The 57,671-nt window shown below is 45.7% G+C and carries 46 protein-coding genes and 1 riboswitch (2 of these 47 only partly in view); of the genes, 29 read left to right on the top strand and 17 right to left on the bottom strand.

All coding sequences use genetic code 11. The features are described 5' to 3' along the window. The 3 genes from putA to pdxH all read right to left on the bottom strand — a co-directional run. On the bottom strand, positions 1–2,490 hold the 5' portion of the coding sequence (gene putA, locus DPF91_RS03075; RefSeq protein ID WP_117232953.1) for a bifunctional proline dehydrogenase/L-glutamate gamma-semialdehyde dehydrogenase PutA. Its footprint begins 618 nt before the window's first position; only the first 2,490 of its 3,108 coding nucleotides appear in the window; its start codon is at positions 2,488–2,490; the stop codon falls past the left edge of the window. A gap of 290 nt (positions 2,491–2,780) precedes the next feature. Beyond that, positions 2,781–3,584, bottom strand: a complete 804-nt coding sequence (locus tag DPF91_RS03080; protein WP_420855571.1) for a helix-turn-helix transcriptional regulator — start codon at positions 3,582–3,584, stop codon at positions 2,781–2,783. Between the two features lie 641 nt (positions 3,585–4,225). Then, a complete protein-coding gene (gene pdxH, locus DPF91_RS03085; protein WP_117232955.1) occupies positions 4,226–4,861 on the bottom strand; it encodes a pyridoxamine 5'-phosphate oxidase in 636 nt (211 codons plus the stop codon). Between the two features lie 232 nt (positions 4,862–5,093). Between pdxH and DPF91_RS03090 the strand changes: the two genes are divergently transcribed. From DPF91_RS03090 to DPF91_RS03105, 4 genes are read left to right on the top strand one after another with little or no spacing between them, the layout of a single operon-like run. Beyond that, the gene (locus tag DPF91_RS03090) at positions 5,094–6,482 is read left to right on the top strand and encodes an HlyD family type I secretion periplasmic adaptor subunit (RefSeq protein ID WP_117232956.1); all 1,389 of its coding nucleotides are present in this window, start codon (positions 5,094–5,096) and stop codon (positions 6,480–6,482) included. Between the two features lie 58 nt (positions 6,483–6,540). Next, complete coding sequence (locus DPF91_RS03095; RefSeq protein ID WP_117232957.1) at positions 6,541–7,206, top strand: transglutaminase-like cysteine peptidase; 666 nt, start codon at positions 6,541–6,543, stop codon at positions 7,204–7,206. Between the two features lie 5 nt (positions 7,207–7,211). Beyond that, entirely contained in the window at positions 7,212–9,122 is a 1,911-nt protein-coding gene (locus tag DPF91_RS03100; RefSeq protein ID WP_117232958.1) for a bifunctional diguanylate cyclase/phosphodiesterase, read from the top strand. A gap of 10 nt (positions 9,123–9,132) precedes the next feature. Further along, positions 9,133–11,250, top strand: coding sequence for a type I secretion system permease/ATPase (locus tag DPF91_RS03105; protein WP_117232959.1), 2,118 nt, complete (start codon positions 9,133–9,135; stop codon positions 11,248–11,250). Positions 11,251–11,631: 381 nt separating this feature from the next. Here DPF91_RS03105 and DPF91_RS03110 read toward each other — a convergent pair whose 3' ends face one another. The 4 genes from DPF91_RS03110 to DPF91_RS03125 all read right to left on the bottom strand — a co-directional run bounded on the left by DPF91_RS03110 (position 11,632) and on the right by DPF91_RS03125 (position 17,814). After that, entirely contained in the window at positions 11,632–13,305 is a 1,674-nt protein-coding gene (locus tag DPF91_RS03110) for a DUF342 domain-containing protein (RefSeq protein ID WP_117232960.1), read from the bottom strand. Positions 13,306–13,446: 141 nt separating this feature from the next. Further along, positions 13,447–15,489 (bottom strand): GNAT family N-acetyltransferase, encoded by a 2,043-nt coding sequence (locus DPF91_RS03115; RefSeq protein WP_117232961.1) that lies wholly within the window; start codon positions 15,487–15,489, stop codon positions 13,447–13,449. A gap of 126 nt (positions 15,490–15,615) precedes the next feature. Next, entirely contained in the window at positions 15,616–16,590 is a 975-nt protein-coding gene (locus tag DPF91_RS03120) for a ParB/RepB/Spo0J family partition protein (protein WP_117232962.1), read from the bottom strand. Positions 16,591–16,596: 6 nt separating this feature from the next. Continuing rightward, positions 16,597–17,814, bottom strand: a complete 1,218-nt coding sequence (locus tag DPF91_RS03125; protein ID WP_117232963.1) for an AAA family ATPase — start codon at positions 17,812–17,814, stop codon at positions 16,597–16,599. A 1,186-nt stretch (positions 17,815–19,000) separates the two neighbouring features. Between DPF91_RS03125 and DPF91_RS03130 the strand changes: the two genes are divergently transcribed. The 6 genes from DPF91_RS03130 to DPF91_RS03155 all read left to right on the top strand — a co-directional run bounded on the left by DPF91_RS03130 (position 19,001) and on the right by DPF91_RS03155 (position 24,544). After that, on the top strand, positions 19,001–20,965 hold the full coding sequence (locus DPF91_RS03130; RefSeq protein WP_117232964.1) for a replication initiator protein RctB domain-containing protein: 1,965 nt from the start codon (positions 19,001–19,003) through the stop codon (positions 20,963–20,965). 656 nt (positions 20,966–21,621) lie between these two features. Next, positions 21,622–21,819: a PA3496 family putative envelope integrity protein gene (locus DPF91_RS03135; RefSeq protein ID WP_117232965.1), complete on the top strand. Its 198-nt coding sequence runs from the start codon at positions 21,622–21,624 to the stop codon at positions 21,817–21,819. 191 nt (positions 21,820–22,010) lie between these two features. Next, positions 22,011–22,223: a DUF3283 family protein gene (locus DPF91_RS03140; protein ID WP_117232966.1), complete on the top strand. Its 213-nt coding sequence runs from the start codon at positions 22,011–22,013 to the stop codon at positions 22,221–22,223. Between the two features lie 98 nt (positions 22,224–22,321). Beyond that, positions 22,322–23,038 carry a YebC/PmpR family DNA-binding transcriptional regulator gene (locus tag DPF91_RS03145; protein WP_117232967.1) on the top strand — a complete coding sequence of 239 codons (717 nt, stop codon included), beginning with the start codon at positions 22,322–22,324 and terminating at the stop codon, positions 23,036–23,038. 136 nt (positions 23,039–23,174) lie between these two features. After that, positions 23,175–24,050, top strand: a complete 876-nt coding sequence (locus DPF91_RS03150; RefSeq protein ID WP_117232968.1) for an NAD(P)-dependent oxidoreductase — start codon at positions 23,175–23,177, stop codon at positions 24,048–24,050. Between the two features lie 137 nt (positions 24,051–24,187). After that, a complete protein-coding gene (locus DPF91_RS03155) occupies positions 24,188–24,544 on the top strand; it encodes a YibL family ribosome-associated protein (protein ID WP_117233198.1) in 357 nt (118 codons plus the stop codon). Positions 24,545–24,663: 119 nt separating this feature from the next. On the opposite strand, the gene DPF91_RS03160 is transcribed toward DPF91_RS03155, so the two are convergent. After that, positions 24,664–25,437, bottom strand: coding sequence for a sulfite exporter TauE/SafE family protein (locus DPF91_RS03160; protein ID WP_117232969.1), 774 nt, complete (start codon positions 25,435–25,437; stop codon positions 24,664–24,666). Between the two features lie 140 nt (positions 25,438–25,577). Here DPF91_RS03160 and DPF91_RS03165 point away from each other — a divergent pair, with 140 nt between their 5' ends. Further along, positions 25,578–26,552, top strand: coding sequence for a Gfo/Idh/MocA family protein (locus DPF91_RS03165; RefSeq protein ID WP_117232970.1), 975 nt, complete (start codon positions 25,578–25,580; stop codon positions 26,550–26,552). A gap of 85 nt (positions 26,553–26,637) precedes the next feature. On the opposite strand, the gene DPF91_RS03170 is transcribed toward DPF91_RS03165, so the two are convergent. The 6 genes from DPF91_RS03170 to ugpB all read right to left on the bottom strand — a co-directional run bounded on the left by DPF91_RS03170 (position 26,638) and on the right by ugpB (position 32,471). Further along, on the bottom strand, positions 26,638–27,342 hold the full coding sequence (locus tag DPF91_RS03170) for a DUF445 family protein (protein ID WP_117232971.1): 705 nt from the start codon (positions 27,340–27,342) through the stop codon (positions 26,638–26,640). 129 nt (positions 27,343–27,471) lie between these two features. Next, complete coding sequence (locus DPF91_RS03175; RefSeq protein ID WP_117232972.1) at positions 27,472–28,278, bottom strand: HAD-IIB family hydrolase; 807 nt, start codon at positions 28,276–28,278, stop codon at positions 27,472–27,474. Further along, on the bottom strand, positions 28,271–29,374 hold the full coding sequence (locus DPF91_RS03180) for a sn-glycerol-3-phosphate import ATP-binding protein UgpC (RefSeq protein WP_117232973.1): 1,104 nt from the start codon (positions 29,372–29,374) through the stop codon (positions 28,271–28,273). The genes DPF91_RS03175 and DPF91_RS03180 overlap by 8 nt, the downstream gene beginning before the upstream one ends. Beyond that, positions 29,375–30,223 (bottom strand): sn-glycerol-3-phosphate ABC transporter permease UgpE, encoded by an 849-nt coding sequence (gene ugpE / locus DPF91_RS03185; protein ID WP_117232974.1) that lies wholly within the window; start codon positions 30,221–30,223, stop codon positions 29,375–29,377. Further along, positions 30,223–31,104: a sn-glycerol-3-phosphate ABC transporter permease UgpA gene (gene ugpA, locus DPF91_RS03190; RefSeq protein WP_117232975.1), complete on the bottom strand. Its 882-nt coding sequence runs from the start codon at positions 31,102–31,104 to the stop codon at positions 30,223–30,225. The genes ugpE and ugpA overlap by 1 nt, the downstream gene beginning before the upstream one ends. Positions 31,105–31,163: 59 nt before the next feature. Next, positions 31,164–32,471 carry a sn-glycerol-3-phosphate ABC transporter substrate-binding protein UgpB gene (ugpB, locus tag DPF91_RS03195; protein WP_117232976.1) on the bottom strand — a complete coding sequence of 436 codons (1,308 nt, stop codon included), beginning with the start codon at positions 32,469–32,471 and terminating at the stop codon, positions 31,164–31,166. Positions 32,472–32,715: 244 nt separating this feature from the next. Between ugpB and DPF91_RS03200 the strand changes: the two genes are divergently transcribed. Next, entirely contained in the window at positions 32,716–33,447 is a 732-nt protein-coding gene (locus DPF91_RS03200; RefSeq protein ID WP_117232977.1) for a glycerophosphoryl diester phosphodiesterase, read from the top strand. 80 nt (positions 33,448–33,527) lie between these two features. Beyond that, positions 33,528–34,286, top strand: coding sequence for a DeoR/GlpR family DNA-binding transcription regulator (locus DPF91_RS03205; RefSeq protein ID WP_117232978.1), 759 nt, complete (start codon positions 33,528–33,530; stop codon positions 34,284–34,286). Positions 34,287–34,514: 228 nt separating this feature from the next. Here DPF91_RS03205 and DPF91_RS03210 read toward each other — a convergent pair whose 3' ends face one another. Further along, positions 34,515–36,347: an ABC transporter ATP-binding protein gene (locus DPF91_RS03210; RefSeq protein WP_117232979.1), complete on the bottom strand. Its 1,833-nt coding sequence runs from the start codon at positions 36,345–36,347 to the stop codon at positions 34,515–34,517. A 330-nt stretch (positions 36,348–36,677) separates the two neighbouring features. Between DPF91_RS03210 and ctlX the strand changes: the two genes are divergently transcribed. From ctlX to DPF91_RS03225, 3 genes are all read left to right on the top strand, one after another. Further along, positions 36,678–37,673, top strand: coding sequence for a citrulline utilization hydrolase CtlX (ctlX, locus tag DPF91_RS03215; protein ID WP_117232980.1), 996 nt, complete (start codon positions 36,678–36,680; stop codon positions 37,671–37,673). A 117-nt stretch (positions 37,674–37,790) separates the two neighbouring features. After that, positions 37,791–38,363 (top strand): DJ-1/PfpI family protein, encoded by a 573-nt coding sequence (locus tag DPF91_RS03220; protein WP_117232981.1) that lies wholly within the window; start codon positions 37,791–37,793, stop codon positions 38,361–38,363. 65 nt (positions 38,364–38,428) lie between these two features. Further along, entirely contained in the window at positions 38,429–38,902 is a 474-nt protein-coding gene (locus tag DPF91_RS03225; RefSeq protein ID WP_117232982.1) for a peptide-methionine (S)-S-oxide reductase, read from the top strand. Positions 38,903–38,957: 55 nt separating this feature from the next. On the opposite strand, the gene DPF91_RS03230 is transcribed toward DPF91_RS03225, so the two are convergent. Next, positions 38,958–40,202, bottom strand: a complete 1,245-nt coding sequence (locus DPF91_RS03230) for an NADH:ubiquinone reductase (Na(+)-transporting) subunit B (RefSeq protein ID WP_117232983.1) — start codon at positions 40,200–40,202, stop codon at positions 38,958–38,960. A gap of 149 nt (positions 40,203–40,351) precedes the next feature. Here DPF91_RS03230 and DPF91_RS03235 point away from each other — a divergent pair, with 149 nt between their 5' ends. The 12 genes from DPF91_RS03235 to DPF91_RS03295 all read left to right on the top strand — a co-directional run bounded on the left by DPF91_RS03235 (position 40,352) and on the right by DPF91_RS03295 (position 56,603). After that, on the top strand, positions 40,352–41,740 hold the full coding sequence (locus DPF91_RS03235) for a cytochrome ubiquinol oxidase subunit I (RefSeq protein ID WP_117232984.1): 1,389 nt from the start codon (positions 40,352–40,354) through the stop codon (positions 41,738–41,740). 10 nt (positions 41,741–41,750) lie between these two features. Beyond that, positions 41,751–42,749: a cytochrome d ubiquinol oxidase subunit II gene (gene cydB / locus DPF91_RS03240; RefSeq protein WP_117232985.1), complete on the top strand. Its 999-nt coding sequence runs from the start codon at positions 41,751–41,753 to the stop codon at positions 42,747–42,749. Between the two features lie 215 nt (positions 42,750–42,964). Continuing rightward, entirely contained in the window at positions 42,965–43,474 is a 510-nt protein-coding gene (locus DPF91_RS03250; RefSeq protein WP_117232987.1) for a TetR/AcrR family transcriptional regulator, read from the top strand. Position 43,475: 1 nt separating this feature from the next. Continuing rightward, positions 43,476–44,525 carry an alcohol dehydrogenase family protein gene (locus DPF91_RS03255; RefSeq protein WP_117232988.1) on the top strand — a complete coding sequence of 350 codons (1,050 nt, stop codon included), beginning with the start codon at positions 43,476–43,478 and terminating at the stop codon, positions 44,523–44,525. A 289-nt stretch (positions 44,526–44,814) separates the two neighbouring features. Beyond that, positions 44,815–44,912, top strand: a riboswitch (guanidine-I (ykkC/yxkD leader). Positions 44,913–44,976: 64 nt separating this feature from the next. Continuing rightward, entirely contained in the window at positions 44,977–46,050 is a 1,074-nt protein-coding gene (locus DPF91_RS03260; RefSeq protein ID WP_241033747.1) for a putative urea ABC transporter substrate-binding protein, read from the top strand. A gap of 33 nt (positions 46,051–46,083) precedes the next feature. Continuing rightward, positions 46,084–46,914, top strand: a complete 831-nt coding sequence (locus DPF91_RS03265; protein ID WP_117232990.1) for an ABC transporter permease — start codon at positions 46,084–46,086, stop codon at positions 46,912–46,914. Next, the gene (locus tag DPF91_RS03270; protein ID WP_117232991.1) at positions 46,907–47,713 is read left to right on the top strand and encodes an ABC transporter ATP-binding protein; all 807 of its coding nucleotides are present in this window, start codon (positions 46,907–46,909) and stop codon (positions 47,711–47,713) included. The genes DPF91_RS03265 and DPF91_RS03270 overlap by 8 nt, the downstream gene beginning before the upstream one ends. Before the next feature lie 10 nt (positions 47,714–47,723). Then, a complete protein-coding gene (locus DPF91_RS03275; protein ID WP_117232992.1) occupies positions 47,724–48,488 on the top strand; it encodes an urea amidolyase associated protein UAAP1 in 765 nt (254 codons plus the stop codon). Between the two features lie 11 nt (positions 48,489–48,499). Continuing rightward, complete coding sequence (locus tag DPF91_RS03280; RefSeq protein ID WP_117232993.1) at positions 48,500–49,138, top strand: urea amidolyase associated protein UAAP2; 639 nt, start codon at positions 48,500–48,502, stop codon at positions 49,136–49,138. Between the two features lie 107 nt (positions 49,139–49,245). Continuing rightward, positions 49,246–52,836, top strand: coding sequence for an urea carboxylase (gene uca / locus DPF91_RS03285; RefSeq protein WP_117232994.1), 3,591 nt, complete (start codon positions 49,246–49,248; stop codon positions 52,834–52,836). A gap of 21 nt (positions 52,837–52,857) precedes the next feature. Beyond that, positions 52,858–54,657: an allophanate hydrolase gene (gene atzF, locus DPF91_RS03290; protein WP_117232995.1), complete on the top strand. Its 1,800-nt coding sequence runs from the start codon at positions 52,858–52,860 to the stop codon at positions 54,655–54,657. Between the two features lie 371 nt (positions 54,658–55,028). Further along, positions 55,029–56,603: an ATP-binding cassette domain-containing protein gene (locus tag DPF91_RS03295; RefSeq protein WP_117232996.1), complete on the top strand. Its 1,575-nt coding sequence runs from the start codon at positions 55,029–55,031 to the stop codon at positions 56,601–56,603. 252 nt (positions 56,604–56,855) lie between these two features. On the opposite strand, the gene DPF91_RS03300 is transcribed toward DPF91_RS03295, so the two are convergent. Further along, a complete protein-coding gene (locus tag DPF91_RS03300) occupies positions 56,856–57,221 on the bottom strand; it encodes a YybH family protein (RefSeq protein WP_117232997.1) in 366 nt (121 codons plus the stop codon). A gap of 104 nt (positions 57,222–57,325) precedes the next feature. Here DPF91_RS03300 and DPF91_RS03305 point away from each other — a divergent pair, with 104 nt between their 5' ends. Then, positions 57,326–57,671 carry the start of a LysR family transcriptional regulator gene (locus DPF91_RS03305; RefSeq protein WP_117232998.1) on the top strand. Its footprint extends 527 nt past the window's final position, so 346 of the gene's 873 nt are visible here — the first part of the coding sequence; its start codon is at positions 57,326–57,328; its stop codon lies off the right edge, out of view.

Here is a 57,671-nt window from a genome sequence, read left to right on the forward strand (position 1 = left end):
CACATCGCGTACCACCTGCTCAGGCAGTGCGGTACTGTCTACGATCATCGCGTTCTGACCACCGGTCTCTGCGATGAACGGCACTGGGTCAGCATCTCGCTCAGCCAATGTGTGGTTAATGCGCTGTGCAGTCTGGGTCGAGCCAGTAAATGCCACACCAGCAATAGAGCGATTTGACGTCAACTCACGGCCTATCTCGCTACCTTTACCCAATACCAATTGAATCACACCAGCAGGGAAGCCCGCCTTCAACATCAATTCCACAGCTTTGGCTGCAATCAAGCTGGTTTGCTCCGCAGGCTTAGCCACAACGGTATTACCTGCCACTAACGCAGCAGTAATCTGCCCAAGGAAGATTGCCAATGGGAAGTTCCATGGGCTAATACAGACAAACACGCCACGTCCTTGGTAACGAACCACTTTCTGCTGACCATCAAAGCCTTCAAAGGTTTGAGTAGAAAGCTCACTCGATTTATTCGCGTAATAACGACAGAAATCGACGGCTTCACGTACTTCATCAATGCTGTCGTGAATCGTTTTGCCCGCTTCGTGATGACACAGCGCCACCAACTCAGCCATGTGAGTTTCCAATAAGTCTGCTAACACATTCAGATACTGCGCTCGGACTTTCTCATCGGTATCACGCCAAGCAGCAAAGTGTTGCTCCGCGATATCGATAGCTTCGGAAACATGATCAAGGCTTGCGTACTTGATCAGACCCACTTGCTTACGACGATCGTATGGCGCAAGTACCTTTTCATCATGATCACCCTTGATCATGCTTTCGGAACTCAGCTCACCATTGATGATCGATCCTGCATACCATTGATAATCAGCAAAGGCTTCTACCTGAGCTTCAAACAACTTAGCTTCGCTCTCGATATCGATGTTTACACCTAAGGAGTTTTGACGATCAGGGAACACCTCAAGCGGCAATGGGATCTTGTTGTTGTGCAGCGTTTCGTTGCTTAGCAATGTTTCAAGCGGATGCTGTGTTAATTCACTCACTGGACAGCGCGCATCAACCAAACGGTGAACAAACGAGCTGTTCGCCCCGTTCTCTAACAAACGACGTACTAGATAAGGCAACAAGTCTTTATGGCTACCAACAGGCGCATAGATACGCACAGATTGCTGGTACGCTTCTTTTGCATGGTGATACAACGCATCCCCCATGCCGTGAAGACGCTGGAACTCGTAATCTTTGTGCTCAGCCATGACTGCTATAGCCGTCACTGTATGAGCATTATGGCTCGCAAACTGTGGGAAGATATTGCCGCGTACTTCTTCACTCAGTAGGTATCGAGCACACGCTAGATACGCAGTATCGGTCGCTTCTTTACGCGTGTAGACAGGATAATTTTCGTAGCCACTTTGTTGTGACCATTTAATCTCACTGTCCCAGTACGCCCCTTTCACCAAGCGAAGCGGAATCAAATCGCCCTGCTCTTTTGCTAACTTGTTCAGCCATACCAAAACAGGTAACGCACGTTTTGAGTATGCTTGAACTACAAGACCAAACTTGCCCCAACCTTGTACCAATGGATTGCGATACACTTTCTCGAACAGCTTCAATGACAGCTCTAAGCGATCAGCTTCTTCAGCATCAATCGTAATCGCCACATCCAACTCAACCGCACGCTGTAAAAGCTCGATTAAGGTGTCATGCAGCTCGCTTAATACTCGCTCTTCATTAGCCACTTCATAACGAGGATGCAATGCAGACAGCTTGATCGACACCGAAGGCGCGGGGCCGGAACCGCTATAGCTATCACGACCAACTGCCTCTATCGCCATCAAGTAATCTTTGAAGTACTTGTTGGCATCCGCATGGGTGAGCGCCGCTTCACCAAGCATGTCAAAAGAGTAGGTGAACCCTTTATCACGCATTGGTTTACCATTCTTCTGCGCTTCTGAAATGCTGCGACCCAGCACAAACTGATGCCCCATTACTTTCATTGCCTGATGCATAGCCTGACGAATCACAGGCTCAGACATCTTGTTGACTAAGCGGTTCACCGCTTGTGTTGGACTTGGTTTATCACCAAGACCCACCACTTTACCCGTCAGCATCAAACCCCACGTCGATGCGTTCACAAACACAGAATCTGAGTTTTTCAGATGAGACTTCCAATCTGCGACACTTAATTTGTCACGGATCAGCGCATCCGCTGTTGCTTTGTCGGGAATACGCATCAAGGCTTCAGCAAGACACATCAATAAGATGCCTTCTTGAGTATCTAGGCTGTATTCCAACAAAAGTGCATCGATCATCTGCACCGCACTCTTATCTTCACGAATACGCTCGATAAGCTGGGTTGTCTTCTGCTCAATTGCTGCTTTTTCTTGCTCAGTCGCCTCAGCTAATGGAATTAACTGCTGAAGCCACTTCGATTCGTCCACCATATATAGTGGAGATATGTTCGACCATAACGTTGCTAGTGGTTGCTCGTTGAACTCACTAGATAACACATCTAACGCGTTAAACATGTGTCTTCCTTTATCTCTCGTCCAAATATGGCAGCAGTGTATTTTGCGTCCATCTCGAATACTTGTCAAAAACTCCGAGTTTTTTGCCAAAAACCACCACAAATAACAAATTTCAAACAAGATCACACCAAAATAAACAAGATATTATTTTGTTAAGCATTAAAAATAGGCACAAACTGATAACAAGACCATGCACATATTAGGGTTATGAATGAGCACGGTTGATAGACGAAGTGTGTTAGAAAGACGAGCGTAAAGGGAGTGAAGTCAAAAGAAAGCCTAGGATAGGCCTAACACATCTTTTTATATTGAGAGGGAGAGCAACCCTGTAGACGCGAAAAAGCGTGAGTAAAAGTACTTTGATTGGAAAAGCCTGTCATCTCCGCAATATGACTCAAGCTTGCTCCACCTTGCTTGATCAGCTGCTTGGCCATATCGATACGCTTGTTCAGCACATACTGATGCGGCGTTATTTCCATAAGATCTTTAAACAAAGCATGGAACTGGCTTTCACCGAGAAACGCGCTTGCTGCCAACTGAGCAACCGAGATCTTCCTTCCCATATGCGTTTCGATATAAAGATCAATCGCATGCATATCTAAACGATGATCTTTGTTGACCTGGTTAAACTGAGAAGTATGACGCATAAGCAACGCCATAACCGTGTCGTTGCAGGCACGAGCTAACAACTGATCCTCAGGACAGGCCTGCATTTCAGCAACCAACATCTGGATCATCTTTTGGATTTGACTATCAAGCTGGAAGTAGGTCTGCGCGCGATTAAGCTCATTGAGTCGATCGAGCAATAGGGGATCACCACTCGATGGCTTAGGGAGATTAAGAACGAGGATATCCGGCTTATCGATGATGCCACCAAATGCGTGGGACTCACCAGCGGTAACAACACAGCCTTGGCCTGGACCAACAATGTTCCCCACTCCAGAAACGTCGAACTCTGACTTACCACGCAACCCTATTACGATTTGCGTGTAACTATGATCATGGTTCTCTATATAAGGAGGCAATGTCACGATTTGAGCAGGCTTTGGTAGAGTATTCTCTTCATTCAAAACTGCGTTGCTCGCATCTTTTATCGTTTGATTGATAGACGTTTTTGATGAAATGCTCTGCGTCATAACAATGGCTCAAATAATCCAGGAGCCATTATTTTACATGACTCCTAGTCGTGACACGATATTTTCGTACCATTCGCCAAATTATGTCGTCTAAGTGTATGATTTTATAACGGAACAATGCTAAAACTGCTCAAACTTACTGCAATTGTAAAATTGAGGCTGCGATTTAATCGACACGAACAGTCTACAACTTCGCGATTTAGATGCATTGGCTGTAACTATACGCAAGTAAAAAACTCTACATCGCACAGTCTGGGGTTGCGAACGTCATTGGCTTCAAGGTATTGATATAGCCATAGACATACCACTTAGGAATAAACGAAAAGAGAAGCTCAACGGCTTCTCTTTTGTATTCTAACAACCTCAATGACGCTGCTGACGAATCTTCTCTCGCTTCAACCTTAATGAAACCAATGCATTAAACAATGATTGTTTATTGCAGGCCTCAAAGAAGGCTTTCTTGTCTTGTAACATCACTTATTCATCAATGACTCATTTTACTAACACAAACAGTACAGCAGACTGTAACATTACGCAATAAAAAAGAGGCAGCTTTCAAACAAAAGCAGCCCCTTAATCGTCAGTGTCCCCGAAGATCGTTACGGAGCGAGTCGATCAATCACCCAACTCTCGGCTTCTTTAGAGAACAAAAAGCGGTCATGTAGGCGATTCTCACCACCTTGCCAAAATTCAATTGACTCAGGTTTGATGCGGTAGCCACCCCAGAAGCTTGGTACTGGAATCTCCCCCTTCTCAAACTTTTTCTTTAGCTCTAAAAACTTCCCTTCTAGTACACCACGAGCAGAAATGCGACTGCTTTGCTTGCTCGCAATCGCCGCTAACTGGCTCGATTTAGGTCGTGAACTGAAGTATTTAATGTTTTCAGCTGCGCTCAACTTCTCCGCTACGCCGGTAATGTGCACCTGACGCTCTAGAGGGTGCCAAGGGAAGTGAATACTTACTTTGCTATTTTCAGCAATCTGTTGTGCTTTACGGCTTCCAAGATTGGTATAAAACACGAACCCTGCATCGTCGACGCTCTTAAGCAAAACGATACGCTGAAACGGTTGACCAGTTGCATCGACAGTTGCAACGGTCATTGCTGTCGGATCTGTAAGCCCTGCATCAACAGCCTGTTCTAACCACAAGTTAAACTGTTCAATCGGGTTTTGCTTTAAGTCCTTTCGTCTCAAACCACCTTGAGAGTACTCGCGACGGATATCTGTAAGCTTCATGTCCTTACCTCCTCAGATTTTTTACGAATTTTGCGCTGTTAAGAAGCTAAACACAAGCAAATCAATTAGTTGATAATCCCCTCAATTATGCAAACCGTATATACCACCAATTATTACTATTTTATTTATCAAAAACTTAACATTTCTAATGACAAGGAATAGAATCTTTAGAGAACCAAAAAGATGTTTACCACAGTACTTAAGTACTAGGGTAAAGGGGGCAAAGGAAGCCATGAGTAAAGAGCTGAAAAAGTTAAACAGTGCAGAGCTGGATTATATCGACGATAAAACCGCAGCTTTGCTACTCAATACACCCACAACAGCCAGAGTGATGCTGTGGGTGATGGTACTTTTCTTTTGCGCCGCTGCCGCATGGGCATCGTGGGCAGAAATCGATAAAGTGACCGTTGGTCAGGGTAAGGTGATCCCTTCCTCACAAGTTCAAGTGATCCAAAACCTCGAGGGTGGCCTAGTCAAACAGATCCTAGTTAAAGAGGGGGATCAAGTGACAGAGGGTCAGCAGCTCGTGCTTATTGATGACACTCGCTTTCGCTCTGATTTTCGCGAAAGAGAGCAACAGGTTGCCAACCTGACAGCGTCTGTTCTTCAACTGTCGGCATCATTAACGAGTGTAGTCATAGATGAAGACTTCAAAGATAAAGACTGGCAAAACAACGTTCAAATCGTCACGACCAAACTGGCATTCCCTCCCCTTTTTCACGAAATGCGTCCTGACTTAGTTAAACGCCAAGAAGCCGAATATAAACAAGATCTCAATAATCTTAAGAACCAACTGTCAGTTATTGGCCAGCAGGTAAAGCAGAAACAACAAGACCTTATCGAGGTACAAGCTCGTGCTCGAAACCTACGCCAAAGCTATGATTTTGCTAGAAAAGAGTTAGATATTACTAAGCCACTTGCAGAAGAAGGTGTCGTACCACGTATCGAGCTACTAAAATTACAGCGTCAGGTGAATGATACTAAGCGTGAGCTCACCTCAAGTGAATTGAAGATCCCGGTTTTAAAGTCTTCGATTCGAGAATCAATGCTAAGCCGAATCGATGCCGCGTTAACCTTCCGCTCCGAGCAACAAGAGAAGCTTAACCAAGCACAAGACCAGTTGTCTGCTATTACTGAGTCTGCTGTCGGCTTAGAAGACAGGGTGAATCGTACTGTTGTACTTTCTCCAGTCACTGGGACAGTAAAAACCCTCAACGTAAACACCGTTGGTGGTGTTATCCAACCAGGTATGGACATTGTTGAAATCGTCCCAACCGAAGATTCATTGCTGGTAGAGGCAAAGATTGCTCCTCAAGACATCGCATTCCTTCGCCCTGGTCTGCCAGCTATCGTCAAATTCAGTGCCTACGATTTTACCAAATACGGCGGTCTTGATGGCATCTTGGAGCATATCAGTGCTGATACTACTCAAGATGAAGAAGGGAACAGCTTCTATATTGTGCGAGTAAGAACCGAGCAAGATTCTTTTGGTCAGCTAAAAGAGCTGCCAATCATTCCGGGAATGACCACCTCTGTGGACATTATTACCGGTAAACGCACCGTTGCGGATTATCTACTCAAACCAATATTGAGTACCAAGAGCAACGCGCTCAAGGAGTAAGTTATCAAATACCGTTCAACTGCACGCGGGTTTGCCAGTGTGTTAATGAGAGTCAGCAGTGCGTAAGTTATTACTCCTCGCCGCTCTCGTCGCTTCTGCAACTTATACTCAAGCCCTCAATACTGTTGAGCAACAATGGGTGTCTGCTGTCTCTAAGAAATATGGCACCAGAGCAGGAAAACGAGTAGAAACGTGGCGCAGTAATTTAGCTCAGTACCAAAACCTCTCTGAAACAGCCAAGCTACGAGCGGTAAACGACTTCTTCAACCAACTCAATTTTGTCGATGATATTCGCTTATGGGGAAAGAAGGATTATTGGGCTACCCCTTTGGAGTTCTTAGGCGCAAATGGTGGTGACTGTGAAGATTTCACCATTGCTAAGTATTTCTCGTTACTAGAGCTTGGTGTGTCTGATACCAAGCTACGACTCGTGTATGTAAAAGCGTTAGAGCTGAATCAGTTCCATATGGTTCTCGCCTACTACTCGAAACCAAGCGCAGAACCTGTGCTGCTCGATAATCTTAATAAAACCATACAACCCGCATCTAAACGCCGAGACCTGCTTCCTGTCTACAGTTTTAACGGTAAAAACTTGTGGCTTATGAAAGAACGAGGAAGCGGTAAGCTAGCAGGCAAGTCATCACGACTGAGCCTTTGGAACGATTTACGATCACGTGAGAGTTCACTCAAGCTGAACACTCCGGTTATTAATTTGGATGAGTAACCACTATGACACTATATAAGCAGCTCGTAATAGGGATGATCGCTGTGTTTATGTTATTGATGACGTCAGTATTCGTCATTGAGTTCAGAAGCACGCAAGACTTCTTGGTGAACCAACAAGAGTCTGAGATCAACAATACCATCAATACCGTCGGTCTTGCCCTAGCGCCTTATCTTAAGGAAAAAGATCCGGTCGCCGTAGAGTCTGTGATTAATGCCCTGTTCGATGGCAGCTCATATTCCGTAGTGCGACTCATCTTCCTCGATAATAATGAAGAGATTCTGCGTTCTTACCCAATCGCTCCTCCGAGCGTTCCTCAGTGGTTTATTGATTTAAACATCTTCTCCAAGCTACACGACAAACGTGTCATTACGAGTGGTTGGATGCAATTAGCAGAAGTAGAAATTGTCAGTCACCCAGGCGAAGCCTACTACCAACTGTGGCAAACCTTCGTGCGCCTGCTGGGTGCTTTTGGTGTGTTATTGCTACTTGGCCTTGGTGCGATTGCATTCATCGTTAAACGCTCGCTACAGCCATTACAAGCAATTCGTAAAAAGATGGAAGACGTGGCAAACAACCAATTTGGCGAACCATTAACGCCACCAAAGACCAAAGATTTAGTCATCCTTGTTGAAGGCATCAACATGATGTCGAATCAAGTAGAAGCCTCATTTAAAGCGCAAGCTCGTGAAGCTCAACAGCTACGTGAGCGAGCATACATGGACCCAGTTTCTCAACTTGGTAACCGTTCCTTCTTTATGAGCCAGCTAAACCAATGGCTTGGTGAGTCCGCTCAAGGTGGTATCGCTATTTTAGAAGCCCACTTCATTAAAGAACTGTACGAAAAGCGCGGTTATGAAGCTGGTGACAACATGGTTCAAGAGCTGGCACAAGAACTTAGCAATGGTTTGACGACCCCAGATCTCTCGATTGCTCGAATCTCTTCTGATGAGTTTGGCTTTATTGCACCCAACCTTGAAGAGGACGAAATCAAGATCTTGAGTGAGAACATCCTCAACTATGCGCAAACTATTCAATCGGATCCGCTTGGAGTTTCCTCACCTGAGGTTTACCTCGGTGTTGTCGCCAATAAAGAGAAAAAGCCATCTTCTGAAATCTTGGCGCTGGTGGACAATGCACTCACTCAAGCAAAATCAACCCCAGAAAATCCAGTCACCATTATCAGCGCAGAAACCAGCCACAACAGCCGTGGTAAACAACAATGGAAATCATTGGTTGAAGAAGCGATTCACAACGATTGGTTTGCATTCCGATTCCAATCGGCCAACGACTCACAATCGAAAACTTTCCATGCCGAAGTATTTACCGCCATTGAGAAAGACGGTGAACGTTATACTGCGAATCAGTTCCTATTTGCGCTCGAGCAGCTTAAATCGACCCATATTTTCGATCAGTATGTGATAGAAAAGATGTTAGAAAAGTTAAGCAGTGGTGAGATCACAACGCCGATTGCAGTGAACATTGCTCAAAGCAGTATCGAACAGCCAAGCTTTATTCGCTGGGTTGGACAAGTTCTATCTCGCTACTCAAATGTGGCAGACAAGCTTCACTTTGAAATCCCAGAGCCATGTTTCATCAAGATGCCTCACTACACCGCCTTACTGTGCAATACGATTCGTTCGGCAAATGCGGCGTTTGGTGTTGACAACTATGGTCGGAACTTCCAATCGTTAGAGTACCTCAATGAATATCGTCCAACTTATGTGAAGCTCGATTACCTATACACTCATCAACTGGAAGATGAAAAACAGAAGTACACGTTATCTTCTATTTCTCGTACAGCCCACAATCTTGGTATAACAACAATTGCCTCTCGTGTCGAAACTCAAACCCAGCTTGAGTTGCTATCAGAGCACTTTGTTGATGTATTCCAAGGCTTTATTGTCGACCGCTAGGGAAAATTGAATGCAGGACTCTCTACTCAATTCGCTGATTTATATTAGCCGCTACTATGGCTTGGCTAACTCTCCTGAAGCGTTAATCAACGGCTTGCCACTCTCTGATGGTAAGCTCACTCCCTTCTTGTTTCCCCGCGCTGCAGAGCGTGCTGGTTTGGTGGCGAAAGAAAACCGCACCGATATAAACAAGATCTCGGAGCTCGTGCTACCCGTAGTTTTACTGTTAAAAGATGGGGATGCATGCGTTCTCAATAGCTTCGACAAGGAAAAAAACGAGGTTGAGGTCGTCACCCAGGAGTCGGGCTTGGTGCCAATCAGCATGCCACTCGAAGAGCTCAATCAACAATATGTTGGTCGATACTTCCTGGTCAAAAAACAGTTCCGCTATGACGAGCGTTCTCCTGAGGTACTAAAACCGAAAGAGGGACACTGGTTCTGGAGCACCCTGTTTGCCTCAAGAAGAATCTACCGTGATGTATTCATCGCTTCTATCCTGATCAACCTGTTCGCAGTCGCAGCACCGATGTTTACTCGGTTGGTGTATGACAAGGTGGTACCGAATTTAGCATTCGAAACCTTATGGGTTTTGGCATCCGGTATTTTTATCGTTTTCATCTTCGACTTAGTTCTGAAGTTGATGCGCAGCTACTTCATCGATGTCGCCGGTAAAAAGTCTGACATCCTGATTTCTTCCAAGCTGTTCAGTAAGGTGATGGGGATTCGCATGGAATCTCGTCCACCGTCTGTAGGAGCATTTGCCCGCCACCTACAAGAGTTTGAGTCGATTCGAGAATTCTTCACCTCAGCAACCATTTCATCCTTGATTGACCTGCCTTTTGCCATCTTGTTCCTTGCTCTTATTTGGCTAATGGCGGGAGACTTGGTCTATGTGCCTATCGTTGGTGTCAGTATTCTGATTATTTACTCTCTGTTAATTCAGGGACCACTGAAACAAAGCATCGAAGAAGGCTCTCGCCTCGCCTCGCAAAAATACGCCAACTTGATTGAAAGTATTGCCGGACTAGAAACAGTGAAGCTGTTTGGCGCACAAAGTCAGTTCCAATATCGCTGGGAAGAAGCGGTGGCGCATATGTCGAACTGGAACATCAAGAGCCGCCGGATTACAGACAGCGTACAAAACACCGCAGGCTTCGTTCAGCAAGCGTGTAATGTGGGTATGGTGGTCTTTGGTGTATATCTAATCGCAGAGGGTGAGCTCACAATGGGAGGCTTGATTGCAGCAACCATGCTTTCTGGCAAAGCGATTGGTCCTCTGGTGCAACTTTCTCTTCTATCGACTCGATACAACCAAGCAAAATCAGCCATGGTTATCATCGAACAAATCATGGACATGCCAGATGAGCAAGTTGAGGGGCAACGTTATATCCACCGCCCTATTATCCAAGGCAAGATTGAGTTGGATAAAGTGACATTCCACTACCCTGAAGCGCCAACGGCGTCTATCCGTGATGTCAGCCTAACGATCAATCCTGGAGAGAAAGTAGCCATCATTGGTCGAATTGGTTCCGGTAAGACAACCTTAGAGCGGCTCATCATGGGGCTCTATAAGCCTACAGAGGGGCATGTTCGTGTTGATGATACGGATATTGCCCAGCTGCATCATATCGACGTACGACGCAATATAGGCTGCGTACCACAAGACAGTAACCTGTTCTTCGGTTCGATTCGTGAGAACATCACTTTAGGTCGTCCTCTAGTCGACGACCGAGACGTATTGGATGCAGCAAATAGAGCTGGGGTAACCAGTTTCACGCAACAAGATCCAGCAGGGCTTGAACGCCAAGTAGGTGAAGGTGGATCTATGCTATCCGGTGGCCAGAAACAATCTATCGCTATTGCGCGAGCGTTATTGGGTCGCCCACCGGTTCTCTTAATGGATGAACCGACGAGTGCAATGGATAATCGCTCAGAGATGCACATCAAGCACCAGTTGGGACAATTGAAGTCCAATGAAACCCTGATTCTGATCACTCACAAAACGTCGATGCTCGATATCGTAGACCGCGTAATTGTCATGGAGAAAGGCTCAATCATTGCTGACGGACCTAAGCACCAAGTATTGACTGAGTTAAGAAAAGGCAATGTGAAAGCGGCGAATGCATAGCCCCTATTGATCTAAACGGATAGATGACTCCAATATAAAAAAACCTAACCAGATGACTCATCGGTTAGGTTTTTTACTAGGGTCTGTTGACCTTTCGTGGTTAAATTTTGTTCGAGATAAAATCATTTTAGGCGCGGCAAGGGGTGTGTAGCCTAGTCATTCTAAGTAAATACCCCTTAACAAAGCATAAAACGATTTTTGCGGGGACGCCTAGTTCGAACCCTTCGGGCAGCGTTTGTGCTTCATTTCTACTGCGTTATCGGCTTCTCATGTAGGCTAGCTACACATCAAAGCCTCTGCCTTGTGGAAATTTCCCACAAACTGCTGCAAAAACCAGCTCTAAAGGTCAACAGACCCTAAATACTGAACTACTTTTTGGGTTTAAACATCACCTTCGGTTTCAACCATAGAAGTAAGAGTGATTTTGTATTGGTCAAAGCCAAACACACTTGGACCATGGGTTTTCTTAGTCAGTACCTGTTCGTTACCAAAGAAAACATTAACTCGAGTGAATACTTTGTCTTTGGCTGTCACCAATGTGTTTTGCAGTTTGTAATCAAACTCAGCCTGAACCCTCTCAAGCTGAAGCTTCAATTTATCAAGAGCGGTAACCAGTTTCGCTTTGCCAGCCATCATAGTTTCATAGGCTTCTACATCTCGCTCGCTCTTAGGTGTCTTCTTGTATTCCATCTCCTTGCGGATGATGTCCATGATGTCCGTTTGAAGCTCACCATTTTTATTTTTTAACTCAGCGAGTTTCTCTTTATATTGCTCATAACGAGAAAATGCCCGAACACGAGTCATTGTATCGCCTTCAACACCAAGTTGAAGACACGTTACGAATCCGCCAACCGTACTCTCTCCACCACTTAATGTGCCATGCTTTTCAGAAGCATCGAGGACAATCAGATTACCACCACAACGAATATCGTTGTTCATGCAATGCAAAGAGAGCTGAACATCACTATGGCTTTGTAGCATAGAAAACTGCGCATAATTTGCGGTGATTTTACCACCCGATAAGACCTTACAGCTAAACTCGCCTTCCTCATGGTTACTATGTCCAATAATGCCCTTACCCACGAGAATATCACCCTGAGCTTGTACTTCAGCTGATTCAATGAAACCACCGACAGTGATGCTGCCGGTCGCCTTAACTATCATGCCTGGCTCGATATCTCCCGAGACCACAACACAACCTTTAAACTTGACGTGGCCTGTCGTTGCATCAATTTTTGATAGACAAAGGGCATTGTCGACCTCTGCGCCTGTTGGCCTGATCTTTGGCAGGCCAGCCTCGGTCGCAATCAGAATATTTGGGTTCTTAGAGCTTACCGCCGTTCCCTTGCCCGGTTTTAACATAATCTCTTTACCCGCAACGGGTAGGATTATCTTCCCTTGAACGGTATAGCCCGGCTCACCCTTGGTGGAGGGTACTCGTCGAATCAAGGGATCATTGGCCGCTACGGTGATAGTTTCACCAAGGTCTCTCATATCGACTTTGTCGGTATCTTGATTCTCGGTTTGCGGCTTAAGAACTTGCTTAGTGATGTCTTCTACAAGTGGTTGAAACTGCGTATCTTTACCTTGGACGGCAGGTTTGCCTTTTGCGACTGGCTGAGAAAAGTTATCACCCGCTCCTAGCTTATGACTCATCATCAGCACTTTCTTCAATGCCAGTTTATTGATGCCTTTTGTTACATGGGCTTCAGAGAGGGCTTGCATAATTTCAGCACCACTCAACCCTTTACCACCATAAGCACCGACAACATGCATGACGGCCAACATATCCTCTTCAACTAGCTCGATCGACAACTGAGCATTTTTTACATAAGCCACCGAAAACCCGTCAAATGCAGCTTTCGTTTGCTCCTTGCATGCATTGATAAAATTAAGTGCAGCCTTCTCATCAAAGAAGTAATGCGCCGCCCCTAATTCCTCAATAACAGGAAACATATCGTCGGTATTAAGCGCACCGACGATATCTAGTTCTGGAGTTAATGTTGCAATCACTTGTTGCTTGTCGTCAGACAGAGAGAGTATTTCTTGCCACATATTAATAGGTCACTCAGAAAGGGAGTTCAGTCTATCTAAAAACCTCAACGGTTACAGTAGTGATTGACTAATATTAGGCTTAAGTCACGCTGATTTACACTGTAAATAATGACTTATCTAGTTTCGAGGTATGAATCCAATTTACACTGTAAAGTGATCTAAAAGTTGGCCAATTTCAGTTCTAAAGCGCTGCTCTGCTTGCTTCTTTCCTGTCAGAGCACTACCTATAATAGCCTCATTCCAAGCCTTTTTTTTAAGTACACGATTAATAAACAAGCTTGATAGCGTAGCAACTGTGGTTTCATTTATGAGTTTACCAAACAAGTGCGCGCATGAGTCGTAGCTATTCCCCCCCTGAGAGTAGTGACTCAATAGACTTATTTCAAAATCCGTCAGAGCTTCATAAGCTGAGTTAGATAACAAACAGACTAGTAAATCGGGCTCTAATTGAGATAGCGAATTAGCAAGCAAAGCAAGAATGTTATGCTCGAAGTGATGAGACAAAACCGCAGCCCACTGATGACAAACGTCATTGTTAGCTTTGACCATCATAATGGAATAGCAACCACTCGCACCATCTCTCTGAGTGCCGAGACGCACCGATAAAAAACCCGCCCTACGCCAGAAGTTTGCCAGCTCAGTTGTTACGCCAAAAGAGGTCGATAGATAAGCAACTTTCGACTCACTGGTTAGCTTGTTCAGCATCCACTGCCCTATCCCTTGTCCTTGACAGTCAGGATGAACAGCAATCCTTGAAACACGCAGTGAAGACTCGGTCGCAGCTTGAGTAATGCCGCAATGGTTCGCAATTGCCGCGGCCACTAGATGTCCCTTAGGGCGACGCCGACCGAGTTGAATGTCAGCAACAAGCTCTGGTGCTAACTCTCCTTCCCTAATCGTCAATACACAGCCAACAAGCCTTTGTGACCCATTATTGAACTGACAAACACTCAATTGATAGCTTTCATCGTCCAGCAACAGTAACAAGTCATTCGGAGTCGTTTGATAGTGCGCATTGATAAGCAGTGCAAAAACACGGCGTGAAAAGTCTATATCGTCCAAAAGTTCTTGTTTATCAACCCTGCGCCAGGTTAACTGCGATATTTGTATTGGTACATCCGACAGTAGCTCTAGCTCAGCATCAAGAAGCATCGCGCGATAATGCCAACTCTCTAGCGGGTCGTGACGAGTCCAGCGAAATGGCGCATCAAGATGCTGTTCACTCGTCCCTGGTCTGTGTATTTTTAGCCAGGTCAGAAACTTTAGCGTAAAACCGCGACCACAACCCTCGTAGCCATGAATGGTTGTTGAGAACACGATGCGATGATAACGCTCTACCATCGCCTTTAGCATCGGTAGAGGGATAGCAGATGCCTCATCAACCAATAACAAATCACACTCAGGTTGGCTCAACAACAACTCATCTGGCGCTATAAACTCTAGACTGGAATCACCTGCCACTATCTGGCTCTTCGACTTTAATGCCGCACTCGGCTCGACTCTGAGAGCATGAGAAAATACCGGCTCAACATTTGCAATTTTTGGTGCCGTAACCAAGATTCGCATCTTACGCTGCATAAGGAGTTGCCCAGCTGCAATCCCTAGTGAACTGCTTTTCCCTCTACCTCGGTTGGCAGTGAGAACCAGTGGGCGCTTTCTATGGCCGTTGAGTACTTTTTTGATATTATCTACAGCTATTTGTTGCTGGTGTTGAGCGTTAACAACATCACCCTCACGGGTAACGTACGGCAATAACGGAAGCTCTTCTCGCTGCTCAATAAAAATAAGCTCGGAGAATACTTGCGTAACCCATTGTTGGCTGAACTCCCCTAGCCCCTCATCGAAGCCAACAACAAACAGTAAACCGCCCCCCACAAGGGTTCCAATAGCGGCAGAGAAACTATTGGCATCATATCCTTCAGAGAAATCACAAATCAACACTTGGCACTCTTGGCCAAGCAAAGCCAGCCCTTTATGTGCTGCGACACAGGTAATATTCTCATGCTCAACCGTCTGCGCTTTCCCTCCCAACTGGAAAATCGCCTCAACACTATCGACATTAGCCCGTAAGTAATCAGTCAGCGTGTCATGTTTCCAAGCGTTATCGCCCTTTAGCACCACGCCAAAACGGCAGAAATGGTTAGCAGCAAGAGCGGAAAGTTCAGAAAGATAGGCTTGATACATAGTTGAGAGTCTTTGATTAAGGAATAAATCATAATAGCAGAAACTCAATCTCCTCGAACAAAAGAAAAAGCCGCGAGATGAACTCTCGCGGCTTTTGAAAGATAAGTAGCTTACTGCTCGAAATAGTTAGTCTAGTTTTGACTTAATGAAATCAAGAATTTCCTGCATGGTAGCATCATCGACTTTCTTCATATTCAAAGAAACATTACTCCCTTTGCGTTGGTATGAAGCGCGGCCCTTAACAAGTTCAATCTTGTTTGCAGATGCAGATTTCTTTGAAGGCAAAAGCTCAGTAATCCAAGCCTCAAGTGTTTCCGTCACTTCTTTAGTCAAGCGAGCAACACCTTGTGCTTCACTGCGTTGCCATACGAATTTCTCACCCTCACCACATTGCTTCAGTAGCGTATTTTGTTGCTCTTCGGTCAATGAGAAATACTGTTTGTGCAGCTTAACAATCGTTGGACGGCCTAAATCACTAACATTCGGGTAAGCCTGCAGAAGCTCTAATGGAAGTGCCGCTGCTTTTAATGCGCCGCTTACCAACGCCTCGCTACACTGAAAGATTTTCGCTAACGATTTCTGGTCTTCAGCTTCACCACTATCAAGCTTTGCTTGCATCTCTTTACCTTTCTCGTACAGAGAAAGCGGTTTATGAGAGTTCGCGACGTCTGACATGAACTTAGCATGTTTCGTATCAATCTTTTCAGCTACATAGATCATGAACTCGCGTTCAGCGAGGATACATGCCATACGACGGCGGCTACCATCTAGGACTTCAATTTTACCTTGATCATTCTTCCGCCCAATTGCAGGGTATTGCTGACCATGCTCACGTAATGAAGTGAGTACGTCGGACAAGGCATGTTCGTTTAAAAAGCTTTGCTCACGCGCATTCTCTTCAAAAACGACGGTATCTGACACCACCTTATCAGCAGGAACACGAACCAGTTCAAACGAGACCATCTCCTCCCCTGCTACCGCTAAATCAATAAACTGTGCTTGTTCTTTTACCGCTTCCTGCGCTTCAGCAGGTGTCGTTGCACGGCGCTTATTCGCTTTACCAAATAGCTTTGCGTTTAGATCTGATGTTTTAATAGCCATGAATGATTACCCTTGATTCAGTGAAGACCAGTTGCTGTGAAGAACGCGCTCAAGTTCAAGTGCGCTTTTTTGTACTGCATCTTGTGCAGTAGCTAGGGTCTTCTTACCCCCTTCAAAGTCGCCTGCCGTAAGATCAAATACTGTGCTGTAAGTATCTGCACAGGTTTCAAATGCACGACTGCGTGGAATCGTCGCCATCATCACTTGATCACCAAGCAGGTAGTTCATCTCGGTCAATACCGATACCTGCTTCTTGTTATCATCCTCAAACATGGTTGGCATTAAACGTACAAACTCAAGGCCATTCCAATCTTCAGGGAACATTTCATAAACCGTTGGTAGATGCTGGAAGAAGTTCACCGTAGATGCCCAATCAAGACGCTTCGCAGCACATGGAATAAGCAAAGCATTAGAAGCAAACATCGCATTCCATACTAACGGGTCAACATGAGGACCGGTATCAATCATAATGACATCGAAATCATCAGCAATCTTATCGATCAGCTTCTCTTTCAGTAGACGAACGATATCAAGTGATTGATTCTGAGAAAGATGTTGCCACGCTTCCGCATTGAACATTGCATCTTCGGGGAACGCCGAAATAGTCTTCAGGTTCGGATATTGGGTTGGGAGCAGAACGTTTTTGTGTAGAAACTCTTTGTCCACATCGACATCTTCTGGAACGTTATCCAACATAACATCGACAGCAGAATAAATGTTGTCGTGTTCAGACACGCTGATCTGAGGATTCAAGAACAATCGTAGAGAGCCCTGAGGATCGAGGTCGATAAGACAGATGCGGTAGCGTTTATCAAGGTTCAATGCCATACAAGCCGCTAAGTGTACTGCCGTCATTGACTTGCCAGTACCACCTTTTTGGTTTTGGACGTTAATCACCCATGGCTTGTTATCACCATTTTTCTTGCGCTGGTGGAATTTATCGACACCAGCCGCATCCATTAACATATGCGCTTCTTGCAACGAAATAGAATAGTGATTGGCGTTGTTCTTTGTAAACTGGTGCCCGTCTGCTTCCATTTTACTGATCGCATCATCTAACTTACGACGCGTTAGGCCAGAACGAGTTTCCATCATTGCCTTAGACATTGGTGGGAAATGCTCGTCACTACGCTCTTCTAAAACAATCTCAATACGGTCAGCCTGAACTTGTTGTGTCTGTTCAGCCAACTGGTAGAGATTTTCAATCGTTGCTTCTCTCTTCATTATCTCGTTCCATCAAAAGCGAATATAAAGTCAATTGTACACCTTAAAACAAAATATACAATAAAAAGGTGAACATATAAGATTAGACACAAATCACAAATAAAAGTGCTTTTTACCTAAAATTGACAATATATAACACATAAGGTGGATTAAATTTATCTGACAACTACGAGTGAAGTTACAAAAATTTAAAATAGCACAACGTCACTTATTTACATTGTAAATCAAACTCATCTGAACGGAACGATTGAAGGTCATCACTATTTTACGGTCTATGTCACTTTAATCTTTAATCAGGCTATAAAACGAACAAATAAATCAAACGAGACTGAAGTTTGCAATTCGGAACAATGATCAAGGTAATAGTGGAGCGCTAATTCATCCACAGAACAGGACTCTAAGGAACAATGATCAAGGAATTTGTGATCAATCATGGAGAATCGTCAGTAAGGAGAAAAAGATCCTTTAATCCGGAACAATGATCAAGTGTAATAGCGCACCGGAAGCATGAGTTTATTAGACTAAATTACGGTGAAAGGTAGATAGAACGGGCAACTGACTATGGTTAGCTCCATTGAATGCTGAACACAGTCGATATCCGTTCAATCGAATTTACCACGAACAATCATGATCATGCTTTCGAGTATACGTTAGACATTGGCCAGTAATAACCATAGCTCGGTCTTTTCCATTCGACTTAGTTAGGTTGAGTAAGAAATAATCAAAGCTCACCCAGATTGCTAACTTAGCAAAGCGGAATGATGAACACCCTTGATCATCGTTTCGTAAAACAGCGGAAAGGAAGAAGAAATCATTGGATCAAGTAAAACACAGCTGTGGATAAGCTGTATGAACATTTTGATCATGCTTTCATATTCGGCTTGATCATTGATACCAATATTCATGATCATGCTTTGGTAAGTTATTGATCAGTGTTCCTGGATATCATTGATCATGCTTCAGGTGATTGTATGATCATGCTTTCGGATGGTTAAAAATTTACTCTTTTATATACAGTAACTTAAAAGCAAAAACCTCACCAGATCAATAGATCATATAATCAATTTAGATCATATAAATCAAAAAGATCAGTTTAAAAGAAAACATCTTTTTCTTTCTTTATGATCTATTTTTCTTTATCTTAGGAAAGATAGTCACATTACGGCTAGTGTAATTTGGATTTAGGATGAAATCAGACAACAAGATCTTAATAAAAGCGCCTCGAAGTCATAAAGATGGTCACCTCTTTGAGGTTTCGGATAGCGCGATTGATTGGATAGAGCAGTATCAACATTTCAAAGGTGTCACCAAGAGTATTGTTGAATTACTTAATTTGATTTCACTTCAAGGCTTCTCAAGTAAAGATGGTTACGTATCAACTACAGACTTGGTTGATGCGACTGGTGGTCAGTTAACAAGAGCGGCCATACAACAAAGACTGCGCTCAGCTGTCAATATTGGTTTATTTGCACAAGTCCCCGTTAAGTTTGAAGAAGGCTTAGCAGGAAAAACAATGTTGCATAGGTTCGTAAACCCGGCTCAACTGATTTCTGTTTTAGGCGCATCAAGCCTCGTAACCGAAACGGTAAAACAAACGGAAAAGAAAAAACGTTCTAAAGCGCTTGCTCAAACCAAGGTTAACAAGCTGTTGCTTAATGAGCATGGCCTGAACACACCACCAGCGATGCGTGACGAAGCCGACCAGTTTATCGTTTCACCGACAAACTGGGCCGGGATCATCGATCAAGCCCTTGCACCACCGAGAACACGTAAGAGCTACCAAAAATCCATGGTTTCGATCTCGGGAACCCGCGCAGTGATCGAAACACGATCCTCGAAAAATATCATGACTGTTGATGATCTCATGACGCTTTTTGCCCTGTTCACGCTTACAGTGCAATACCATGAGCACCATCAGGTCGATTATCAGCTCAATGCGAAACAAGTACCCAACAAAACACCGCTGTACATCACGGATATCTTGTCTTTGCGTGGTAAGAAAGACAGTGGTCCAGCTCGCGATTCGATTCGTGACAGTATTGATCGAATTGAGTTTACGGATTTCCAGCTTCATGAGCTTACCGGTCGTTGGTTAAGCGAAAACATGCCAGAAGGCTTTAAGAGCGATCGTTTCCGTTTTATAGCCCGTACCATTACTGCATCGGAAGAAGCACCTTCTGAGGGCTCTGACGGCGCTATACGCATCAAACCGAACCTATACATCTTGGTTTGGGAACCGTCGTTCTACGAAGAGCTGCTCACACGTGATTATTTCTTCCTGTTTCCACCCGAAATATTGAAGCAACACACCTTGGTATTCCAACTCTATTCGTACTTCAGAAGTCGAATGGCACGCCGCCATACCGATAGCTTGTTACTAAGTGAATTAAATCAAAAGCTTGCGCGTAATATTGAATGGCGACGTTTCTCTATGGATCTGATTCGTGAGCTGAAAAAGCTATCGAAAGGCAAGGGGAATGATGAGCTGTTTGTGGTGAACTTATGGGGCTATCACCTCACAATTACCTCACTTGAGGGCAAAATGGCGGACTACCAGGTCGATATCAAGTGTGACGTCGAAGAGGTACTTAGATACTCACGTGCTCGTACTACCAATGCTGGTAAACGTAATATGGCCCCAACACTGCCAAACCCACTGCGTAATGAAATGATCACCAAACAGCAGCTTGAAGAGTTCTCTGAGATCATTGACGGCGAATTTGAGCCGATCCAGCGCAAAAAGAACGCGAACAAAGGCAAATTAGGTCGTCGTGTTAAGCAGAAAAAACATTCGGTAGAGATCAATGCAGATGAACTAACGATTACTCTAACGAAATATACCTCTCCAGAGGCCCTAGAACGCAGTATAACGGCGTTATCTGCAATGACAGGGCATGCACACCATTCGATTCAAGAAGAGTGTCATGAGCTGTTAGAGAAGCTAGATTGGCTACGAGTCGATGGTGAAGTGTTGCCGTATGAAACCTTGAGTAAAACCATTGAACTCTATAATGAGCATCAAGAAAACAAACACTTATCGATTGAGCGGTTGATTTCAGGGTTGGCGATACGTCGTAAAGTGTGTAAACAAATTTTTGAAGGCCATCTAGATGACACGGTATATCGTGTGTTGGATGAGATTGCTGTTTAACGAAATTTAGCTCTAAAGATAATTTGGAATCAAGAGTTAACATGCTTTGCCTAGTAGGAGAAAGTTTGAACAAATCCGCACATTAGCCTGACAAAGCACTGACATAGAGTCAGGGTTCTATGACTATTATTTATCTCGAATAGACAACCTTTGTCCTTTCTGATGAATTTATAGATTGGCTCATATTGTTACATTCATTCTGAATATGTTTTTGCGAGTTCTTTTAGAGCTCGCTTTTTTTTGCCTAAAATTCTTGGTGCCCTTCCAAAACAGTATCAATGATCAGTCTTTACGAAAGCATGATCATCATTTCCTTGATCATGCTTTCGGGCTGAGCTTGATCGTTAGACCTCGTCGTTAATAGCGTTGGTAAGACTGCAGAATCAATATGACACTTACTTGATCATCGTTCCAATTGAGAGGGATTAGGAAATTAGGAGAGGGAATTACTGAGAGTTAGATCTCATTGGTTTTCTTTAGGGGAATCTTTTGAATGTAATGACTTCAGAACCCTTGTGCAAAAGCTAATTGATAGAATTATTGTCTTTCGTTTTGAACTATAACTGAGCTCACATTTTCGAACGCATTTACTTAACATCAAAATGGGCATTTGATACCAATGAGTCGTCCTTGATATGGTTTATTCGGAGGTTCTGATGTCCATTAATTCAATTGATCATGATGAAATGACTGGCATCGCAAACAAGTGGGACTTTATGGACGAAGTTGAAGCACCCAAGGCAAATAAGGGTGTGAAGTCCGCAGAGGCTCGTCGTCGTATTGAACAATTAAAAGAAATACGCGACAGTGGTCTGACTCTTGAGGAAGCAAGAGAACTGGGACTGATTCACTAAGTAGAGCATTTAATTCTGCCAGTGAAGTGTCTAACCAATAGACACAAAGAACACATCGGGTGGCCTAGAGCCACCCTTTATTTATCTATTTATTGACCTTGATAGGGTTAACTTTCGCTTTTCATCCGCCAACCGACTATCTTCTGTGTTATATTTCCACGCCAAAGTGAAGTGTGATTGGATTACTTAATATGTCTATCAATCTATCTAACCTACCTGCCGATGAGAAAAACAAGATTGAGCTTGATAAACAAGCCTCTTTTTTAGTTTGGAAGCTTAAGCAAGCAAAAGCAGGACCGGAAGAAATCACGGAACAACGCAATAAAATCGGTCCAGAACATGAACAGTTATGGTTTGACCAATGCGTTGAAAAGTATAAGCGAATGATGAACGTTGCCTATTAAGGCCGTTATGGTTCATCATTCCTGCAAAAGGCAAATTGAAATGATGCTGCTTTTTGCTAAAATCCTCGCGTTAAATTGAATTCAGAGAGAACATCCCGATGGGAAGAAGTTTTGAAGTGCGCAAAGCCTCAATGGCGAAAACTGCAGGCGCAAAAATTAAAGTTTATTCTAAGTACGGTAAAGAAATTTACATGTGTGCAAAGAACGGTGGTTCTGATCCGGATATGAACCTTTCGCTTAAGCACCTTATTGCTAAAGCAAAGAAAGATCAGGTTCCTGCTCACGTTATCGATAAAGCAATCGACAAAGCAAACGGCGGTGGTGGTGAAGACTACGTACCAGCACGTTACGAAGGCTTTGGTCCAGGTGGCACAAGTGTAATCGTTGACTGTCTAACAGATAACGGTAACCGTACTTTCCAAGATGTTCGCCAATGTTTCGTTAAAACGGGCGCTAAGATTGGTGTTGAAGGCTCTGTTTCACACATGTTTGCTCACCAAGCTGTATTCCAGTTCAAGGGTGAAGATGACGAAGCGATTCTAGAAGCACTAATGATGGAAGACGTTGACGTAACAGACGTTGAGCTAGAAGACGGTGTGATCACGGTATTTGCACCAACGACAGAGTTCTTCAAGACTAAGACAGCACTTAATGCTTCGTTCCCAGATCTTACTCTAGATGTGGAAGAGATCACTTTCGTACCTCAGACACACACGCCAGTAGCGGGTGAAGACGCTGAGAAGTTCCAGAAGTTCCTGGATATGCTTGACGATTGTGATGACGTTCAGCAGGTATATCACAACGCTGAACTGTAATCTTTTTGATTATATGAATTGATAAAAACCGAGCTATTTGCTCGGTTTTTTTATACCTTGGATCCCAACATACACATTAATACCAATTAGTGAAAGCATGATCCCCCTTGATCATGTTTCCGAAAAGGAGTGAAGAATGAAGGTAAGTTTTGTTGGACTCGGTGTCATGGGGTTTCCTATGGCAGGGCATTTGGTCAAAGCTGGCTTTGAGGTATCTGTATTCAATCGTACTCAGACTAAAGCGGATTTATGGGCGCAAACTTATCAAGGTATAGCGGCTTCTTCACTGCAAGAGTGTGTGGCTGATGCCGATGTTGTGCTGCTGTGTGTGGGAAATGACGACGATGTACGTTCAATGACCACATCACAAACTGGTGCTCTTCAATACATGAAATCAGGTGCCATTCTTGTCGACCACACCACAACCTCAGCACTCTTAGCTGAAGAGCTCTCTAAAGCGTGTTCTGAAGTGGAAGTACGTTTCATGGATGCACCCGTATCAGGCGGTCAAGCTGGGGCTGAAAATGGCGTGCTGACAATCATGTGTGGTGGTGAGCAAGATCTGTTTGATGAGCTGCAGCCAGTTTTCAATGCTTACGGTAAGTCTTCAGTGCTGATGGGCGTCGTAGGGCAGGGGCAGCGTGCGAAAATGGTCAACCAAATCTGCATCGCCGGCGTACTTAACGGTTTGTCGGAAGGTTTGATTCTGGCTGAAAAATCGGGTCTTGATATCTCGACACTCGTAGATTGCTTGAAGAATGGTGCTGCGGGTTCATGGCAGATGGAAAACCGTGCAGTGACTATGTCGCAAGATAAGTTCGACTTTGGTTTTGCTATTGATTGGATGATCAAAGATCTTGGTTTTTGTTTGGATGAAGCACAGCGTCAAGGTATTCAGCTTCCGTTAACCGAGAAATCGGTACAGGCTTATAAAGAGCTTTCACTAGAAGGTTTAGGCCGCATGGATACCTCTGTACTGATGAAAGCGGTCGAGAAAGAATCCAAGCTATAATTATAATCCTAGGTTTAACATTCGATTTACACTGTAAAACCTAGAGTTTAATGTAGCTTAAGTAACGTTAATTAAATTAGAGGTCGTGACAGAACGCTGTTATACTGCGCGACCTTGAAATGAGTGATGGTGAGAAGATGAGCTTAAAAAACGAGATTCAACAGCTAAGCAATCGTATTGATACGTGTAAGCGTAAACTAGATGCGGCGAAGTCACGCGGCGATAGCCCGATGATTTCTAAGTTTACTGATGAAATTGAAAAGCATGAGAAGAAGCTATCTTCTCTTAAGCACAAGCAAAGCTACGATCTAAACAAAGAGCGTAAAACGCTGCTTGATATGCCATTCTCTCGCGAAATTACTAAAGCTGAACAAGCTGACATGGGCAAGCTGAAAAAATCAGTGAAAGGCCTAGTCGTTGTTCATCCAATGACGAAAATTGGTAAAGCTCTGCAACTTAAAGTGATGACGGGTTACGCGCCAAAGTCATTTTAAGATTCGAGTCTGTGAATTAACAAAGGGAGCCTAGCGGTTCCCTTTGTGTTTTCTAGTGGCTAATGTTTTCGAGTAGCTAATGTTATCTAGTCACCTGTGTTTTTAATAATTTAGGCTGATTAGTCGATGTAGTAGACGTCATAAAAGAAATAGCCAGTAATCAGCACACTGGCGACAATCACAAACCTTCGCACCCATTCCCCAGGTAACAATCGAGATACCGACGCTGCACCATAGCCACCGAGCAATGTTCCAGCCATCACGATCACTCCACCAAACCAATCAATGGAACCATTGATGATGAAGATGGTAATAGCCACCAGTGAAACCAGCGTTGAGATAAGCAGCTTAATCCCATTCATTTGGTTGATATCTTTGAAGCCCGCGAGCGCTAAGTAGCTTAATGAGATAATACCTAACCCTGCATTAAAGAAACCGCCATAAATTGATATCAGTAGGAATAGAGCCAATAACCCTACCTGCCCAACAACCCCTGCGTGCTTATTACCCGAGCCAATGCGCTTGAACATTTGGTTGAGGTTTGCACCGAAGATAAACAGCACAGTCGCAAACAATAGCAACCATGGGATTGCTGTCGAGAAGGCGTGTTCGGGAGTCTGGAGTAGCAATAACGCCCCGAGTGTCCCACCTAATAGGCTTAGCACTACGATGGCTACCAAGCTGTTTTTAGTTGCCTTAATTTCGTTTTTAAAGGCCACAGCACCACTAATGTAGCCTGCACACGAAGCAAAGGTGTTGGTGGCATTCGCGATAACTGGTGGGATGCCGATATAGAGTAGGGCTGGGAAGGTAATAAAGCTCCCACCACCAGCAATTGAGTTGAGAACTCCTCCAAGTACACCTGCAAAAAACAGCAATAAGATCTCTAGCATAAGTTCCTTTGTTCGTTGAGTGTCCGGTGTGATTGATACATTGAGGTTCAAACAATAGCAGAATTGAGGGTGGCTGAAACAGGTGACCTTGGTAGAATACTGAGAGAAAAATTATTAAATCAATTACATGGATGGCCTTCATGATTAAACTTGCGATCATCGGAACTAACTGGATTACCGAACAATTTATCGATGCTGCTAAGCAAACAGGCGAGTATGAACTCGCGGCAGTATATTCACGCAACCTAGAAACCGCACAAGCGTTCGCAGTGAAGCATTCAGCAGCACAGAGTTACGATTCACTAGAACAACTGGGAAAAAGTGATATCGATGCCGTGTACATTGCCAGTCCAAACTCGTTCCATGGACCACAAGCTATTGAGATGATGAAAGCGGGGAAGCACGTTATTGTAGAAAAGCCTATGGCATCTAATTACGCACTGGCGTGTGAGATGTTTGAGGTAGCGACGCAACAAGGTATTGTGTTGATGGAAGCCCATACCTCACCCTATATCCCCAACTTCCAAGTCCTGGAATCTTCGCTTGGGAAGGTGGGCAAGCTACGTAAAGCCAATATTCAGTACTGCCAGTACTCTTCTCGCTACCAAAAGTACCTCAATGGAGAAAATCCTAATACGTTTAACCCAGCGTTTGCGAATGGCTCGATTATGGATATCGGTTTTTACTGTGTAGCGGGCATGGTTGCGTTGTTTGGAGAGCCAAAGTCTGTGCAGGCAAATGCAACGCTACTAGAGTCTGGCGTTGATGGACATGGCAGCGTTATCTGTAACTATGGTGATTTCGATGTGGTCTTAACTCACTCTAAGATTAACGATAGCTTCTTGCCAAGTGAAATCATGGGCGAAGAAGGGACGCTCCAGGTAGACATGATCTCTATTGCAAATAAGGTACGTTTCCACCAGCGTGATAAAGCGCCGTTTGATTTGAGTGTCGAACAAAACGATAACCGCATGTTCTACGAAGCTCAGGCTTTCGCAGAGCGTGTCAAAGCTGGTGAGATGGATGAAGAAGCCACTCAGCGTTCTTTGATTACCTCGAAGCTACTCAATGAGATTCGTCAGCAAACGGGCGTTGTTTTCCCCACAGACCAATAATTCAGATAGACAATACAAAAATGGGCAGTGTTTTCGACATTGCCCATTTTGCTTTCTATGTTGACACGAGACACTAGTTGATACGTTAAGCGATCATTGACGATATTAGGCCAATCAAACCACCAAACACGCCGCCCCAAACCACCAGCCAGCCAAGGTGCTGCTTAATCATAGTTTGTACCATCTCTTTGACCATTTTAGGTGTCAGCTCGTTGAGGCGTTGGTCAATAATATTCTCGATATTTGTGCTGATCTCTTCCATCATTTTCGGTGATTCTAGCTGCTCTTTTAGTGCGTTTTTCACCGTATCGCTCTGACTGATGTTAACGACGGCCTCTTGCATTTTTTCAACAAAAGGCTGCTTCATTGGCTGCAGGGCTTCAGTGCCACCAAACATTGCTAGCATGCCGCCGAACTGAGAGTTGGCAATAACCTCAACCAAGGAGTCGAAAGTTGGGTTGAAGTCGATCTTGTTGATGATCGGTTCTAAATTGATTGGCTGTTTGCCATTCATTTCTTGGCTAAGGAAGCGGTCGATGTTTTCGTTGGTAAAGAACTGCTCCATCATCAGGTTCTTAATCGCTGCTTTAAAATCTTCAAAGCGAGCAGGGATGATGCCCGAGCCATACAATCCTGGCACTTTTTCAAACAGCATATGGATTGCCAACCAATTGGTGATGGCACCAGAGAAGGCAAACAGACCTGCATACAGCAGTGCGTCGTTTTGCGTTTGGTAGCCAGCTGCAAGAATTGCGATGGCAATTAAATTGGTAATTAGACTCTTATTCATGGTTCCAGAAATAACGGATGAGTAATTTGTGGCGTGATTCTATCAGCATTGGGGGAGGGAGCGTCAACTTGCTTGGAGTATGAAAGCTAGTGTGGGTGCCACACTAGCTTATTGAGAGTTACAGTGATGTTAGCTGCGAAGCGTTAGTAGGTGGTCAGTCAGCTCAGCAAAGCCATAGCCACCTTTGGATGAGGTGATGAACTTGGGCTTTGCGTTTAAGCTCTCTAAATGAGGTTGAATGTTGTTAACGCCAAAGGTTGTCGGTAACCAAGCAAACATCGATTCATCATTCAGAGAATCGCCAATATAGGCAATGTTTAGGCTTGAGAGCGAGTGCCCATTTGCATTATTCTCCAAGTACTTTTCACTCGAGAAACACTTACTATGTTCACCCACCCATACGTTGATATGGATTGAACTCTGTGTCGCTTTTACTTCTTCACCATTGAGTTCTAGCTGCTGTATAGCGTTGAGTAGCGATGTAGTGACGTCATTACTTACAGGTATACGATCTTGTCCGATATTGATCGCCACATCGCAAAAGCGAAAGGCTTGATCATTGGCAAGCTCGATCCCAGGATACTCGCTGAGTAGTTCTTGCAAGAGTGAGATCAGCGCCTGCTGCTGCGCTCGCATCTCGTAAAGTGGCTTTAATGAGTGAGTCACAAATCCTGACTCACTTTTTCGCATCCAGAATGCGCCATTCTCGCCAATCACGCCATGCACTGGCCATAGTTTGGCAATTTGGTCGCACCAACCCGCACAAGCCCCCGTGACAGCGACTACCTTAATCCCAGCAAGCTCAAGCTTGTTGAGTGCTTGTAGAGTTTCAGGTGGCAGCTTTCCCTCCCAAGTTAAGGTGTCATCGACATCGGTGAGTAACCATTGAATCTCATTGGCCTGAGCGTGAGATAGCGCTGCTAATGGCTTAGGCATTAATAACCTCTTGTTGGATGGTTTGCGTCTTGGGCTCGATTCGCTTTGACGTTTGGGTATTAAATAGGTGAATGTGTTCTTGCTCAATTCCGAGACCCAATGTGTCGCCAATATCGATCTTTGAGTGTCCCTCGACGCGTACAACCATCTTCTGTGATTCTTGTCCTAACGTTTTGCAGTAAAGCAGTAAATCTGCACCCAATGATTCAATTAGCTCCACTTCAACATTGAACCAAGGGTTTTCTGTGGTGAGGTAAAGGTGCTCTGGTCTTAAACCAAGCTTCACTTCACCAAGGTCAAGCGTTTGAGTGTTCATGTTAAATAACTCGTCTCCGAGCATTAGGCCATCTACTGCGACTTCACCTTCCAAGATATTCATTGATGGTGAGCCGATAAAGGTGGCGACAAACTGCGAGGCTGGGTAGTCGTAGATTTCAAGTGGTGTACCCACCTGCTCGACGTTACCTTTGTTAAGAACCACTAGCTTGTCAGCGAGTGTCATTGCCTCAACTTGGTCATGAGTAACATACACGGATGTTGTTCCTAGACGGCGTTGCAGGCGTTTGATTTCCAAGCGCATCTGAACACGCAGCTTTGCATCAAGATTCGAGAGTGGTTCATCAAAAAGAAACACTTTTGGCTCACGTACAATTGCACGGCCCATCGCGACACGTTGACGCTGACCACCAGAGAGTTGCTTAGGTTTGCGATCCAGCAGCTCTTTAAGTTCCAGCATCTCGGCAGCTTCAGAGACCAAGCGCTCTATCTCTGCTTTCGGTGTTTTTCGGTTACGTAACCCATAAGCCATGTTGTCGTATACCGTCATGTGCGGGTATAGCGCATAGTTCTGGAATACCATAGCGATGTCACGCTCACCAGGCTCTAGCTCATTCACCACGTTTTCGTCGATGTGTAGCGTACCCGAGGTGATCTCTTCGAGCCCAGCTAGCATGCGTAGCAATGTTGATTTGCCACAGCCACTTGGGCCAACCAGTACAACCATCTCACCGTCATGGATATCGAGATTCAATTTGGGGATCGCTTGGTAGCCATTTGGGTAACATTTAGCGATGTTTGAAAGAGTTAAAGTCGACATTTATTTCTCCGAGTCTACCAAGCCTTTAACGAATGCTTTCTGCATTGCGATAACAACAATTACGGGTGGCAACATTGCAATAATGGTGGTTGCCATGATTTTGTTCCATTCGATCACGCCATCGACAACACCCAGCATCTGTTTGATGCCCATAACAATGGTGTAGTACTGAGCGTCAGTGGTGATCAGTAGCGGCCAGAGGTATTGGTTCCAACCGTAGATAAAGGTAATAACGAATAGTGCGGCGATATTGGTGCGTGAAAGGGGCAGCAAAATATCAAAGAAGAATTTGATAGGCCCTGCTCCGTCAATACGTGCGGCTTCTACTAGCTCGTTTGGTACTGTCATAAAGAACTGACGGAATAAGAAGGTTGCTGTCGCACTGGCAATCAATGGAATGGTGAGTCCATAGAAAGAGTTAAGCATATTGAGATTAGTGATTACCTCGAACGTTGGCATGATGCGAACTTCTACCGGTAGCATTAAGGTGAAGAAGATCATCCAGAAGGCGATCATTCGGCCTCGAAAGCGGAAGAACACCACGGCATAGGCCGACATGATCGAGATGGTAAGCTTACCTATAGTGATACACAGTGCCATGATCAACGAGTTAGTGAGCATGTGCATAATTGGCAGTGCATTATTGTTGTATGTGCTCTCGTTACCGAGCAGATCACGAAAGACACTAAAACCAAGATCACCAAACCATAGCGGCGTACCAGTGGCAAAGGCCGTGTTCTCATGGGTGGTTGCAACTAGTGCAATCCATACCGGTAAGGCGATAGACACGATGCCGAGTACTAGAATGACGTGGCAAAAAATATTGAATAGGGGTCTTCTTTCTACCATTAGTACGCCACCTTCTTTTCGACATATTTAAATTGAATCACTGTTAACATCGCGACTAAGACCATCAGAATGACAGACTGTGCAGCAGATGAGCCTAGATCCAGTCCAATGAACCCATCGTTGTATACCTTGTAAACCAGAGTCGATGTGCTGTTGCTTGGGCCACCTTGCGTCATCGCATGAATGATGGCGAAGGTATCAAAGAAGGCGTAGACGAAGTTCACGACCAGCAGGAAGAAGCTGGTTGGTGAAATCAGCGGGAAGCTAATGGTTAAAAAGCGCTTTACTGGACCACTACCATCAATAGCTGCCGCTTCATGCAGTGATTTTGGTACCGATTGCAATGCAGCTAAGAAGAATAGGAAATTGTAGCTGATTTGTTTCCAGGTGGAGGTGATCACGACCATCCACATGGCATGGCTACCATTGAGGGTTGGGTTCCAATTCACGCCAAACCAATTCAGCATATCGGTGATCACACCAATGGTTGGATCAAATAGGAATAACCACAATGAGCCTGCGACCACCGGGGCTACCGCGTAGGGCCAGATTAAGAAAGTGCGATACATAGTAGCGCCGCGCACAATATGTTCGGCAAAGGCAGAGAGCACTAGTGCACTGACCAAGGCTAGAACCGCAACACTGATGCTGAACTGCATCGTGGTGAAAAAAGAATCTAGGTAGTAGCTATCGTTAACGAGTTTGGTGAAGTTTTCTAACCCCACAAACTCGCGGCTCATTCCAAACGCATCTTCTAACTGCGAAGACTGGAATACTGCTTGGCCTGCTGGCCAGATAAAAAAGACTAAGGTGATAACCAGCTGCGGCGCAATCAGTGCGTAGGGCAGCCACTTATTCTTGAATACAACTTGTGATGACATAAAGGTATACCGGAGAATCGCTACCCTTTAACAGGGTAGCGATTAAGTGAAGATTACGGTTATTTTTGCGTGCGCTCAAAGCGGCGTAGCTGCTCATCACCACGGCGTACCGCGTTGTTTAGCGCTGTTTTCGCTGATGCCTTGTTTGCCCAAACCGCTTCCAACTCTTCATTGATGATGTCACGAGTTTGCAGGAAGTTACCAAAGCGAATGCCTTTTGAGTTCTCTGTTGGTTCAACCGAGGTCATTTGAATTACCGCAGTATCTGTTCCAGGGTTTGCTTGGTAGAACCCTTGCTCTTCAGTCAGCTCATACGCTTGCTTCGTGATTGGCAGGTAACCAGTAAATTGGTGCCAATCCGCTTGTACTTCCGCACTTGATAGGTATGTGAAGAACTTCGCTACACCCTTGTACTCTTCTGAAGAGTGACCACGTAGAACCCATAGAGATGCACCACCGATGATGGTGTTTTGTGGTGTTTCGACTAGCTCATCGTCGTATGGAAGCTGAGCTACACCAACGTTGATACCTTTCATGTTCTCTTGGATGCCTGCTAGACCAGCAGATGAGCCCATGGTCATCGCACACTCTTGGGTGTAGAACAGTGGCATGCCATCAGACTGACGACCGCCGTACTTGAAGATACCTTCTTGCGACCACTCGCCCATTTTTTCAATGTGCTTCACGAAAGGTTCGGCATTGAACTTAAATTCGGTATTGAAGCCACCGAAACCGTTGTTCTCTGTTGCTACAGGGATGTTGTTACGAGCGCCGAAGTTCTCGATTTGCGTCCACGATTGCCATGTAGTAGAGAAGCCACATTGAGCGCCAGATGCAATCAATTTGCGAGAAACTTCTTCCATCTCTTTCCATGTTTTTGGTGCTTCTTTGATGCCCGCTTTCTCAAACATGTCTTGGTTGTAGTACATCACAGGTGTTGAGCTGTTAAACGGCATAGACAGCATCTCACCATCGTTAGTCGTGTAGTAACCCGTAACGGCTGATAGGTAGTTGTCTGCGTTAAACGGTTCTTTGGTATCTTCCATCAGTTCATAGACAGGATAGATAGCTTTTTCGGCACCCATCATAGTTGCCGTACCTACTTCAAATACTTGAACAATGGCTGGCTGCTCTTTTGCTCGGAACGCAGCGATAGCGCTGGTCATCGTTTCTGCGTAACTGCCTTTGTAAACTGGCTTGATCTCGTACTCAGATTGGCTTGCGTTAAAGTCAGAAGCAATTTCATTCACTTTCTGACCTAGCGCGCCACCCATTGCGTGCCACCACTCAACCTCTGTTTTCGCTTGAGCGCCTGTACTTAGCAGTGCAGCCGCTACCGCAATTCCTGTGAGGTGCTTAATAGACATAATGTTTCCCTTTTTATTTGAGTATCAGTGTTGTCCTCGAAAGCAGGTGTTCATTCGTGTTCAATTTCCCGCCCTCAATGTTCAAGTGAAAGTTAAATGAGGAAAATTACGTTTTGGTGACATTTAAATGAACTTAAATGAAAGGTTTTAATTTAATAAATCGTTGATTCTTTCGTCATATGTTTGTCATCAAGTAGAGACAATCTTCATTTGAAAATAAGTAAACTTTGACAAGGAACAGGACATGAAGATAACAGCACACCGCGGTTTATCTAGCCAAGCACCAGAGAATACGATTGCTGCGTTTGACCTTGCTATTGAGCAGGGAGTGGAGTGGATAGAAATCGATGTTCAACTAAGCAAAGATGATGTGCCGATGGTCATTCATGATCAGACAGTGAATCGCTGTTCTAATGGTAGTGGTAAAGTTTCGGGGTTGAGTTGTGATCAGCTACAACAACTTGATGCAGGGCTGTGGTTCGGTGATGCCTTCCGCGGTGAGATGATTCCCACACTGCTTGACACATTACAGTTTGCACATAAGCAGAGAGTAAAGCTCAATATCGAACTTAAAGTGTATGAAGATGATGACATTGAACTGTTGTGCCGCCAAGTTCGTGCCGTCATAGAGCAGGTTGATATTGAAAGTGATCAGCTACTGTTTTCAAGTTTTTCGACACCGGCATTGATGTCAATGAAAGCGCTATTGCCTGAAATTCGTCGAGGTCAGTTGTGGCAAAAAGTGCCATCGCAGGCATTTAATATACTTGAAGATATTGAGGCTTACAGCGTTCACTGTGACTATCGCTTTTTAGATCAATCAACGGCGAAGATGATCAAAGAAGCGGATTATCAACTGTACTGCTATACCCCAAACTTCCCTGAATTAGTTGAACAACATTGGCTATGGGGTGTGGATATGATGATTACTGATATTCCTCAAGCCTATCAGCATCAGATACTTTCTTTTACTTAAGGTGACTTGTTTAAAAGGAAATGTTCAGGGTAATCTCTTAGAGTTCATCAATGACTAATGGAAGGAATGGCGTCTCCATCATGCACCAATTGAGTCTGCGTCAGCAAAGTATTATCGATCTTATTCAGCACCAAGAGTATTGCACAATCGATGCGCTCTCTTCTCAGTTTAATGTCACTACACAAACAATACGTCGTGATATCAACGAGCTCTGTAGTCTAGGTTTAGCAAGACGCCACCATGGCGGTGTGAGCTTGCCAACGACCCTAAGTAATCGAAGCTTTGTCTCTCGCAGTGCGACTAACCTATCCGAAAAGCAGCGTATTGCCAGTGCAGTAATCGAGCAAATCCCCGATGGTTGTACTTTGTTTTTGGGGATTGGTACCACGATAGCGGCGATGGCTGAGCAATTAGGCCATCATCAAGAATTAAGAGTTGTGACCAACAACTTTCAGGCCGCGCACACTCTTTCTCAGTTTGAACAAATTGAGATTTGGATGCCGGGTGGTCGATTACGCTCCAATGATGGTGATGTGGTGGGGGATAGTGTGAGTCAATTCTTTGGTCAGTTCTCTGCAGATATTGGTATTGTGAGTTGTGCCGCGGTCTGTCTTGCATCTAATCCAGCCTCTGAGGGTTCCGCTCTCGATATTCAGCAACAAGAGTACGCTATGGAGCATGAACTGCGCGAGGCCATAGTCAGTCAGTCTATTATCTCTGGTGCCCAGCAAAAATGGCTGGTGGCAAATAGTACTAAGTGGCAGAGAAAAGCCAATGCGCGAGTCGCACCGCTAAGCTATTTTGATAAGGTGTTTGGTTCAGCTGAAGAACTGGCTTAGCTGCTTAAGGCTCTTTTACCCATTGGGCTAAAACAAAAAAGGCCGAGATTAAACAGCATCTCGGCCTATTCCAGGCACAGCAAGCAAAGGTGCATGGATCGTGTTCATAGCTTTATCGACTAGTATGAATTGGTTAAAAAATAACACCCTTCTCTAGTTGATGTAAATGTTTCATAAGTGGTATTTAATTTCTCCAATTATTACATTCATTATTTTTAGGTAAGTCATTTACTCTTCCTCACCAATAAAACCGCCGGTTTGGTGATTCCAAAGCTGTGAGTAGATACCACCCGAACGAACCAATTCTTGGTGGGTGCCTTGCTCCACAATCTCACCCTTATCTAGAACGATGAGACGGTCCATTGCAGCAATAGTCGAGAGACGGTGTGCAATCGCAATAACTGTCTTACCTTCCATTAGCTCATTCAGGCTTTCTTGAATCGCCGCTTCTACCTCTGAGTCGAGTGCAGACGTTGCTTCATCTAGTACCAATAGTGGTGCGTTCTTCAGTAATACACGGGAAATAGCAATACGTTGACGCTGACCACCAGACAGTTTCACACCACGCTCACCGACTTGAGCATCGTAACCCACATTGCCGAATGGGTCGGTGAGTGTGTCGATAAACTCATGTGCCTGCGCTTGTTTGGTCGCCTTAAATAGATCTTCTTCCGTTGCATCAGGGCGACCGTAAAGAATGTTGTCTCTGATTGAACGGTGAAGTAGAGAGGTATCTTGCGTAACCATACCAATCTCACCACGCAGCGAGTCTTGAGTCACCTCTGCGATGTTCTGACCATCAATTTTAATCTGACCACCCTCTACGTCGTGGAAACGCAGTAGTAGGTTAACCAGTGTCGATTTACCTGCGCCTGAGCGACCAACCAGGCCGACTTTCTCACCTGGTTTGATGTTGAGGTTTAGGTTGCTGATCACACCCTTGTTTTCACCGTAGTGGAAGCTAACGTTATCAAACTCAATTCCACCTTCATTTACATCAATTGGCTTCGAATTGGGTTTGTCTTCAATTGAGATTGGTTTAGACAGCGTCTTCATGCCATCGATCACCGTACCCATGTTTTCGAATAGGCCACCAATTTCCCACATGATCCACTTGGACATACCGTTAATACGTAAAGCCAAACTGATCGCAATAGCAATCGCACCCACGCTGATCGCGCTGTCCATCCATAGGAAGATGGAAATAGCCGCGATGCTGAATACAAGTAGGTAATTCGCTAATTCAACACACACGTTGAAGCCTGTTACCAAGCGCATTTGGCGATACACGGTATCCAAGAAACCGCTCATTCCTTCTTCAGCGTACTCGGTTTCACGTTTGCTGTGCGAGAACAGCTTAACCGTTGCGATGTTGGTGTAACTGTCAACGATACGGCCGGTCATCAGAGAGCGCGCATCTGCTTGCTCTGATGAGACGTTCTTGAGTTTTGGTACGTAGTGAAGCTGGATTGCAATGTACGCCACTAACCACAGTGCCATTGGAGCCATCAAGCGCCAATCGGCATCCGCCAGCAGGAACAAGATGGCACCGAAGTAGACGCTGACATAAATGAACACATCCACAAACTTCATTACGGTTTCACGAACGGCGAGTGAGGTCTGCATCACCTTGGTTGCCACTCGGCCAGCAAAGTCATCGGAATAGAAAGATAAACTCTGCCTTAATAAGTAGCGGTGAGCCAACCAGCGGATCGACATAGGGTAGTTGCCGAGTAAAGTCTGGTGGATCAACAGAGAATAAAAGGTGATCAGAAGTGGCATCACGATGAGGATAACCACACCCACGCCAATCAAGGTTGATGAGTTGTCGGCCAAGAATGTCTCTGGGTTGCTTGATGATAGCCAGTCTACCAAGGTACCCATAAAACCAAACAGTGCCACTTCCACGATTGCAATCGTGGTACTCATTAGCGCTAGTAGAATCAGTGGCTTTTCAAAGCCACGAGTGTAGTAGCGACAAAACGCGATAATTCCCTCAGGAGGCTGTGTAGGCTCGTCCTTAGGGAAAGCCTCGGTAAAGCCTTCGAATTTCTTATACATATTATTTTTCTCGTTATTAAGCCTGTACGGCCTATCCACCTGTATTTAAAAGGAAAGAGTATGGAAGAGTGTGCAGGTGGACTCACTTATGGTAACGCCAATGTGGTGCAAATGTAATCAGAACTTACTGAATTTCTCTTCTTACTAGTGCCCGACAGCAGGATTTTACTGGCTATGATCTCGATCTCTTTCAGGTGAAATTACTGCCAAATGTCGTTTGGACAGTAATTATGTAAAGTGTTGAGTGTAATGAAACCGAAATTTAAGTGATTTAGAGTTTAACAGCTTGTTTACAATTCAATGAATAACGAACGAACAGGATGTTTGAAGATGTTGCAGTTAGAACGACACAATAAACAGTTTATCTCTACTCCCTTTCCCCACCGCTTGCCGCAAAATGCGAATTGTGTGGTGATGGTGCCACCAAAAGAGTTCCAATTTAATGCTCAAACGGCTGAAGACAATGAGTTTCAGCACCAGATCGATCTGAGTCCTGAGCAGGTCACTGAGCGCGTGATGACGGAGTTTAAACAGATGGTGGCAAGCCTGCGTAAAGCCGGTGTCCAAGTTGTCGAGTTCGACTACGCAATATCAGAGGTATCAACGCCTGACGCCGTCTTTCCCAATAATTGGTTCAGTACCACTGTTGAGGGAGAGTTGTTCACTTTTCCAATGGCGTGTGAAAATCGTCAGCGTGAAGTGAGAACGCAAGAGCTGACCGATTTTCTCACTCAGTCTGGTCGCCAAGTAAAAATGACACAATCGTTTGAATCCTTCATTGAGCAAAATGCCTTTTTAGAGAGTACGGGTGTGATGGTCATGGATCACACCAATAGCACCATCTATGCAGCACTGTCTCAGCGCTGTGATCGGGAGGTGCTTGAAGAGTACGCGCAGCGTACAGGATACAATCGAGTCGTTTCTTTCCAAACAGCGCTCCCTTCCGGTCAGCCTGTTTACCATACCAACGTGATGATGGCAGTAGGTGAGAACTTCGCTGTGATATGCGATGAGGTGATCCCTGAGTTTGAGCGTCGATTTGTGGTGAAGTCACTAGCGAAAGACAAAGAAGTTATCTCAATCACTCGTGAACAGATGAATCAGTTCTGTGGCAATATTTTGCAATTAGAGACGGTGAATGGCGACAAAGTCATTGCGATGTCTCAATCAGCATACGAAGCGTTTACTGATGCTCAACGAACCCAACTATCCTCTCATGGTCGTTTACTGCCATTTGATGTATCGACTATTGAAACCATTGGAGGCGGCAGCGTGCGTTGCATGCTTGGGGAGGTGTTTTTGCCTTCGAGACAAAAAGAAATCTAGCCCACATAAGTTTTGTCCTTTCTCAAAAACATCACAATACGTGGTGTTTTTTTGTTCTCTGCATACGCTATGCTTCTTAGCTCACTCGGTTGTTTAATCGCAAGATAAGGAGATATCGTGAACATAGGGATATACATTTATGATGAGGCTGAGGTGTTGGACTTTTCCGGCCCGTTTGAGGTGTTTAGTACAGCGAAACGCCTTGAAACTTATGATTGGAATGTTTGGTTGATCTCTGAATTCGACATGACAGTGTCTGCTCGCGGCAATTTCCCCATTAATGCGCATTACACCATTGATGATCACCCAGATTTGGATCTTTTGATTGTGGTAGGCGGCGATCATACACAAGAAGTGACTAAGCCCAATGTGATTGAATGGATCAAGCGAGTGGATCAAGAAAGTACGATCACAGCATCGGTCTGCACTGGTGCTTTCTTTCTCGCGGAAGCGGAGTTACTCAATGGTTTGGAGGTTACGACTCATTGGGAAGATATTCCTGATCTCCGGGACTGTTACCCTCAATTACATGTGATCAAAGAAAGGCGCTGGGTGGTTAGCGGCAAATATGTCACCTCTGGTGGTATATCTGCGGGGATCGACATGAGTTTAGGCTTGGTGGCAATGCTACAAAACCAAAGCTTGGCTGAACGTGTTGCGCTTCAAATGGAGTATCGCTGGCAGCAATAGGTCGGCGTTGTTTGAAGCGACTGAAGCTCGTAAGATATTCGCGTTTTTGAAGTAGAGTGAAATCAATGGAACAGATATATATTGCTGGTGGTTGTTTGTGGGGAGTGCAAGAGTTTATGCGTCATCTTCCTGGTGTCTTGAAGACAGAAGCCGGTCGAGCAAACGGGTCATCTAGCTCGACCAAGAGCGACTATGATGGCTACGCTGAATGTGTTCGCCTTGAGTTTGACTCTAGTGAAGTCACAGTCACTCAATTGATGACCTATCTATTTGAAATCATTGATCCTTACAGTGTAAATCGCCAAGGTGAAGATGTGGGTGAGAAGTACCGAACTGGCATATACAGCGAATCTGACTTGCATCTTGAACAAGCCCAAGCGTATATCGACGCTCGTGAAGATAGAGAGAAAATCGCTGTAGAAGTGAAGCCTCTGGTCAATTACGTGCCAAGCGATGACGAGCATCAAGACCGCCTGACGCGCTTTCCCAACGACTACTGCCATATTCCTCTGGAACTACTGCATAAATACAGAAAATAAGCGCTCGCTTTATGCTTCTTTCAAGAAACTTTAGTAGGAGCGCTCAACTATCTTTCTAAGATGGTTTGATTCTGCGTAGCCTGCGCTTCACATTCGATTCCCTTACAAAGTGATCGAATAGCGGAGCGAACAGGTTGGCGAAGAGGATCGCTAGCATGATTCCCTCTGGGTAGGCTGGGTTAAGTACCCGTATCCCGACAGCCATCGCACCAATTAACAGCCCATAGGCCCATTTGCCTTTATTGGTAAACGCTGCTGAGACCGGGTCGGTTGCCATGAAGAAGGTACCAAAGGCGACACCACCCAAAACAAAGTGCCAATGAAATGGCATTGAGAACATGGGGTTGGTCTCCGACCCAATAAAGTTAAGCAGGGCAGAGGAGACAGCAATACCGACGATGACTCCGAGCACAATCCGCCAGGAAGCGATTCCCATCGCTATGAGAGCGATGCCAGCCAGCGCAATAAGCAGTGTCGAGCCTTCACCGACTGACCCTGGCAAGTTACCAAGAAAGGCGTCAGACCACGCCATTGCTTCACCAGTGTTGAGGTTTATCAGATTTGACTCACCACCGTCATACCATTGGCTAAGCGGCGTAGCACCTGAGTAACCGTCGGCCGCGGTCCAGACTAACCCCCCCGACATATTCGCAGGGTAGGAAAAATAGAGGAATGCGCGACCTGCAAGAGCAGGGTTGAGGAAATTTCTCCCCGTACCACCAAAGATCTCTTTTGCGACAACGATACCAAAGCTGATACCAAGTGCGGCCTGCCACAGAGGTATGGTAGGAGGAAGGATTAAGGCGAACAGCACGGAGCTGACGAAGAAGCCCTCGTTAACCTCGTGTTTTCGAATAATCGCAAACAAGACTTCCCAGAAACCACCGACGATAAATACCGTGGCATAGATCGGCACAAAGTAGCACGCACCAAGCAGTGTCCTGCTTATCCAACCTGCCTCTACAATTCCCTGTGGAGAGCCAAAGGCGAGAGAGAGTCGCCAAGATGCATCGACAATTGCTTCGAGCTCAGCCATTGAATAGGACGCGATCAGGGCGGACGCGGACTGATTACCGATGTTGAACATACCCCAAAACATGGTCGGAAAGGTGGCGAGCCACACTAGAATCATGATGCGTTTCAGGTCGATACTGTCTCGAACGTGTGTTTGCCCTTGGTTGACCAGTCCGGGTGTATAAAAGATGGTAGCGGCGGCCTCATAAAGTGGGTAGAGCTTTTGATATCTACCACCAGGACCAAAATGCGGAGCCATCGACTCCAAGCGCTGTTGTAGCTTCATAACTTATTTCACTCTGTTTTTATCACTTTTTTACATACGGCGAGATCTCGTTTTAAGAGCAATGGGCGTGCATGAATTGGTCAAACAAAAGATGAACGTATGGAGGGTGAAATGCGTAGTTACTTCTACTGACTTACAAGGAGAAGGCTATGGACACCTTAGCGATCGACTTGGCACGATTCCAATTTGCGTTCACTGTTTCGTTCCACATTATTTTTCCCGCATTTACGATTGGCTTAGCCAGCTACCTCGCAGTTCTTGAAGGGTTATGGCTAAAAACGAATAACGACAAATATCTACAGCTCTACAAGTATTGGATTAAAATATTCGCGATAAGTTTTGGTATGGGAGTGGTAAGTGGCATCGTACTCAGCTACCAGTTTGGTACCAACTGGAGCGTGTTCGCCGATAAAACGGGCCCTATCCTTGGCCCTCTGATGGGTTACGAGGTCTTTACGGCTTTTTTCTTGGAAGCTGGGTTTTTGGGCGTCATGCTTTTCGGCATGGAACGAGTGGGTAAGAAACTTCACTTTGCCTCTACCTGCATCGTGGCGTTTGGTACCTTCCTCTCAGCGTTCTGGATCTTATCGGTGAATAGCTGGATGCAAACCCCGACCGGGTATTCCATCAATGAAGTAGGGCAGTTCATCCCTGAAGACTGGTTTGCGATCGTCTTTAATCCCTCTTTCCCCTATCGATTAGTGCACATGCTATTGGCAGCTTACCTAACCACCGCATTCGTGGTTGCGGCCGTTGGGGCTTATCACTTGCTGAAAGCGCCACACAATCCTTTGGCTCGAACCATGTTTTCGATGGCGATGTGGATGGCAGCGATCGTCACACCGATTCAAATCATCGCGGGTGACATGCATGGCCTTAATACCCTAGAGCATCAACCAGCTAAGGTCGCGGCAATGGAGGGACACTATGAAACTCACCAGGGCGCACCGCTTATCTTGTTTGGCATTCCTAATGATGAGACCAAGCAGGTCGATTACGCGATTGAAATCCCCAAGCTTGGCAGTTTGATACTGACGCACGACCTTAATGGTGAAGTGAAAGGGTTGGATGCCTTCCCTGAGTCTGAACACCCACCTGTGCCGATCGTGTTTTGGAGCTTTAGGATCATGGTCGCTATTGGTATGGGGATGTTTTTGCTTGGTTTGATTAGCTTGTATCTGCGCAAAAAAGGCAAGCTCTACAAGGCCGGATGGTTCCACCGCGCTTGTGTAGTATTTGGCCCGTCCGGCTTCGTGGCAGTGCTCGCCGGCTGGGTGACCACTGAGGTTGGGCGTCAGCCTTACACCGTGTACGGACTGTTAACGACGGCAGACTCTGCTTCACCTATTGATGCCGCGGCTATCAGCGTTTCGCTAACGGCTTTTGTGGTGGTGTATTTCTTGGTGTTTGGCGCAGGGTTCTTTTACTTACTTCGCTTGATGCGTAAGTCTCCGACTCGTTATGAGCAACCACTTGATGGTCGCTTGCCTGACGGTGGACACACCTCATCCATTTCTCACTCGAACCATTTAACCTGAGGAGCACGCTATGGATTATGCATTGATTTGGTATGGTTTGATTGGGTTAGCCGTTCTCATTTATGTCGTGCTCGATGGTTTTGATTTGGGTATCGGCATCTTGTTTCCCTCTGCACACAGCGAGAGCGAGAAAGACTTGATGATGAATAGCATTGCGCCCGTGTGGGATGGTAATGAGACCTGGTTGGTACTGGGTGGAGGAGGGCTGTTCGCTGTATTCCCACTGGCCTATGCAGTGGTGATGCCCGCGCTCTATGCTCCGCTCATCATCATGCTTCTCGGTTTGATTTTACGCGGCGTGTCGTTTGAATATCGGTTTAGAACCAAGCGAGGTAAGTTCTTATGGGATGCATCGTTTTTTATTGGCTCATTAATGGCGACCCTGATGCAGGGCATCATGCTTGGAACCTTGCTGCAAGGCATCGAAGTATCCGGACGATCTTATGCGGGCGGATGGTTTGATTGGTTAACACCTTTTACGCTGTTTTGCGGTTTTGCTTTGGTGTGTGCTTACGTACTGCTCGGTGCATGCTGGCTTTTGATGAAAATGCCTGAAGATATGATGCATCGTTACAACGGTATAGCCAAACGCTGGGGAGCGATGATGGTGGTTTGTATCGTCATTGCGAGTATTTGGCTGCCCCTCAGTAATCCCTTGGTTGCTGAGCGCTGGTTCAGCTTCCCGAATGCGTTGCTGTTTTTCGTGATCCCTGTGGTCGCTGCTGTCCTTGTGTGGCAATTGTTTAGTGCTTTAATGCAACAGCGAGCGGTGAAAGCTTATCTAATTGGTATTGGTTTGTTCGTGGTGTCGGCCACGGGATTCGGGGTCAGTACCTTCCCGTACCTCGTACCATTTGCTCTGACCTTTAGAGAGGTAGCGGGTCCCGATTCCAGCTTGGCCTTCTTGCTTGTTGGGGCTGTGATTTTGCTGCCGATGATCATCGCTTACACCGCATACTCATACTGGGTGTTCCGTGGAAAAATGAAGCATGGTGAGGGCTACCACTGATGAAAAGTACCAGAGCAAGATTGGGGTGGTTTGTGCTGATTTGGTGTCTGAGCGTACTGCTTCTTGCCACCGTTTCCGGGGTTATTCGCTGGGCTTTGATCGGCTAGCTTAAGCACAATATTTGACTAAGTAGAATGAACGCTCTACCATGTGTAGAATATTCATTCTACTTTGGCCGTTACGGCCAAAGTAAATAGGTCAAGTAAGGTGTTAACGTGAGAGAGCAAATTGCAGCCCGACTCGAACAAGCATTCAGCCAATATGGTTTTGCTGAGCCAAGCGTGTCAAAACTGAAGGATGCGTGTGGTGTCAGCCTGAGAACACTCTATAAGTATTACCCATCTAAAGAAGAGATGATTGTTGCGGCATTGCAGCACAGGCATGAACGCTATCTCACTTTCTTAGTGCCAGACCAAGCTTCGCAAGGTGCAGAAGCGGTACTCGAGATGTTCAATCAATTAGAAACTTGGATGAAAGAGTACGCACCACACGGCTGTATGTCGATGAATGCCATTTCCGCTTTCCCTGATCACCCTGAAATTACTCAGGCCGTGCAACAACACAAATTAGAAGTGCGTGAGCTACTGGGTAAAAAGAGCTCGCGTCCCGACCTTGCAGACTCTCTTTTCTTAATTCATGAAGGTGTTTCCAATGCTTGGCCTGTTCTGGGCAAGCAGGCGAGCCAATCCGCACAACAAACGATTCAAATTCTTATGGAGCAATAACATGACGGTTTCAATTCCAAGCACAATGAAAGGCGTTCAAATGACTGGCCATGGCGGTTATGAAGCGCTGGCGTATCGTGAGGATATTCAAGTACCAACGCCTCGCGAATACGAAGTGCTTATTCGTGTTGGCGCTGCAGGTGTGAACAATACAGACATCAACACTCGCATTGGCTGGTATTCAAAAGGAGATGCAGAGAGCGATGATGCGAGCTGGGCAGGTAAAGCGATGGAATTTCCTCGTATACAAGGAGCGGACGTATGTGGTGTGATTGTCGCAGTCGGTAGTCAAGTCGATGAATCACGTATTGGTGAACGAGTATTGATCGAACCATGCCTGAAGGAAGACAATGGCCAAGCGGTTGACAACTTTTGGTACTTTGGCTCAGAGGTTGATGGAGGCTTTGCTGAGTATGCGGTTGTCGCTAACCGACACGCTTGCAAGATCGAGAGTGAGCTGACGGATGCTGAACTGGCTTCTTTCCCTTGCTCATACTCAACAGCGGAAAACATGCTCACTCGTGCCAACGTCAACGAGAACGATATTGTTTTGGTGACTGGCGCATCAGGCGGTGTAGGCTCAGCAGCTGTACAACTGGCAAAAGCACGCGGCGCGAGAGTTATTGCCGTAACTAGCCCAAGTAAAGCAGATGATCTGATTGCGATTGGCGCAGAGCGCACCATTACTCGCGACGCTAACTTTGTTAAAGAGCTCGGTGAAAACAGCGTGACGGTTGTGATTGATTTAGTTGCTGGTGATAAATGGCCAGAGCTTCTGAACGTGTTAAAACCAAAAGGCCGCTATGCAGTCTCGGGTGCCATTGGTGGTGCTATGGTGGAGCTAGATGTACGTACTCTTTATCTTAAAGACTTGAGCTTTTTTGGCTGCACGGGTTTAGAAGATGAGGTGTTCACCAACCTGATTAAGCGTATAGAGCTTGGTCAGATCAAACCACTAGTTGCAAAAACCTTCCCACTTAAAGATATAGTGGAAGCACAGCAAGCCTTTGTAGAGAAAAAACATACCGGCAAACTGGTTCTCGAAGTCTAACTCCTATCTATTCAGAGCTATTGTTTTACACTGTAAATGGTTGCTTTAGCTCTGTTTTATCCTTTCTACCTTAACCCCTTCTGCGTTTTACAAACAACCATACTAATTGCACTGATTTTGCCCGTCATGCACCAGAGTGGTTATCTGAATTTATTCGATAAAGAGTGGTTTTATTCTAACTTGTTGAAATGTAAGGTTTAAATTTCTTGGCATGTTAATTGGAATACTCACTGTAGTTTCGCAAGAGCATGATGTTAATAGCGCTAATCGCTTTATTAACGACAATTTGGCAATAGACATCTAGGGTTCCGGCTGCTGAGGCAGCGTCTGGGTCGAGAGTTGTCAACCTCGAAAGGGGTCACACGGAGGGATAGAAGCCCGGGAGATCAAACCAAGCCATTTGGTTGTGTCTCTTGTGCCGAACCCTAAGTGACTCATGGAGGAGATTCCAATGAAAGCTCAAATCAAGAAAAGCTTACTTGCATCAATTGTTGGCACCACACTACTCACTTCTGCCTTTTCCCCGCTTGCATTAGCTCAAGAAAAAGAGAAATTCACACTTGCGTGGTCTATCTACGTTGGGTGGATGCCTTGGGATTATGCAGACCACTCTGGAATTCTAGACAAATGGGCAGATAAGTACGGCATTGAGATTGATGTTGTACAGGTTAACGACTACATCGAGTCCATTAACCAATTCACCACAGGCCAGTTCGATGCGACAGTAATGACCAATATGGACGCACTGACGATCCCAGCAGCAAGCGGCGTGGATTCTACCGCACTCGTGGTCGGTGACTTTTCAAACGGTAATGACGGTATTGTTCTCAAAGGCGACAAAGGGTTAGAAGACCTGAAAGGCCAGTCGATTAACCTTGTCGAGCTGAGTGTCTCTCACTACCTGATGGCGCGCGCACTAGAAAGTGTGGGCATGAGTGAGCGTGATGTAAGAGTGGTTAACACGTCTGATGCCGACCTCGTGGCGGCATTTAGCACCAGTGATGTGACTTCCGTTGTTACATGGAACCCACTATTAAGCGAAATCACTTCTCAGCCAGACACTTCTTTTGTTTTCAACTCTTCCGATATTCCTGGCGAAATCATCGACCTGTTAGTTGTGAATACAGAGACATTAGAAAGTAATCCTGCGTTAGGTAAGGCATTGACGGGCGCATGGTATGAAATCATGTCGATCATGCAATCAGCAGAGCAGGGTGACGAAGCGAAGTCCTACATGGCGCAAGCATCGGGTACCGATCTGGATGGCTACAAGTCACAGCTTCAAGCGACCAACATGTTCTATGCCGCGGATGATGCAGTTAGCTTTACTCAAAGCCCTAAACTGGCAGCGACAATGCAGAAAGTCAGTGAGTTTTCGTTTGAGCATGGCCTATTGGGTGAAGGCGCTCCTGATGCGGGTTTCATCGGTGTAGAAACACCAACAGGCGTTTACGGTGACCCAAGTAACGTCAAGCTCCGATTTACCTCTGAGTACATGCAGATGGCAGCGGATAACAAGCTGTAATCTCACCATTCGGTCGTTGTAAATGGAGTCGTTATGACCAAAGTAATTAACCGCCATCCGTCTAAAATGGGCAGAGTGATGCTCGGTGTGATGCCATTTCTGATCCTGCTTGCCGTTTATGTGACGGCATCAGATGCCAGACTGGCAGCTAACTCTGCTGATAAGTTGCTTCCCGCATTCAGCAGTTTTGCTGATGCTATCGAGAGAATGGCGTTTACCCCAAGCCGCAGAACCGGTGAATACCTAATGTGGACAGACACCTTCGCCAGCCTAGCAAGACTGGGCTGGGGAATTGGTATCAGTGCCTTGATTGGGTTATCACTCGGCATCGCGACAGGCATTATTCCATTAGTGCGTTCTTCATTATCACCGGTCATTACAGCCGTTTCGTTGATTCCACCAATGGCGATTCTACCTATTTTGTTCATCTCTTTCGGCGTGGGAGAGCTCTCTAAAGTAGTACTGATTGTGATAGGCGTGTGTCCGATCATCATTCGAGACATTCAGCTGAGGGTGCAGAGCCTACCGGATGAGCAGCTTATTAAGGCGCAAACACTGGGCGCAAACAGCTGGCAGATCATTGTGCGTGTCATCCTTCCGCAAATTATGCCAAAGCTGATTGAAGCGGTTCGCCTTACGTTAGGTAGCGCATGGCTGTTCTTGATAGCAGCTGAGGCGATTGTCGCCACAGAGGGGCTGGGCTACCGCATCTTCTTAGTACGTCGCTACCTATCCATGGATGTGATTCTTCCATATGTATTGTGGATCACCATCTTGGCTTACAGCATGGATTGGTTACTGCGTTTAGCCTCGAAAAAGCTAAGTCCTTGGTATCACCAGTCACAAGGAGAGAACAATGGTTAATTTGCACACCACCAATGAAACCAAGCAGCCGATCATCCAAGTGAAGCAGGTGTGGAAAGAGTATGGCGACAACATCGTGCTTGAGCGTTTGAACCTGACCGTCAATGAAGGTGATTTTGTCAGCATCGTCGGTGCGTCAGGCTGCGGAAAAACCACCTTTCTCAATATGCTATTAGGGACGGAAACACCCTCAAGAGGAGAACTGTTACTAGATGGAGAACCATTAACCCAAGAGCCGGGTGTTGAACGAGGCATCGTGTTCCAGAAATATTCCGTGTTCCCCCATCTGACGGCTCTTGAGAATGTGATGCTCGGCTATGAGTTTGAGGAAAAAAGACTTTCTAGCACCTTATTGGGTCGACTGTTTGGCGCTAAGAAGCAACAAGCTAAAGAGCAAGCACTCAAGATGCTTGAGCAGGTTGGCCTGTTAGCGGCTCAAGATAAATACCCACATGAGTTATCCGGCGGTATGAGACAGCGCCTCTCAATTGCTCAGGCGTTAATTAAGAAGCCAAGGATTTTACTACTCGATGAGCCGTTTGGCGCACTTGATCCGGGCATTCGCAAAGACATGCACGTGTTAGTGAAGTCCCTTTGGAAAGAGCAGAACCTAACGGTATTCATGATCACGCACGATCTCAGCGAAGGCTTCCATTTAGGTAACCGGTTATGGGTGTTTGATCATACTCGTCACGACGAGCAGGCCCCGGAGCGTTTTGGTGCGCAGGTGACGTTTGATATTCCAACCGAACAGTTGGAACACACTCAACCAGAACAACTTCTCAAAAAAATCGCATAAGGATTAAAACATGTCAGTAAAACAGGAAGTGATATTTTCAGACACTCTACCTGGGGCCGCACACTGGTCTATGGTGGTGCCAAAAGGTCGAACGGTAAGGTTTAAAGACCTAGAAGGCGGCGCAAATCTCAGTGTGTTGTTTTACAACCCAGCCAACCCATTGGAGCGATACAACGCGCCAGATACCTTGAAATGCCAACATACGTTCAAGCTTACAGAAGGCAATTGTTTGTACTCAGACATGGGGCGCATCTTCTGCTCGATTGTTCGCGATGATACCGGTTGGATTGATACGGTGTGTGGCGTTGCCAGTAAGCAAAAGGTCGCAGAAAAGTGGGGCGAGCGTGATTACCAAACCGAACGTAATCAGTGGAAACAAAACGGCTATGATGCACTGCTGGTTGAGGTGGCTAAATATGGTTTAGGTAAGCGTGATTTGGCGGCGAACTTAAATCTGTTCAGTAAAGTCTCGACCGATGAAGTGGGCAACCTGAGTTACGACCCACAGCATAGCAAAGCAGACGACTGTATTGAGCTGCGCTTTGAGATGGATACGTTAGTGGTGATGACCACATGTCCGCATCCCCTTAACCCTGCAGAGACTTATCCATATCAACCTGTTGAGGTCACGGTGTTTGAATCAGATCCAATGCTTGAAAGCGACACTTGTTTGAATCACCGCAAAGAGAACGCACGAGGTTTTGAGAACAATCGCCGTTATACATCGACGACCCAGCAAGGCTTCGATACTTCTTCCCACCACCATCATTGCTAAAGGAGTCAAGCATGATCGTAGAAAGCCCATTACAGCCAAGTGAAGCCCTGTATCGTGATGTCGTTCCAGCTGGTGATTACTACATGAAAGTGCTCAAGAAAGGGCAGACGTTTCGTATTCTCGATATCGATGGCAACCAAGCGGCAGATACATTGTTTTATAACGCTAATGACCCATCTGAGCGCTATAGCGCCATCGATACCATTCGTGAGCAGGGGAATGTTTACCTAACGGCAGGTACTAAGATCTTATCTGACCAAGGCAATGTGATGCTCGAAATCGTCGCAGATACCTGTGGCCGACACGATACCCTTGGCGGAGCGTGTGCGACTGAGAGTAACACTGTGCGCTATTCATTGGATAAGAAATGCATGCATGCATGTCGTGATAGTTGGTTATTGGCTGTTGCGGAGAATGAAGAATTTGGTATGTCGAAGCGTGATATTACCCATAACATCAATTTCTTCATGAATGTGCCTATCACCCAAGAAGGTGGTTTGAGCTTCGCTGATGGCATCAGTGGTGCGGGTAAATACGTAGAGCTCAAAGCTCATATGGACACCATCGTTCTAATGTCGAACTGCCCACAACTGAATAACCCGTGTAATGCCTACAACCCAACCCCGGTTGAAGTCATTGTCTGGGAATAATTATTTGGCAATAACATCAGCACAATAGCTGAGAAAAATGAGCAAGGGACGACCCTAATACATGCTCTTTGTTTTTCCGGGACGACCCGGATTTTAGGGACGAAATTATGTTTAGTAAGGTGTTAATTGCTAATCGTGGTGCCATTGCCTGCCGAGTTATCCGTACATTAAAACAACTCAATATCGGAAGTGTGGCTGTTTACAGTGAGGCTGACGCTCAAAGTCTCCATGTCGTTGGCGCTGATGAGGCCTACTCTTTAGGTCAGGGTGGCGCAACCGAGACCTACCTTGATCAAGACAAAATTATCACTATTGCCAAAGAGTCGGGAGCGCAAGCCATTCACCCTGGCTACGGCTTCTTGAGTGAAAACCCTGAGTTTGTTGAACGCTGCGAACAAGAAGGATTGGTCTTTTTAGGACCAACAGCAGAACAAATGCGAGCGTTTGGCTTAAAGCACTCTGCACGTAATATCGCAACTCAAGCGAATGTGCCACTACTCCCTGGTACCGACTTATTAAAAGACAAGCAACAAGCACTTCAAGAAGCAGAAAAAATTGGCTATCCAGTCATGCTAAAAAGCACTGCGGGTGGCGGTGGTATAGGCATGCAGTGCTGTTTTACAGAGCAAGAGCTCGACGATGCTTATGATAGCGTGAAGCGATTGAGTGAAAACAATTTCAGTAACAGTGGTGTGTTCATTGAGAAATTTATCCAGCAAGCGCGCCATATTGAAGTTCAGATTTTTGGTGATGGGCAAGGCCATGTGGTGGCGTTGGGTGAACGTGATTGCTCCGCGCAGCGTCGCAACCAGAAAGTGATTGAAGAGACTCCTGCACCTAACCTCAATGATGAAACGCGAGTTAAATTACAAGATACAGCTGTACGCCTTGCGAGCGAAGTGAACTATCGCAATGCGGGTACCGTTGAGTTCGTATTGGACCAGCAAACACAAGCGTTCTATTTCTTAGAAGTGAATACCCGCCTACAGGTAGAGCATGGTGTAACCGAAGAAGTGTTTGGCGTGGATCTTGTTGAATGGATGGTTCGCCAAGGGGCAGAGCAGCTAGAGCTAGAGACACTGGGTGCTAATCTTAAATCACAAGGTCATGCTATTCAGGTTCGCCTTTATGCCGAAGATGCCAACAAAAACTTTCAGCCATGTGCAGGCTTATTAAGCCATGTTGAATGGGCGGAGCAAGAGAATCTGCGCATTGAGCACTGGATAGAAGCGGGCGTTGAAGTCTCACCATTCTTTGACCCGATGCTGGCTAAGGTGATTGTTCATGAGGCTGACAGAGACACAGCACTTGCAGAGCTCAAGCGAAGCCTCAATACGAGTACGATCTACGGCATAGAGCATAACAAGGCGTATTTGAGCCAACTATTAGCCAGCGAACTGGTGAAGAAAGGTGAGGTGCTAACGCAATCCCTCAATACTTTTGAGTTCAAACCCAATACCTTCGACGTCATCAGTGGCGGAACCCAAACGACGATTCAAGATTACCCAGCTCGTACAGGTTATTGGGACATTGGCGTGCCTCCATCTGGCCCTATGGATGCGCTCAGCTTCCGTTTAGGCAATACACTACTTGGCAATGAAGCATCATGCGCAGGCTTAGAAATCATCGTTTCTGGCCCAACGCTTAAATTTAATCAAGAAACAAGAATCGCTCTGACAGGTGCAGCCATCCAAGCCTCGTTGGATGGTGAGCCAATTGAAATGAATACCGCCATTGAGGTTGAATCAGGCCAAACGCTTAAGCTCGGTAAAGTCTTTGATGGTGCTCGTACATACATTGCGCTGCAAGGTGGGATTGATTGCCCTGAATATCTTGGTAGCCGCTCAACCTTCACGTTAGGTCAGTTTGGTGGTCACGCAGGACGTGCTCTGGTAGCGGGGGATGTACTTCATATTGGCCAAACAGCTCAGACAACAAAGACCGACGTATCTTCTGTAGTTCAGCCAGAATTTAACGGTGAATGGCAGATCCGCGTAATTTACGGCCCTCACGGTGCACCAGATTTCTTTACTCAAGAGGATATCGATACCTTCTTTGATGCCGAGTGGAAAGTGCACTTTAACTCAAGTCGCACAGGTGTTCGCTTAATCGGTCCTAAACCTAACTGGGCTCGTTCTGATGGTGGCGAGGCAGGGCTTCACCCATCCAACATCCATGACAACGCGTATGCGGTGGGCACCATCGATTTCACGGGTGACATGCCAGTTATCTTAGGTCCAGATGGCCCAAGCCTCGGTGGTTTTGTCTGTCCTGCGACGATCATTAAAGCCGATCTTTGGAAGATGGGGCAGCTTAAAGCGGGAGACAAAATTCGATTTACCCCGGTATCGGTAGAAGATGCGGAGCTTGCCGAACGCGCGCAGCTTACTCAGATTGAAACGGGTGTTATCGATGAAATGACATTGCCTACCGCAGAGCTCGATTCTCCGATCATCAAGACTATCCCAGCAAGCCAATACGGTGAACAAGTGGTTTATCGTCCAAGCGGTGAGGATTACCTGCTGGTGGAGTATGGCCCGCAGATGCTCGATATTCGCCTACGTTTCCGAGTCCACGCATTGATGCTAAAGCTTCAAGATAGAAAGCTGGCTGGCGTAGAGGAGCTGACACCAGGTATTCGTTCCCTACAGATTCATTACGACAATTTGCTGTTGCCAAGAGAGCAATTGCTTGACGAGCTCGAAGCGATAGAAGCAACGCTTGATAACATTGATGAACTCACTGTCCCTGCTCGTGTTGTGCATGTGCCGCTGTCTTGGGATGACGAAGCGACGCGACTGGCGATCCGTAAATACGATGAAGTGGTGCGTAAAGACGCGCCTTGGTGTCCGGATAACATTGAGTTTATCCGTCGAATCAATGGGCTTGATTCTGTAGACGACGTAAAGCGCATTGTGTTTGATGCAAGCTATTTAGTCATGGGGCTAGGGGATGTCTATCTAGGTGCGCCAGTCGCAACGCCAATGGATCCACGACACCGTTTAGTGACTACAAAGTACAATCCTGCTCGAACTTGGACGCCTGAAAATGCGGTCGGCATTGGTGGCGCGTACATGTGTGTCTATGGAATGGAAGGTCCGGGTGGTTATCAGTTTGTCGGTCGAACTCTGCAGATGTGGAATCGCTACCGTCAAACAGAAGCGTTTACCAAGCCTTGGCTGCTGCGCTTTTTCGACCAGATAAAGTTCTACGAAGTGAGTGCTGAAGAGCTGCTCGATATTCGTGAGAAACACCCGCAAGGGCACTACCCAGTCAAGATTGAGGAGACAGAGTTCTCTCTTGAAAGCTACCAATCACTTCTAGATGAGCATTCCGATGAAATCAAGTCGAGTAAAGCTCGTCAGCAAAAAGCATTCGAAGAAGAAAGACAACGTTGGGAAGACTCAGGGCAAGCGAATTTTGTTGCAACTGAACTGGAGCAGTCGAGCGTCCAAACTGAGCTAGAAGAGGGTCAGGAAGCGATAGAAAGCCATGTGGCCGGTAATATTTGGCAGGTGTTGGTCGAGCCAGGCCAAACGGTGAAAGAGAATGACGTTGTGATGATTCTGGAAGCGATGAAAATGGAGCTTGAAGTCACCGCGAGTGTTTCTGGTGTGGTCGATTCAATTTGCCATGACGCAGGTGCTCAAGTACATGCGGGTGAGCCACTTCTTGTTGTAAATACTTGTGCAGCATAAAGATTCTAAGGATAGAAGAAGATGACAGATTCAACGAAAAATCAGCAGGCTGCATCGGAGCCAATGACCATTCGTGGCTTACATGAGGCGTATCGTAGTGGTGAGCTCAATGTGGAACATTTTCTAAGAAGCAAACTTGAACAGGTTCGAGCGGATCAATCCAATGCTTGGCTCTCAGTTATTTCTGACCAGCAACTGGATGATTATCTATCCGAATTGGTGACTCAAGATATTGATCAGTTCCCTTTGTTTGGCGTGCCTTTTGCGATCAAAGACAATATCGATTTACATGGGCTGGATACTACAGCGGGCTGTGATGCCTACCGTTATCAACCCTCTGAATCGGCCTATATAGTTAAGCAGCTGATCAAGGCTGGTGCAGTGCCTTTAGGTAAGACGAGCCTTGATCAGTTTGCAACCGGTTTAGTGGGGACACGCAGTCCTTGGGGAGCCGTGAACAACAGCTTTGACGCTGACTATATTTCAGGTGGTTCAAGCTCTGGCAGTGCAGTCTCTGTCGCCACCAACCAAGTTTACTTTGCATTGGGTACAGACACTGCCGGTTCAGGTCGCGTACCTGCTGCCTTCAATAACCTCTACGGCTTGAAGCCAAGCAAGGGGCTGTTAAGCTGTAGCGGTGTCGTTCCTGCATGTCGTACATTGGATTGTGTGACATTCTTTACCAAAAGCGCAGAAGATCTGAGTCGGCTCTATCAAGTAGGGACGAGCTATGATGAGAGCGACTGCTATGCGCGTTATGCGATTGAGCAAGGGCTTGAAGTAACCACTCAGTTTTCTGGATTAAGAGTCGGTGTTCCATCTGAAGAGCAGCTTAAATTCTTTGGTAACGAAGAGTATCGTAAGCTCTACGCTCAGTCGGTGGCTCGCCTTGAGTCACTAGGTGCAGAGGTCATTCCATTCGATCTCTCGCCATTTATCGAGGCTGCCAACCTTCTCTACCAAGGTCCTTGGGTTGCGGAAAGGTATGCTGCGATTGAATCCTTCTTCAATAATAATCAAGAGCAGTGCTTGGATGTGATTCAAACCATTGTCGGCGGAGCTAAAGACCTTTCAGCAGCTGATACCTTTAAAGCCATGTATCAACTGCAAGCGTTTAAAGTCGAGTGCGATCAATTGATGGATGATGTTGATGCTGTGCTGACGCCAACCGCAGGCACCATCTACACCATCGATGAAGTGAACAACGACCCGATTGCTCTAAACAGCAACCTTGGTTACTACACCAACTTCATGAACCTACTCGACTACAGCGCGATTGCGATGCCTGCAGGTTTCACTGAAGCTGGGCTACCGTTTGGCGTCACCCTGTTCGCTCAAGCCTTCCAAGACGAAGCCTTGATTGCGCTAGGCAAAGAATGGCAACAGGTGATGAACTTACCTTTGGGTGCGACACTGGTTGAGCTTGATGGCGTTGAAAGTGTTGATTTGCTGGTATGTGGTGCTCACATGAAAGACCTGGCACTTAACCATCAACTCATAGAATTAGGTGCGAACTTTAAGCTGCGTACTACCACATCAGAGAGTTATTCTCTGTACTGTCTTGCGGGTGGACCACCACTGAGACCAGGCCTAGTACGCAACCCAAACCAAGGCCAAAAGATAGAAGTCGAAATTTGGCGAGTGCCGAAAAAACAGTTGGGAGCATTATTGGTGCAAATTCCACATCCTCTGGGCTTGGGTAGTGTCGAGATTGATTCTGGTGAATGGGTAAAAGGCTTTATCTGTGAAGGGATTGGAATCGAAGGGGCAACCGACATCAGCAAAACCGGCGGATGGCGCTATTTTCTTGAAGAAATCTAACCGAGAGAAACACCTAAGGCTAAGCTAACTTGCTTAGCCTTTTGGCTCTTCAGCTTTGTACGCAATTTACAATGTAAATGATACTGGTGATGAAATCATAAATGTGATGTTGCTGATTGCAAAGTGTTCAATTTAATGCGTATACTTGCCCCATCACTTCTCTAGGAGACTACGCCATCATGAATAACTAAACCTGTTTTCCATATTCATCTTTTTTGGAACCTCAGGGTTAGTAGGCGTAGCTTATCTGTGCTCTTTCGAGCATCTTAAATACTTAAAATTGTTTTTGGATCATTGCTGTATCTAGAGTTTATCTAGCTTTGGCTTAATGTATCTATCTACGTCTATGCCCCTGTCTACAGGAGGCACATATGCCAGCATTTCAGGCAAATAATATCTATTTTGAATTTGAGAACGGAGATCGTCTTCTCAATAACATCAGCTGCACCATGAACCAACGCCGAGTCGGTTTGGTTGGACGAAATGGTGTCGGCAAGTCATTACTGGTTTCTATTTTAACCGGTCAAAAGCTGCCTAATAAAGGTAGCGTGACTATCCGTAGCCCGATCTCGGTGTACCAACAGCAACCATCAGAACTACTCAATAAAAACAGCACTATTGCTCAATACTTAGGTGTTGAAGCCGTGTTGGCAGCAATTGAGCGTATTGAGCTAGGAGAGTGTCACCAGGAACTGTTCGACCAAGTTGCTGAGCAATGGGACTTACCAGACAGATTGCACAAGCAGTTGAACTCATTGGGCTTGCCGCCAAACTTACACCACTCATGTTCAAACTTGAGTGGAGGCCAGTTAGCAAGGTTGCAACTCTGGAAATTGTTCAATGAAGCTGAGGGTTTGTTGGTTCTCGATGAACCGAGCAACCACTTGGATGAACCCGGTAAACAGTGGCTGATTGAGCGAATGCGACACTTTGAAGGAGAGATTCTGTTAGTCAGTCATGACCGAGCTTTGCTGCGCGAGATGGGACAAATCTGGCAGCTGAGCACACTCGGATTAAAACAGTATGGTGGAAACTACGATGTTTATCATCACGCCTTTCAGCAGGAAGTTGAAGCGGTTGAGCGTAACCTGAATCACCTTAAGTCTCAGCAGAAGCAGTTACAGCGACAGGCTCAAATTGCTCAGGAGCGTGCAGAGCAGCGAGCATCTCAGGGGAACAAGCTGCGCCGTTCAGGTAGCCAGCCCAAGATTTTACTGGATGCAATGAAAGACAAAGCAACCGCATCGACGTCTAATCGCTTAAAGAACGAAGCTGGTCGTGCAAAGCTGCTCGATAATCAAAGAAAAGAGCTAGAGAAACAACACGAGAAGTTAAAAGCTCAAAAGCTTCACTTGCACTCACAAAGCGAACGAAACCAGAGTGTGTTGCGTGTGCAGGATCTTCAATTGAAACATGGCTTCTCTCACCCGCTTTCTTTTTCGATGGATACTCAGTGTAAATGGCATCTGGTTGGTAGAAATGGCTGTGGTAAATCGACCCTACTGCACACTTTACTTGGTGAGTGTGAGTTTAAAAGTGGAGAGGTGCAGCGCAATCGACGCCTGTTTTTACTCGATCAGCACTATCAGTTACTCAATGGTGAGCAATCGATACTTGATTGCTTTCGTCACTACTGCCCCGATAAGAGTGAAGTAGATATTCGAACCCTATTGGCAGGGATTGGCTTACGCCGAGAACGAGTGAATAACTTAGTTCAATCCTTGAGTGGCGGCGAAAAAATGAAGGTCGCAATGCTCATTGCTAGCCATCAACCTGAGCAACCCTTGCTGCTTCTCGATGAGCCTGATAACCATCTGGATATTGAATCGAAACAGCTACTTGCCGCCGCGTTACGGGACTATCAAGGTGCGTTTCTTCTCGTGTCACACGATACGGATTTTGTGGAAGAAGTGGGAGTGAATGGCGAGTTGGTGTTGGAGGAATGAAGCTCCAGACCCTAGAAATAAGGTTAGGCTAATGTAAGAGCTTAGATAGCCAGATAACTAGATCGCTTCGCTGCTGGAAAACTGGATATCTAGATTCTTTAACCTACCGCACTAAAAAGGGTTGAGGTTAAACGTCAACCCTTCAAAATTCTCTAGTTCTCTAGTTCTCTAGTTCTCTAGTTCTCTAGTTCTCTAGTTCTCTAGTTCTCTAGTTCTCTAGTTCTCTAGTTCTCTAGTTCTCTAGCTCTTAACCTATCGCTCACCCTGAACTTCAAACTTGTCACTGATAAGGCGGGCTTTACCATCCGCTTCCACAACCCAGTGCTCGCGGTGAACGACACCAAAGGCTTTGTTCATCGTCCAGCTAGAAGTCAGGATGTATCCCTCATCTTCATGCTCTTCCCAAGTTACCTCTGTGTAATCAACGTCTTTAAAGCCTTGGTCGATGATGTTCTGCCAAAATGCTTGGATTGCTTCGCGGCCCTCAAAAGTACCAAATGGTAGCGCGTGCATCACGCAGTTCTCATTGTATTGAGCAGCGCAGCCTGTGGCATCTTGATTATTGAAAGCGTTTTGCCAAGCTGCAATACCTGCTTTACATGCGTCTAATTGATTCATCTTACTGTTCCTTAATCTTTGAATATGTAGTGATCATAGACTTGGGTTTAGTGTTGAAAAACAGATATATTAGAAATGACTGTTTAGAAAAATAGGACAATAAGATGAATCGTTTAAGGCAGATGTCTATTTTCGCTCATGTTGTCGAGCAAGGATCGATCTCTGCTGCGGCAGACTATCTGGATCTTTCAAAATCTGTGGTCAGTCAGCACTTAAAAACACTAGAGAATGAACTAGGTGTCGTACTACTGAAAAGAACTACGCGTAAACAGGTTCTCACCCCGACAGGAGCCGCGTTCTATCAAAAATGTCGAGCTATGAATTCCGTTGTCGATTCGGCATGGAGTGAAGCGCAAGATGCTTTGCAGCAACCATCGGGTCGAGTTCGAATAACTGCGCCCAATGCGTTGATGGAAACCTTAGTGACACCAGCGATGGCGAACATTCTTC

The organism is Vibrio maerlii, from assembly GCF_003415655.1.
In the GTDB taxonomy this organism is placed as follows: Bacteria; Pseudomonadota; Gammaproteobacteria; order Enterobacterales; family Vibrionaceae; genus Vibrio; species Vibrio maerlii.

What these genes read in the sequence shown, in the direction of transcription:
- pdxH (WP_117232955.1), bottom strand. Translation starts at nt 4,861, where the DNA reads ATGAAGCTTACAGATATCCGTCGCGAGTACTCTCAAGGTGGTTTGAGA.
- DPF91_RS03090 (WP_117232956.1), top strand. Translation starts at nt 5,094, where the DNA reads ATGAGTAAAGAGCTGAAAAAGTTAAACAGTGCAGAGCTGGATTATATC.
- DPF91_RS03100 (WP_117232958.1), top strand. Translation starts at nt 7,212, where the DNA reads ATGACACTATATAAGCAGCTCGTAATAGGGATGATCGCTGTGTTTATG.
- DPF91_RS03105 (WP_117232959.1), top strand. Translation starts at nt 9,133, where the DNA reads ATGCAGGACTCTCTACTCAATTCGCTGATTTATATTAGCCGCTACTAT.
- DPF91_RS03110 (WP_117232960.1), bottom strand. Translation starts at nt 13,305, where the DNA reads ATGTGGCAAGAAATACTCTCTCTGTCTGACGACAAGCAACAAGTGATT.
- DPF91_RS03115 (WP_117232961.1), bottom strand. Translation starts at nt 15,489, where the DNA reads ATGTATCAAGCCTATCTTTCTGAACTTTCCGCTCTTGCTGCTAACCAT.
- DPF91_RS03120 (WP_117232962.1), bottom strand. Translation starts at nt 16,590, where the DNA reads ATGGCTATTAAAACATCAGATCTAAACGCAAAGCTATTTGGTAAAGCG.
- DPF91_RS03125 (WP_117232963.1), bottom strand. Translation starts at nt 17,814, where the DNA reads ATGAAGAGAGAAGCAACGATTGAAAATCTCTACCAGTTGGCTGAACAG.
- DPF91_RS03130 (WP_117232964.1), top strand. Translation starts at nt 19,001, where the DNA reads ATGAAATCAGACAACAAGATCTTAATAAAAGCGCCTCGAAGTCATAAA.
- DPF91_RS03135 (WP_117232965.1), top strand. Translation starts at nt 21,622, where the DNA reads ATGTCCATTAATTCAATTGATCATGATGAAATGACTGGCATCGCAAAC.
- DPF91_RS03140 (WP_117232966.1), top strand. Translation starts at nt 22,011, where the DNA reads ATGTCTATCAATCTATCTAACCTACCTGCCGATGAGAAAAACAAGATT.
- DPF91_RS03145 (WP_117232967.1), top strand. Translation starts at nt 22,322, where the DNA reads ATGGGAAGAAGTTTTGAAGTGCGCAAAGCCTCAATGGCGAAAACTGCA.
- DPF91_RS03150 (WP_117232968.1), top strand. Translation starts at nt 23,175, where the DNA reads ATGAAGGTAAGTTTTGTTGGACTCGGTGTCATGGGGTTTCCTATGGCA.
- DPF91_RS03155 (WP_117233198.1), top strand. Translation starts at nt 24,188, where the DNA reads ATGAGCTTAAAAAACGAGATTCAACAGCTAAGCAATCGTATTGATACG.
- DPF91_RS03160 (WP_117232969.1), bottom strand. Translation starts at nt 25,437, where the DNA reads ATGCTAGAGATCTTATTGCTGTTTTTTGCAGGTGTACTTGGAGGAGTT.
- DPF91_RS03165 (WP_117232970.1), top strand. Translation starts at nt 25,578, where the DNA reads ATGATTAAACTTGCGATCATCGGAACTAACTGGATTACCGAACAATTT.
- DPF91_RS03170 (WP_117232971.1), bottom strand. Translation starts at nt 27,342, where the DNA reads ATGAATAAGAGTCTAATTACCAATTTAATTGCCATCGCAATTCTTGCA.
- DPF91_RS03175 (WP_117232972.1), bottom strand. Translation starts at nt 28,278, where the DNA reads ATGCCTAAGCCATTAGCAGCGCTATCTCACGCTCAGGCCAATGAGATT.
- DPF91_RS03180 (WP_117232973.1), bottom strand. Translation starts at nt 29,374, where the DNA reads ATGTCGACTTTAACTCTTTCAAACATCGCTAAATGTTACCCAAATGGC.
- ugpE (WP_117232974.1), bottom strand. Translation starts at nt 30,223, where the DNA reads ATGGTAGAAAGAAGACCCCTATTCAATATTTTTTGCCACGTCATTCTA.
- ugpA (WP_117232975.1), bottom strand. Translation starts at nt 31,104, where the DNA reads ATGTCATCACAAGTTGTATTCAAGAATAAGTGGCTGCCCTACGCACTG.
- ugpB (WP_117232976.1), bottom strand. Translation starts at nt 32,471, where the DNA reads ATGTCTATTAAGCACCTCACAGGAATTGCGGTAGCGGCTGCACTGCTA.
- DPF91_RS03200 (WP_117232977.1), top strand. Translation starts at nt 32,716, where the DNA reads ATGAAGATAACAGCACACCGCGGTTTATCTAGCCAAGCACCAGAGAAT.
- DPF91_RS03205 (WP_117232978.1), top strand. Translation starts at nt 33,528, where the DNA reads ATGCACCAATTGAGTCTGCGTCAGCAAAGTATTATCGATCTTATTCAG.
- DPF91_RS03210 (WP_117232979.1), bottom strand. Translation starts at nt 36,347, where the DNA reads ATGTATAAGAAATTCGAAGGCTTTACCGAGGCTTTCCCTAAGGACGAG.
- ctlX (WP_117232980.1), top strand. Translation starts at nt 36,678, where the DNA reads ATGTTGCAGTTAGAACGACACAATAAACAGTTTATCTCTACTCCCTTT.
- DPF91_RS03225 (WP_117232982.1), top strand. Translation starts at nt 38,429, where the DNA reads ATGGAACAGATATATATTGCTGGTGGTTGTTTGTGGGGAGTGCAAGAG.
- DPF91_RS03230 (WP_117232983.1), bottom strand. Translation starts at nt 40,202, where the DNA reads ATGAAGCTACAACAGCGCTTGGAGTCGATGGCTCCGCATTTTGGTCCT.
- DPF91_RS03235 (WP_117232984.1), top strand. Translation starts at nt 40,352, where the DNA reads ATGGACACCTTAGCGATCGACTTGGCACGATTCCAATTTGCGTTCACT.
- cydB (WP_117232985.1), top strand. Translation starts at nt 41,751, where the DNA reads ATGGATTATGCATTGATTTGGTATGGTTTGATTGGGTTAGCCGTTCTC.
- DPF91_RS03255 (WP_117232988.1), top strand. Translation starts at nt 43,476, where the DNA reads ATGACGGTTTCAATTCCAAGCACAATGAAAGGCGTTCAAATGACTGGC.
- DPF91_RS03260 (WP_241033747.1), top strand. Translation starts at nt 44,977, where the DNA reads ATGAAAGCTCAAATCAAGAAAAGCTTACTTGCATCAATTGTTGGCACC.
- DPF91_RS03265 (WP_117232990.1), top strand. Translation starts at nt 46,084, where the DNA reads ATGACCAAAGTAATTAACCGCCATCCGTCTAAAATGGGCAGAGTGATG.
- DPF91_RS03270 (WP_117232991.1), top strand. Translation starts at nt 46,907, where the DNA reads ATGGTTAATTTGCACACCACCAATGAAACCAAGCAGCCGATCATCCAA.
- DPF91_RS03275 (WP_117232992.1), top strand. Translation starts at nt 47,724, where the DNA reads ATGTCAGTAAAACAGGAAGTGATATTTTCAGACACTCTACCTGGGGCC.
- DPF91_RS03280 (WP_117232993.1), top strand. Translation starts at nt 48,500, where the DNA reads ATGATCGTAGAAAGCCCATTACAGCCAAGTGAAGCCCTGTATCGTGAT.
- uca (WP_117232994.1), top strand. Translation starts at nt 49,246, where the DNA reads ATGTTTAGTAAGGTGTTAATTGCTAATCGTGGTGCCATTGCCTGCCGA.
- atzF (WP_117232995.1), top strand. Translation starts at nt 52,858, where the DNA reads ATGACAGATTCAACGAAAAATCAGCAGGCTGCATCGGAGCCAATGACC.
- DPF91_RS03295 (WP_117232996.1), top strand. Translation starts at nt 55,029, where the DNA reads ATGCCAGCATTTCAGGCAAATAATATCTATTTTGAATTTGAGAACGGA.
- DPF91_RS03300 (WP_117232997.1), bottom strand. Translation starts at nt 57,221, where the DNA reads ATGAATCAATTAGACGCATGTAAAGCAGGTATTGCAGCTTGGCAAAAC.